This window comes from Bdellovibrionota bacterium (assembly GCA_040386775.1).
GTDB lineage: Bacteria > Bdellovibrionota > Bdellovibrionia > Bdellovibrionales > JAEYZS01 > JAEYZS01.
Map to the genome: position 1 here is coordinate 16584 of JAZKEU010000006.1, position 57671 is coordinate 74254.

A 57671-nucleotide genomic window follows, 5' to 3' on the forward strand; every position below is an offset into this window, starting at 1 on the left:
TTATATTTTCTATAATTCGAACCCATTTTGTATTGCTAGGCCTTAACCAAGTGTTGAGACGCGATAAAACGCTCCTCAATATTTTAGTACATGATATGGCGACTCCCCTCACCCTCATTTCGGAAAACATCGCAAGACTCAAAGAAAAACTAGATGGACAAAATTTTTCCGAAGTTGACCGTATTCTCAGATCCAGCAACAAACAAAAAGACCTACTCATGAGAGTACGCTCGTTCCACGCTGCCAATATGGGCAAGATCCGTATAGATCTCCTTCCCGTGAGTGCCTCTGAGCTGATTACTGAGTCCATTGCCCTGTTCGATGAGAAACCAATGGAAAAAGATGTTTCATTTAAATTGGAATTACCCAAAGAGGAGTTGTACTGTCTTACCGATCGTATAACGGCAATCAACAATGTTTTAGGAAATGTCATTGGCAATGCAATCAAGTTCTCAGAAGACAAATGCGTAATCTCGATTCGAGCCTTTAAAGAAAAACAATATATAGTAATAGAGATTGAAGATTCTGGTACAGGAATTTCAGATGAAACTCTTAAAAATCTCTTCGAAGAAAGCGAAATCACTTCCACCAAAGGAACCAAGGGCGAAGCCGGAACTGGTCTGGGCATGCTACAAATTAAAACTTTTATGGAGTTGTACAAAGGCTCAGTTAAAATTCATACTTCCGAAAAAGGAACAAGAGTTCAACTCTATTTCAGAAGTACAGAAATTTAATTATTTAGAATATTGATCAACTTGATTGCTAGAACACACTTAGAACGATTCATTTAAATACACCTCTGGATCAAAGGTTTAGTTTTTGAGTTCATCTATATATTAAATCGATCTTAATAAATATTTTATAATTCCTTAACATTTAGGTCCTGAGGCCGATAAGTCTATAGAACTTCTAATAATTTGTGAGAATAAAATTGAGTAGTGATGCAATTACCCTAAAAGAAAAAGACGAGCCAGCGTTAGAACTTAACGTATTGATCATCGCTCACAAGCAAAGTCAGCTTGCCTCTGCTGCTGCATTTTTGAGTCGCAGAGGTGTCCACTGCATAGTGAAATCAAATATTAAAGATGGCATTCAATATATCACTGCCCAGAAAGCCACTCTTGTATTTTTAAGTTGGAATCTGCCAAATTCAAATATCATCAAAACCCATCAACTTCTCATACAAAACTTCAAAGTGGAATGCGTTGTCTTTGCCGAAAAATCTGACGGAAAAACAGCTGCAGAATTAGCGGGATCTCGCATTCCCGAAGTGATGCAAGCTCCGGTGAGTGGACCTGGGCTCTACATGCGCATTCAGAAACTTATCAGAGCCAAAGATGAACAAGGTAAAATCGATAAACTCCCTGGCCCAAAAACAAACAACTCTCAAGATTCAAATCAAAATGATAAAATCGTTCTAAGAAGCTCTAGGAATGAAAACTCTAATGACGATACATTTGTGAATTTAGGATCCAATCACAACAAATCAGGACTTATTAATTTTCAATCACAAAATACAAAACATTCCGAAGAAGACCATGAATCTGGAAGTGACGACCCCAACGCAAATGATATCAGTGCATACATGGGTCAATTGACTGATGAATTGCCTGTGAATAATTCGACTCTACAAACTGAAAAAAAATCTTCGAGCCCGGCCATCTATACTCAAAAAGGCTTCAAAACAAACTCGATGAAATCTCAACAAGATGGTCTCAACGGAGAATCCCACTCGACCACTGAAAAAGGCCTTCAGCGTGGAGAAATGTACGAATCAGAAATCGAAGAAACTCAATCCGAAGAAAAAAAAGCACGCTCTCACAAGAAAGAAGCGGATTACGGCTCCGTAATGAACGTCGCTAAAAAACAAACTCCACCTAAAAGTTTTTGGAAAAATCAATACACTGAAACAAAGCCAACAGAATCTGCAATTCCGGATTACGAAAAAACAAAAGCAAAAGAAGCCTTGATCATTGACTTTAAACCGCGCTCTGGAAGTAAAAATTCAGAATCTCTCTTGGCCCAAAAAACTTTTGAAGCCATTGAAAAATCTGTACGCCCTGCTTACGAGGATTACGTTCCCGTTGAAGTTATTTCTAAAGCAAAAATATTTAATATCCACACTCCAAAATTCAAAGGGTACTTGATCTTTGTCGTTCCAATGTTCAATGAATTAGAAAGAAATGTGGTTGGCTCTATCAGAGCCAATTTAGAAAAGCTTTTAAAGGAACAAAATGAGCCTCTATTGTATTTTGAAGAGCTCAATGTTGACCTAGAGCAGACAGACTTCTTAGGTTGGGCGCAAGAGAATGCCGAATTCTTTGTACAAACAGTAGATCACAAAACAGAAATCATATGCGCATATTATCCTTACAATCCTGCCATGCCGAAAGTTGCAGAGATGAGCAACAAAATGGCAACAATCAATATTAAAGATTTAAAACAAGATACAAAAACAAGCTTTAATCTTTACATTCACCTTCCTAAAAACAATAAGTTTGTTTGTTATATGAAACCCGGCGATATTGTTACAGAAAAACATAAAATTAAATTCGAAAAACATAAGATGGACAACCTTCACATTAAGAAGGAAGAAGTCACATTGTTCAAAGAGTATTTTGTGACTAATAAACTTCAAGAAATCATTAAGAAAAGTCAGGAGAAAAGCCAAGAAAAAAGAACAGATAAAAAAGCTTCCTAACCCCTACTTTTGTCTCAAGTTTATACAGGCCATAAGCCGATATGTAAATGTTGGATAATTTCCAGCATGCCTTGGGAGGAACAATGTTAGTTTTTGCGAAGAAGCCAATTGTTAAAGCCGTGTCTTTTGTGCTTTTCACACTCTTACTTCTTTCTTATCAAAACTGCGCAAAACCTCTAGATGAAATCGGAATAAATTCTTCAATGTCTGGAATTGGAAGTTGCCAGATTTCCCCATCAAAAGCTCAAGTTGTTTTGAATGAAAATCAAGCTATTGCTTTTACATATTCTCCTGCTTCTCTTAAAATCAGAATAGTTGTGATGAATAATTCTTCAGGAGTTTTCACAGAACGTGTCTATTCTGTGAGCGGCGTTTTAGATGTGACTTACACAGATGCATCTCAAGCTGGCAATTACACAGTTCACGGTATTGTAGAAACTGAAGATGGTGCGACAGCGGGAACTTGCACGACCACTTTCCAAGTCAAGGGACCGCCTATAATAAGCGGACCGAATCCTCCGCAAACCACAACTTATGCTTGGTCAGCTGGAGTATGGGGAGCTTGTAGCGCAACTGCCTGTGGAACGAGCGGAACACAAATCAGAGCGGTGTCTTGTAAACTCAATGACACCAACGTAATGGCAGATTCGTATTGTGCTGGTGCCGGCACAAAACCTGCGACATCTCAATCTTGCTCTACACCATCTTGTGGCGGTGGTGGGCCTATTGGTGGTGATTGTAAAGCCGGTGGATTATGCCAGTAACAGTAAAATCCAACTGGCAATTATCTACAATAATTAGGTGCTCCCTTGTTGACTCTAAATAGGGGTTCGAATATTTATATTGGGACTGATGGAGCATCTAAAAATTATCTCGGGAAATTCGAACCCAGAACTTGCTCAGAAGATTGCTTCTGATATCTCAGTCAATTTATCACCCGCTATGCTAAAAAGATTCGCTGATGGAGAAATCCAAGTAGAGATTCATGACAATGTTCGTGGCGCAGATGTTTATATCATTCAAAGTACTTGCCCACCTTCCAACGAAAATTACATGGAACTTTTTATTATGATCGATGCTTTGAAAAGAGCATCAGCTGCAAGGATCACAGCGGTAATGCCATATTATGGTTATGCAAGACAAGATCGTAAGGTCGCTCCCCGCGCTCCTATTTCTGCAAAATTAATGGCCGATCTCCTCACAACTGCCGGTGCAAATCGTGTTGTGAGTGTGGATCTTCATGCTGGCCAGATCCAAGGTTTCTTTAATGTTCCTGTGGATCACTTGTTCTCTATTCCTTCGCTTGCAAGAGCATGGAGGGAACAATGGGGTTATGGCGAAGAGTTCGTGGTTGTCTCACCAGACGCTGGGGGGGTTGAGAGAGCGAGAGCTTTTGCAAAGCGTCTTGAGGCTCCAATTGCCATCATCGACAAGAGAAGAACGGGTCCCAACGAAGCTAAAGCTTACAATTTGATCGGTGATGTGAAAGGCAAGTTTGCTGTCATTATCGATGATATGATCGATACCGCTGGAACCCTAGTCCAAGCTGCTGAAACCATTATGAAAAATGGTGCTATAAGAGTGGCTGCTGTCGCCACTCACCCCGTTTTATCAGGTCCAGCCATTCAAAGAATCACGGACAGTGCTCTAGATTTCGTAGTTGTAACGGATTCTATTCCACTTAAAGAAGCCGCTAAACAGACTGGTAAATTCAAAGTTATCAGCGTTGCCCCAGTTATTGCTGAAGCAATAAAAAGAATTCACGGCAACGAATCTGTTAGTTCGCTTTTTATCTAACCCTAATCACTATTTATTTGAATTTTCCCCCGCTTCACGTTAATTCTTTTCCCTTATTAATTTTACATCGTATTTTTATTAACAATTACTCGATGATATCCTTCACCATTCGGTGAAGCGAAGAAAGTAGAGAGGAAAAACATATGTCACAACAAGAATTAGTGCTAGAAGTTGGTACAAGAAAAGCAGGCAAATCAGCTTGCAGAAAATTAAGAAAAAAAGAAAGCATCCCGGGGATCATTTACGGTGCTGGGAAAAAAAACGTTCCGTTGTTTGCTGAAGAGAAATGGGTAAGAAAGTATGCCTCTGGAGCATTTGAAAACTCGATCATCACTTTAAAATCAGCTGATAGCGCTTTAAACGGAACAAAAGTTCTTTTTAAAGAAGTTATCGTACAACCAGTAACTAGAAGACCTTTACATTTTGACTTCCTCGCTATCGATATGAACAAAGAAGTACGCGTACTTGTAGAATTAAGATTCGAAGGTAAAGCTGAAGGAACAAGAGCGGGTGGAACACTTCAACCGATCGTTCGTCAAATTGAAGTTGAATGCTTACCATCTAAAATTCCTGAGTACATCGCAATTGATGTCACTCCACTTCATATTGGCCAAGCACTTCACATTAAAGAAATCACATTACCAGACGGTGTAAGAGCAACTGCGGTTGAAGACATCGCACTTGTAACTGTGAATGTAATTAAAGAAGAAGAAATCGCTGCTCCAACGGCTGCTGCCGCTGCTCCGGCTGCTGGTGCTCCAGCTGCAGGTGCTGCTCCGGCTGCAGCTCCAGCGAAGAAAGACGATAAGAAGTAATCTTAAATGCATCTCATTGTTGGATTAGGGAATCCCGGTAGCAAGTACGAGTTCACTCGTCACAATATCGGGTTCCTTGTTATAGATAAATATCTTAGCAAAATCTCAACAACAGAGAAGTCAGAGCAGAAGTCCCTCACCTATAAAACTGAAGTTGGCGGACTTCCCGTTCTTCTCGTGAAACCACAAACATTTATGAATTTATCTGGAGAAGCCGTACGAGGCCTAATGGCTTTTTACAAAATTCCTCTAGAAAATTTATTAGTGCTTCATGATGACATTGATCAAAATTATATGAGCATCAAGTTCCAGCAGAATTCGAGTTCTGGAGGACAAAATGGCATCAATAGCATTCACCAACTCTTGGGAACTCAAAACTATACTCGTATGAAATTAGGAGTTGGACGTCCGATTCTACCAAAACAAAGTGTCGTAGATTGGGTTTTACAAAAGTTTGCACCGACGGAAGCGGAAATTTTAGATTCATGGCTTGATGAATGTTGTAATGCAATCAATACTTTTGTGACTCAAGGTTATGAAAAGGCCGCATCTCTACACAATATTAAAACTCCGCCCTTTGTTGAATTGTTAGAAAAAGGTGCGGATGTGAGTCATTTTCAAAAATTAAAAGAATTTTTAAAACCCGTTCGTAAAAAACCCGATCCCGCAAAGATGGAAGCGGCAATGAAAGAAAAAAAGAAGGAATAGTTTATGGCATTACAATGTGGAATCGTAGGTCTACCTAACGTCGGAAAAAGCACGCTCTTTAATGCGATCACTCAAGCCGGGGCCGAAAGTGCAAACTACCCGTTCTGCACCATCGATCCGAATGTAGGTGTTGTTGCCGTTCCAGATGATAGACTTCAAAAAATCGCAGACCTTGTGGGTCCTGAGACCATCATTCCCACTTCTACGGAATTTGTGGATATTGCAGGTTTAGTTGCGGGTGCCTCCAAAGGTGAAGGCCTCGGAAACCAATTCCTTGGTAACATCAGAATGACCGATGCCATTCTCCATGTGGTAAGATGTTTTGATGATTCCAACATCATTCACGTCTCGGGATCCATCGATCCAATTCGTGACATCGAAGTGATCAACACTGAACTTATGCTTGCTGATCTCGACGCCATTGAAAAGAAATTTACCAAACAAGAAAAGCTTGCCAAAACATCTCAAGACAAAAACGTAAAAGCGGAATTTGAAGTGATCAAAAAAGCCAAAGAAGTTTTATCTGCCGGAAAACCCGCGAGAGTTCTTCAATTGACCGACGACGAAAAACCATTCTTAAAAGGCTTACAACTTTTAACTTCAAAACCTGTTCTCTACGTTTGCAATGTGAATGAAGAAGATTTTGCTAAAGGCGGAAACCAGTGGGTGGAAGAAGTAAAGAAATACGCTGCCAGCGAAGGCAACAAAGCCACATTGATTTCAGCTGCCATTGAAGCAGAGATTTCCACTCTATCAAAAGAAGAACAAACAGAGTTCTTGGCTTCCTTAGGGGTAACTGAAAAAGGTATGGATAGATTAATTCATGAATCTTACAAACTTTTAGAACTCGCAACTTACTTTACTGCTGGAAAAAAAGAAGTGAGAGCTTGGACCATCAAAAAAGGGATGAAGGCTCCACAAGCGGCAGGCGTGATTCATACGGATTTTGAAAAAGGATTTATTAGGGCAGAGACCTATCACTGCGAGGATCTATTCAAATTAAAAACTGAAGCCGCAATCAAAGAAGCGGGCCTATACCGCTCTGAAGGTAAAGAATACCTCGTAAAAGATGGCGACGTAATGCTCTTTAGATTCAACGTTTAATTATTTATTGGAATAAACTTCCGCACGTGGCGGGCCTCGTGAACTGCGAAGGTTTGTATCTGAAGCCCTTCTGCACTTGAGCTAATTTTTGATTGGCTATTTTGGTGATTTTATTTATGTAAGCTTCTTCCGCCAATCTTTGCAGGGTGTGGGATTTGTATTTTAGGGCGATGTATATGGCGGTGAACACGGAAACTGCACTCGCATGCAACGTACTCAATTGTACAAAGCCACCTTCATAAATCATGGGCCCGGTAATACCCATGGCTCCCAAAAGACTGACGGCATTCCCTAAAATAAAAGTTGTATAGAACAGAATATCTTGAGCTTTTTGACTTCTCAATTTCATATCTTTTTCTACATTCGTCGCGCTTTCAACTAAAGCTGAACTTGCTGTATTCACCATATCAGAAGCACTTACTCCAGAAAAAGATGTTGCCGTACTCGAACCAATAGCAAAAAAAGCTTCCGAAAAGACTCTTCTTATGGGTGACATGATATTAAACTCATTGAATATATCTGTTTTGAGAATGTTGCCTAAAGTTTTATTGTAAGCAGCGGCTGTACCCACGAAGAGAGCCTTACCAATGGCTACTAAGGCTAATGATAAATTACTAACCCCTAATCCAATCATGACGGTATCTGGATCAGCATAAACTCCACCACTGTAAGAAATAGCGGCGGTCAACGCAGCAGATATCACGGCAATTTTAATATCTTTACTTGTTGGCTTTTCATATTGATTTTTAGTAATTTCCACGACTTCATTGGCTGTTTGCTGAGGTTGTGATATTTTTTTTAACATATATTTTGCTTTCCACGCCATACCTTGAATTTTACCTTGAGCTTGAGATACAGCTTGTTGCACGAGGATATCTTCTATCCATTGCGGGAATTGAAAAATAGCTACCTTTGTTTTTATATTTTTTTTAGCGTATTCTTCTTCTACTATTTTTTTTACTTCTTCAGCGTCTTCCAATCTAGCCTTAGTAGTCACGATGAACTCTACGTCGCCACCGTATTCCTGGAAAATTTCATACATTGTCCTTCTGATTTCCTTGCCTAACGTAGCACCTACTCTTCTTTCGATAAGCCCTTTCACCGTAATGAGCTTACCTTCTGCATCTCTATACTTCTGCTCAAAAACTAATTCTTTAATTTTTGGTTTAAAGTATGTCGGCACATCCACCGGAGCTTTTACAACTACCGCCTCAGTAGTTTGCTGTTGTAGCGGTGGGCCTTTGAATTTCTGACTGAGCTCAATTAAGGTTTGTACACCTGGCTGTGAATCTGAACGTGTACCATCTGCAGAATATGCAGGAGTGACTTGCATTGGTGAAGTTTGCACCAATGCAAAAATTAAAATTTGTAATAATAAAAATTGCTTCTTCATAACTCTCTTCGAACTCATGTTCTCTTTCTACGGGTATAATCCCATAGCTAGATAGAGCAATCGAAGGGCCGTGCTTATAGCAAAACTGTTAGGTCCCCTCACCTTCTCACATAAAATTATTACAAGAGCTCAGCCGCAATTTGTCCGAACAAAAATTAAAAAACTATTTTTCGACAAAGAAAATTAGAAGAGACGTATTTTGTCCATAATTCGGATTTATAGCCAGTATCCGGACGTCATCTCCTCCAGAATCGTTTAAAGGCCTAAAGAATCAGGCATCCTATGTGCTTATATAGGCTATGGGTACAAAGTTTATCTTACTAAGAGCTATGGCTCTTAGTGCTACCAGAGGAGTTTAAAATGTTAGCAAATTCAATCAAGTTTTTAGCAGTGGGCGCTTCACTTGCAGGTCTAGTGGCTTGCGGTAAAGGTGTGGGCGAAAAGAATAATCTCAAAATCGATGGAACTTATACGCAAGAAGATGTTTCCGTTCAGGGAAAAGACGTTAAGAGTTCGGAAGAGACCTCTAACTTAACGTTGATTTCTATTGATGATAATATCATGACCACTTATAAATTCAGCCAAGATAAAAAAGGCGTTGAAGTCAGCAAGAAAAGATTGATCGTAAAGGGCACAAAAGTTATCGGTACAGAAGATATCGAAAATTTATGTGTTGATCAAAGTGAATTGGGAGTCAAAGCAACAGATATTAAACTTAAAGTTTCAAGTGGCAATCTAACTCTAACTGAATCAGGAACTCAAGCTCAAGAAAAAGGTGCTAATGTTCTTCTAAATACAGATTTGAAAGCCATCAAAAAAGACGAATTCAATTCACTTCTAGAACTAGCTAAAACTACAGATAGAGTATGCTTAGATTCAAGCGGTAATATTGATGTAGAAAAATCTGCGGCTTTAAAAGGTAAAAAAGGTATTGATTCTGCAGAAGCCGAAAAATTAGCCGAAGCTGACGCTGAGAAAGAAGCAAAGGCTGCTCTAGAAGCAGAGGCCGCAGCTGCTGAAGCCGCTCTAAAAGCTGAGGAAGAGAAAAAAACAGAAGAGGGGGATGAAATCTCTGATGAAACCAAAGCTAACATTGCAACTGTATCAAGTGCTGTTACCACAGTAGGAAAAGCAGTAGGAAAAGCATTAAAAGATACAACAAATCTATCGACATCAGCTACTGCTGCAATTCCAGCAACTACTAGCGTAGAAATTTCTCAATAATAATTAAAAGTTTAAAGATAGCGCCGAGAATTCTTGGCGCTATTTAGTCTTAGGATCGAAAGCGTCTCTTAGACCGTCTCCGAATAAATTAAAAGCTAACATCGTTAAAAAGATCGCAATCCCCGGTGAAATAATCAAATGCGGGAATGTTCTCAAAGATCTCCAACCTTCATTCGCAAGTACGCCCCAGCTGCTGTAAGGTGGTTGAAGTCCTAATCCAATAAAGCTTAAGAACGATTCAAACATCACGTTTGCAGGAATCTGGAATGTTAAAGTCACAATGATTGGACCTAAAATATTTGGAAGTATATGTCTCATCACGATGGAAGGACTGCTAATTCCTAGAGATCTTGCCGCCTCGATGTATTGCATTTGTTTGGCCTGAAGAACCTGCCCTCTTACAATCCTTGCCATGCCCATCCAACCGTAGATGGATAGAGCTCCAAAGATGGAGAACAACGCTCTTAATTCTGGATCCTTAAATGTCTCTAAAGATTCGATTGTCACCTTCGCTAAAACTAAAAGTACTAATGCCGGGATAGAATAAAGAATATCCACCAATCTCATCATTAGTGAATCAATCTTGCCGCCGAACCATCCAGAAAATGCTCCATAAACAGTTCCCATAAGAAGCGATACCACCGCCGTGAAAATACCAACTGCTATCGAAATTCTAGATCCAAAAATAAGTCTCGAAAAAATATCTCTCCCGAGGGAATCCGTACCTAGCCAGTTTTGAGCGTTTGGAGATAAAAGAATTCTTTCTACATTTTGCACATCGAAAGCATAGGGAGCAAGAAACTGCGCAAACATCGCAACACCAATAACAAAAAGAATAAAGTAAGCAGATATGACTGCCGCCTTATTTTTCTTGAGTCTTTTGTAGCTCTCATCCCAAAGACTGTTGTGTCTTGGAGACGCAGCTGTTGTTGCGCTCGGTACTGATGTTATCATTGTTTGTGTCTTAATCTCTATCCTTGTTCCCATTTTTCCCTCTCAGTGGCTTTTTATCAAGCCTTTACGCGAAACTTCACCTGTTTTATCAGATCAAGCTGCAAGCTTGATCCTTGGATCCACAATCGCGTAGAAAATATCTACAAGTAAGTTCGAAACTACGAGAAGTACGCTGAATAAAAGTGCAACACCCAAAACCAGCGGGTAATCTCTATTCGTCACGCTCAAAATCAAATGTCTTCCCATTCCTGGAACTGCAAAAATGATTTCAATAATGAATGCTCCAGAAATAATGTCCGCAATCAATGGACCAGAGTAAGTTAATACCGGAATCAGTGAGTTTCTTAAAACGTGTTTAAATAATACAACTCTTTCCGCTAAGCCCTTGGCTCTTGCCGTTCTAACAAAGTCTGATCTAATCACATCCAGAACGCTTGAACGAGTTAGACGCGCAATAATTGCGGCCGGTCTTATTCCCAAAGTCACTACCGGAAGAATATAATAAAGCGGTCCTTCCCACAATGCTGGCGGAAGAATTTGAAATTGGAATGAAAATATCAAGATAAAGAGTGAGGCCACCAAGAAACTTGGTAACGTCACCCCACCCATCGCAAGAAACATCGAACCTGTATCCACCCAAGTATTGTGTTTCGAGGCGGCAATCACTCCCAACGGAATTCCGATCAAGTAACTCAAGATCAAAGCATATACGCCCAACTGCAATGACACCGGAAACGTATCCGAGATGATCGAGGAAACGGGTCTACCTAGATATTTATATGACTCACCCAAGTCCCCTTTTAAAAGGTTTCCTAAGTAATGAGTATATTGTTCCAGAAGAGGTGCATCGAGTTTGTATTTTGCTGCGATATTGGCCATCACTTCAGCCGGCAATGCTCTCTCTGAGTCAAAGGGCCCACCCGGCATTAATCTCAATAATAAAAACACCAAGGTCACGATCACGAGTAATGTCACTCCCGCTTCCATAAATCTTTTGATCAAATACGGAAGAAGATGTTGCTTGATCACCAAGAAAATCATACCCGCAAACAATAAAGCGCCAATGGTAGACCATAGGATCGTCGTTAACATTCCGTCAACGCCGATCACACTCACCACAAAACCCGTTGCGAGTAAAATTCCCATGACAATCTTATAGATGTCTAGAATATGGTTTTTAGAAAAAGCTGAAAATTTATCGCCCATTATTTTACCATTACACTTTTATAATCTTTTTCGTCGAGTGGGTTTAATTTAAATCCGCTAACACGACTGTTAATCAAATATTGTCTAATGCTGTAGTAAAGAGGAACTGCGGCAACATCTTCTTCTAAGACAAGTTTTTGCGCCTCTTTGTAATATTCTTTTCTCTTATCGGAGTTCAATTCAGAAACACCTTTGGCGATTAGGCTGTCATACTTTTCATTCTTCCAACCTGTGTGGTTGTTTGCTGAAGTACTTGTTAAAAGATTTAAGAAATTATCTGGATCTGGGTAATCTGCAACCCAACCCATTCTGAAAATGCTGTAACCTTTTTTGCTCTTAAGCTTTGAAAGATACACTTTCCATTCTTCGTTTAGGATTTCGATATTGATCCCAAGATTACGCTTGAGTTGCGCTTGAACGTTCTCTGCCACCTTCTTGTGGTTTTCATTGGTGTTAAAAGTAATCGTAATTTTAGGAACTTTAGTTGCGTCAGCATAGCCGGCTTTAGCCATATGTTCTTTTGCTTTTGCTGGATCAAATTTGATTCCCATTTCTTCTTCGTGGCCCATCATTCCTTTTGGCACCCATGAAGTTGCGGTCACGTCATCTTGACCCAATACTTTTGTGATTTCTTTTTTATCAATGGCCATTGCAACTGCTTTTCTAAAATCTAAATTATCGAAAGGTTTTTGCTTGGTATTGAAACCATAGTAATAAACGATAAGACCGTTTTGTTTTTGGTATTCTGGACGTTGCTTAAGAACGCTCACATCATTTGATGGAAGCTCCGGAATCACATCGATCTCACCTGCATCAAAGGCATTGATTGCAGAAGACTGCTCTGTGATCATTCTTCCCAATACATATTTCGTTTTTGCCTTTTCTCCAAAGTAAGCATCGTTTCTCTCTAAAAGAATGGCTTCGTCATGTTCCCACTTCATGAGCTTGTAGGCTCCCAATGTCACCATGTTTCCAGCTTCTGTCCACTTGTCTCCGTGTTTTTCGATCAAATCTTTTCTTACTGGATAAGTTGAGTGATGCACGAGAAGAGAAGGGAAAAAACTCATCGGAGATTCCAATTGAACTTCTATTTTGTGTTTCCCCACCGTTTTGATTCCAACTTGGGAGAAGTCTTTGATTTTTCCTTCGTTGTAGGCTTTTGCGTTTTTTACGTTATAAAGGAAGTAAGAATATTCTGCGGCAGTTTTAGGATTTAAAAGTCTTTCCCAACCATCTACAACTTGTTGAGCATCGAATTCTACACCGTCAGTCCACTTTACATCTGTTCTTAATTCGAAGGTCCATTTTTGTACGGCTTTATCCGATTCCCATTTTGTTGCTAGTGCAGGCAATGCTTTTAACTCAGGATCAGCCAAGTCGAATTGAACCAAACCTTCCATGATGTTGCCTTGAACCTCTGAAGAAGTCGTGTCTGTAGATTTATTCCAATCCAATGAAGGCGGCTCTGTTTGTAAATTTACTATGAGAGTTTCAGATTTTTTTACACCAAATTTTAGTGTTTTATCTGATGATGTTTTTGTACAGCTCGTTGTGAAAATTAAAGCCGTTAAGCTCAATGTGTAGAAACTTGATTTCAGTAGTAAATTCATTCTGATTCCCCCTTGAATAATTTCTTAAAAAGTCTTCTCTGACGTCGCCAAAGTGTCAAAACTTTAAGTCGTATTTATTTAGCCTATAACCTAATGAGTCAAGAGCCTTAGAGTCAAGAATGACATCACTCTAAAGGTGCAGTGTCATAGTGACCCTTAAAACCAATGCCCGATATGGCTAAATAGAATATAGGCAAAGTCTATGCCTGATAGATTTTGGACAAAGTGACGCTGTTTATCTGAGATAGATTTTATATCCTAGAATCAGATACTTATTCTTAGAAAAGCCCGAAGTAGTATTTAAAGTGCAAAAAAGCTGCAAGGTTCTGGAATTTTTGATCCTGATTCATCCCTGTTTCGCTCTTTTCAATGGTTCCATATTCACCCAAAAGAGTGAATCCCAACTCCGCCGTATCAAAACTTGAAGAGTATTCAACGTAAGCACTGATTGTCTTAAAACTTTGTTTAGATTCCGTCGTAAAAGTACCTTGAGATTTGTGATTCACTTTCATGAAGTTATAATCCACTCCGAAAGTCAGCGGTGCAGCTCTATACATAAATCCAACACCAGGTCCATAAAATGTTGCTTCTTGGGTCTGAGTTGAATCATTTGAAGTATTGTCCATCACACTGAACTTGTAATTTGCCGTGATCAGGAGATTACTCGCTTCTCCATTGTAGATAGAGTATCCATAGAGACCGCGCAAAGCAATTCCTGAATATTCTGCGTCGGTTGGATTTTTAATGATTGCAAATCCGTAACCCATTTGTGCCTCAAACATACTGCTGATATCACTAGATTGCGCTCTCGATTCTAAACTCAAAAAAAGAATAACGAAAAGACTTAGTAATTTCATTCGCCACCAACAACAACTATATCCGTAACACTGCCAGTGTATGCATTTCTAATGAATGAGCTTGTCGTTACAACTTGTCCTGAAGTACTGATTCTCTCGATAGTGTCCGTTCCATCACTGGCAACTAAGATAGTTCCATCTGGCATCTCCGCCATTGCAGTAGGTGTTGAGATGATTGATAGGTTAGTATTCCAAACAACTGCCGCAGCTCCAGTTACAGCACCAGTGAATCTCAATACTCTACTGTTTGCTGTAAGATTGGTTGCAACGTATGTGTTGCCATCCGAGTGGGTCAACATCGCTACAGGATCAAAAGCTCCCGAACCATTATTTATCGAAACACAAGTCGCTGTTGTACCAGAGATATTGTACACGTTCACTATGTCATTTCCGGTATTTGTTACCGCAAGATTTCCATTAGATAAAATTGCTAATTTTCTTGGAGTATTGAGCGTACACGTGGCCAATCCTGTCGTTGTTGTATTTATGTAAGGAGTTGCACTAGAATTATATCGAACTCCGTTTTTATCAAAACGCTCAATAGTATTTCCTTCGATAACAAAAAAACTTCCATCTGGAGCTTTTTCCACATCAAAGATCACTCCATTAAAGTTTGTATCCGATGCAAATAATGATCTTTCTCCGAACACATTCACTTTATCAAGGCGATCTACGCTTTCTAAAGAAACTACAAAGTTAAAAATATCTAATATAGCTATACCGCGAATTGGAGCACCGATGTTTGTGTAATCTACAACAACACCCAGAAAGCTTCCATTCTCATCATACATTGTGACTGTGTAAGAAACTGGCGCTGTCGTATTGGAATTTACTACCAATATCTTATAACCATTCAAACCTAAGGCCGCGTGATTGAATCCTGGATTTTTAGCACAAGAAATCACAATTACCGTTATACAAAACACCAAACCCAAAGTTGTAAATTTATTTAATCCCATATTAAGATTTTCGGATATGTTTAGGATTTGTTAAGACCTGGTTAAGCCAAGATTAAGAAATAGTTAATTCCTAGACTAGTCTTTAATCTTCAGTTTTATTACCTAAAGAGGTTCCCAAGTTTCCTTCGTAGGAATTGGGCCATTGAGAGTGACATTGGCTGGTTGAGCCAGCCATTGAATAGATTTCTTTTTGATTTCTTCGGGATAATATACCGACCCATAAACATAATAACTTCTTAAAACTTTTTTCGCATAACCACGAGTTTGGCTGTAAGGAATATGCTCGATAAATTCATCTAGAGGAAGATTTCCAAAGTTTTTTACCCACGCGTGAACTCTGTGTGGGCCAGCATTGTATCCTGCGGCGACCAGCGGTAAATGGCCATCAAACATTTTTGATAACCGCTGAAGGTATTTTGCCCCTACCCTCACATTGACGTCTGGATCAAACAACTGTGAAGTTTTAAAAGCATCCATCTCCATCATCTCTGCCATTTTAGAAGCGGTAAGAGGCATCACTTGCATAAGTCCCATTGCTCCCACACTGGATTTCACCTGGGGCCTAAAGAAGCTTTCTGTTCTCATGATTCCCCAAATAAGAGATTCAGAGATTCCAAACTGTTCTGCGGACTTTGTCACAAATTTTTCGTAAGCTTGCGGAAAGGCTTTTTTCCAACCAGGATTTGATGCATTTAAGCCTTTTCTTCTTTCATTTTCATAATAAACTTCTGCAATATAGGCAGATCTTGAGAATGTATTTCCGATTTCATACTTCTCAATTAGAGTTTGGAGGTAAGTTTTATTTCTCGTTCTGGCCTCTAGGAATTGCAATTCCTTGTTCGACCATTCATCAAAACCCAAAGCTCGTAGAGTTTCTGCCCTCTGGAAAATCGCAAGAAGCCTTGGATCTTTTAGAGTTGAAAAAATATTATCGCCCTCTTCGGTAGCTTCGACGGGAGCTTCCGGCGGAGCTTCTACAACTGTATCGCTTTCTTCTTCTTTTTCTTCCGTAGTTTCGGAGGTCTCTTCTCCATCTTCTGCTGATTCAGAGATGCCTTCTTCTTTCACGTCAGCTAAAATCTCTTCATCCGTCTCAAGCGAAGGAGTTTGTGATCCTATAGCCGGAGAACCCGCAAGCAAAGTCGGTGATATCAGAGAGAGTGGAGATAAATTCACTGGCTGAATCTTTTTGTCCGAACTGGCCATCTTTCTACTTAGATCAAGTGGTTGAAGATTTGCCAACCTCGCCTTTGCCGCCAAAGCGTAATAGCTCACGGATGGATCTTCTGCAATTTTCTCTAGAGCTTTTCTTGCCACTGCAACTTGGCCCATTTTTAATAAGCATATATTTTTCCAGTAAGTGATTCTAGCTGTATCAAAAGCTAAATTTCTCATTTTGCGTGAGAATCTTTGTTTTGAAAATTGATCCAGCATTACGTAGGCACCTTTGTAATCACCTTTTAAGTATTTAACCCAAGCGATGTACCAAGAAGCAGCCGCACCGTTTTTCCCACCGTATTTTTTTCTGTACGTATCAAATCGGGCAAGCGCACCATCATAGTCTTGACTCAGGTAACTGACGAAAGCTGCTTGAAAGAGAGCTTCTCTTCCCACGGAGGATTTAGGTTTCATTTGATGAGCCTTGAGATACGCAGAGATCGCAAGGGCGCTGTCATTCTTGCGGGCCGCAGCCTTTGCTAAAAGCATCAGGTACGCGATATCGCCTTTTCTCTCCTCATGGTATGGAAGAAGGATTTTGAGCGCCTCGTCCACATCTCCATCGTCGGTCAAAAATCTTGCGTAGATCACATCTACATAATATTTTGTGAGGTCATTTGTTTTTTCGTAAAGAGATCTGATTTCTTTTTTTGCTCTCTCCGAATCACCAGCATACTGAAGATTTCTGATTCTTTGCTTTTGTTCATTGAGCGATGCCAAGCAGCCTGGCTTCAAACCATCTACGGTTGCATTTTTAAGATCAAGCCCCCACTCTATAGTCAGCTCGTGAGCTGGGTACTTTGCATAGAGCTTTCTGACGTGCTTACACGCTTGAAAGATATTTTTTTGTTGGATATTTACTTTTGCTAAATTCCAAAGAACGAAGGGATATTTTTCGGTATTTCTAACTTTCCTCTCTAGCAGTCTGAAGTGTTGGTCTGCTGCACGATAATTTTTTTGCTCAACGGCGATTTCACCCATTCTAAAGAGCGCGCTGTATTGCCTAGGGGAAGTTTGCTTTGAAGACGAAACAAGATTGAACTCTTTATAAGCCTCAGAGAATTTTTGCTGCTTAGAATACGAAAGCCCAATGAAATAATGTGCGTAATCTTCGAGTAAGAAATTATTTGCCTTAACACTATTGAGAAGATTTGCGATGGCGTCGTCATACTTACCTTGGTGGTAACTGAGAACACCTTGAGTGAAAAGAAGGATCTGTGCTTTATCATCACCTGCAGGTTGTTTTTTATTATTCTGGATGTTTTTGAGTGCGAACGTGAGAGATTCTTTAGATCCGAGTTCCGTATCATCCCAATCACGACTTGCAAGCGTGTTACTGCTCACTAAAAAAATAATAGCGCCGATTATTGCTAATGGCGTTAACTTTATTCCCCTCATTACCCCTAAATCCCTCTTTAAATTAAACCATGATGTAGATCAGTAGCGTATTATTTTTCGGTCGATTGTCAATTATGCTTCAATATATTGTGAGACACATAAAAATGTTTATGGACTCTGACCTATCTCTAAGGATAACTCAAGGTTATGGCAAAAACGACGTCAAAAAGTAAATCCAGAGTATTTTCGTATGTCAAAGCTGTGGGGCGCAAAGTCCAAAGTGGCAAGGTCGTTGTAATGACTGCGGAGAATGGAATTCGCTTCAAGAAGAGACTGTTGTAAAGCAGGACGATCGTAGAGGTTGGACTATTACTGATAACGATGGACCTACATCCATAGAAGCAAAACGGTTAATCGAAAAAAATATTTCTACCGAAGATTCTGCCAATAGAATGAGCACGAAAATATCAGAATTAGAATCTTAATGAACAGGTTTCTTTTTTTTGAATAGATAAACTACACTGACGAGAACCACAAGTCCTGCTACTGCCAGGAGTAAAAGCTGTGAATGCATTTCGTTTCTTGTATATTCGATGGCTTTCACTTCGGCTTGAGGAAGAGTTTTTAATTTTTGAATGATCTCTTCTGCATACTCTGTTCCTTTTTCAGGAACACTCAAAAGTACAACCCGCTTACCATTTTCATCCATGAAGATGATATTGTGTTTATTGCCAATTTTTCTTTTGATGAGTTCGATAGAATTGAGATCTTTAACTTCGTGAGTTTTCTTGTTGATAAAGAAAATTCTATCCTGCGTTCTCACGCAAGTGATACTGGTTACATCCTTCGCTTCACAGTTGAGATGCTCTTTCATACGAGCAATGAACATGAATATTAGAAAAAGACCTACAAAAAAGAAACTTCCAAATCTTTGCATTTTAGAATTTCTCTCCCTGTCCCAAATATGGGCGTTTAAGTGTCTTCGCTCTTGGCTGGTGTTGCCACTCGTATTTCTTCGTTCACTTCATCGTCAGCAGAAACCATGACTGCTTGACCTTTTTTTAGAGTTGCATAGCCCGGACATTGAGTTGCATCAGCATAAGCTAGATCTTTAATGATTTTCTTAACAATCAAAAGGCATTTGTGTTTAACAGATGTTTGCGCTGTGAATTTACTGCCCACTTTAATTTTAGCTTTGCTATCAAAGTCGAGTTGAATTTCATTTTTAAACAAAGAAATATTTCTGATATTTACAGACAATTGAGCAGAGGTTTGAGATTGAGCAGAGGTTTGAGATTGAGCATGGGCTAGCTCATTGAAAAATAAATTCAAAAGTATAATCAGGGTCAGAGCCTGATAAATTTTAATCATAAAAACCTCTCTAGACTCTGATAGTAGCATTTAAATAGCCGTTATCAATCTAAAAACCAGCAAAAGTATAGAAACCTCTAACAGCAAAGCCCCAAAGATTCGAATCTGCTGTGCCGATTTCAAAATTCACTGTTCTAAAAGCTAGCTCTGCTCCGCAAACTGGCGTGAAGTTAAATCCGGTACCAAATTGCACACCAAATACTGGATCCATATCACCCATATTTTTGTCTTCATAAACAATCATTGGATAATTTAAACCTGCAAAAATATAAAGTGCTTTGATCTGATCAATGTGCAAAGTGGCGTTACCTTCGAGCAAGAAGAATCCAAACTCAGCATTACTACTCTTGATATCTCTGATCGTATCAAGGCCAAACCCCACATTCCAACCAAAACCTCTCTGCAATTGATCTTTGTATCTTACGCCGAGTAAAAATGCCGCTTCCGTTTCTGAATCACCACCGTCTTGATCCAATTCATCTGCAAAGCTATAACCAATAAACGCATCTAGATCGCCCGCTTTTGCATTCATTCCTACTGCTGTGAAAAGCAATAGCATAACTAAAAATATTTTCATAATCGCTCCTTACACTAAGTTCTTTCAATGGTCCTGCTAATAGCCCGGTGCCACTTTTTAAATCTTTCTTTTCTGTCTTTGTCTTTTATTTTTGGTGTAAATTTTTTGTCTTCTTTCCAGATCTGTTGGATTTCTTCCATATCTTTCCATAGACCCACACCAAGCCCTGCGAGATAAGCCGCACCCAAGGATGTGGTTTCGACATTGGAAGGTCTGATAGTTTCTACATTCAAATAATCTGATTGAATTTGCATCAAAAGATTATTTTCCGCAGCTCCACCATCTACTTTTAATTTTTTTAATTTTTTCTTAAGATCTTTTTGCATGGCAATCAACACATCCGAATTCTGCAGCGCCATGGCCTCTAGCGTGGCCCTGGCAATGTGTGCTCTTGTCGTCCCTCGCGTAAGGCCGCAAATTAACCCCCGAGCTTCTGGATCCCAGTAAGGAGCACCAAGACCCGTCAGTGCGGGAACAAATTCTACGCCTCCCGTATCGTCCACTTGTTTTGCAAGCTCTTCCACTTCCGAACTTTTCTCTATGAACTTCAAGTTATCTCTCAGCCATTGAACACTTGCTCCGCAAACAAATACGGAACCTTCAAGCGCATAGGTTAAATTTTTTCCGAGCTTCCAAGCCACCGTGGTCAATAGGCCTGATTTTGAAAGCACCATTTTATTTCCCGTGTTCATAAGCATAAAGCTCCCTGTACCAAAAGTACATTTCGCTTCACCGATACCAAAACAAACTTGCCCAAAAAGTGCAGCCTGTTGGTCTCCGGCCACGCCCGAAACGGGAATTCCATCGGGCAAGAATCCTAGGCCCTTGGTATGAGCCAAAATTCCACTGGATTCTCTGATATCTGGAAGAAGACTTGCATCCACGCCAAATATTTTCAAAAGATCTTTATCCCATTTTCCTTGCCTGATATTCATAAGCTGAGTTCGAGATGCATTACTTGCATCTGTTACATGGGCTTTACCGCCGGACAAATTCCAAATTAAAAATGTATCGATAGTTCCTGCTGCCAATTCTTTCTTTTTGATTTTTGGTTTTAGTGAATTGTTATTGTCGATGATCCATCTGATCTTAGATGCAGAAAAATAAGGATCTATTACTAAACCTGTCTTGGATTTAATTTTAGTTTTATACTTTATTAGCTTTTTGCAAAACTCTGTAGTCCTGCGACACTGCCAAACAATGGCGTTGTATACAGGTTGAGAAGTTTTTCTATCCCATACGATCACAGTTTCGCGCTGGTTTGTGATCCCAATGCCCTTGATTTCACTGGTCGGAATCCTAGACTTTACTAGAACTTCTTTGGTGCAAGATTCCACGGTGCCCCAAATGTCAGAAGGTTTATGCTCTACCCAGCCAGGTTGTGGGTAAATCTGTTCAAAATCTTGATTGGCAGAGAACGCGATTTCACCCAATGAGTTCACTAGACTCACCGTTGTTCCGGTTGTGCCTTGATCGATGGATAGAATGTATGCCATGATTACTCCTAGGACATTAATATAAAGAAGCAGTAAAATTGTATGAGTAACTTGTTTAAAAAATCAAAAGAAAAGCTTCTGGAACTAAAAGATCTTCCGAAGGAGACTCTTCTATACCGAGTCATGCCAAAATTTTTGATGGAGTTGATTAGAAAATATCTCCGCTTAGAGATTGAAGGTTTAGAGCACATCCCTAAAAAAGGAAGAGCACTACTTATCCCCAACCATTCCGGATACTCAGGTTTTGATGCACTACTTTTGGGACATGAGATCTCTCACCGTGCTAAGCGTATTCCCAGAGTTCTCACCCATCGCCTGTGGTTCATCACCGAAAAAACCTCGATTCCTGCACACAAACTAGGTTTTTTTGAAGCAACTACAAAAAATGGTTTAGACCTCTTGGGCCGGAACAACCTGGTAGTTCTATTTCCAGAAGGTGAAAAAGGAAATTTTAAGGCGACAAAACATCGTTATCGTCTTCAAGAGTTTAGAAGAGGATTTGTGAGAATGGCTTTACAAACTCAGAGTCCCATTATTCCAGTGCTGATCATTGGCGCCGAAGAAACCCATATCAATCTCAAGCAATTGAAGTTCACAAAATATTTGATCGGCAGCGCCCTGCCATTGCCTTTAAATATTATTCCGCTTCCCGCCAAGTGGAAAATTAAATTCTTAGAGCCTATTCATCTCCCGTTTAAACCAGAAGCTGCCAATGACACAGACCTAGTTCACGAGATTGCGAGCGATATTCAAGATCGTATGCAAGAAGAACTCAATAAAGAGTTAGCCAAAAGAGATTACGTTTTTGTCGATAAGATTTATTAATTCAAAAATGTTATTTTAGACTTTTTGAATTCAGATTCTATTCTCTGCAAAGCATCTTGTGTTTTATATTTAGGATTTAAATCGCCAAACATTTTTTTATAATTATTGATGCGACCTTTTTTCTGAAGGTATTCGCTAAAAGATTTATAGTAATTAAAATCAAACACAAGCCAACGAACAAAAAGATCCAATGCTACTTTTGAGAAAAATAGAAATCTTTTGCATGAATCCAGGTGGAGATCATGAAAAGTGAATTTATTTCTGCGAGAAATATTCCTGATGGTATTTTTCTTATGAGAAGATTGAATGGTCGATGAAGCTTCATGATAGCAAATGGACTTGGGCTCATAAATACAAGTCCAGCCCATTCTCCAAGCTCGCATTCCTAAATCCACATCTTCTCCATAAAAAGGAGAAAAGAGCTCATTGAAGTAATCAATTTTTTCTAATTTTTTTCTATCAATCAGCGCATTCGCTCCAGAGAGAAAAAAGCTTGGAAGATTTTTATCGCCACTTTGAGCATTCAAAGTGGACTTAATTACTCCAAAAAATGATTGCTTAGCATACTTTGCTGAATCGACGACCTGTTGTGAGCGCGGATCCACGATGGTGGTCATCACTCCAAAAACTTCTGCATCATTAAAATATTTCATCTGATGAATGAAATAATCTTCCGTCAACTTAACATCACTATTGAGAGCCAAGACTAAATCTTTGGTTGCCACTTTAAGACCGGAGTTGATGTTTCCAGAAAAGCCCAAGTTCTTTGCATTTTTCACTATAACAATTTCAGGATAATTCTTTTCGAGAAAATCTACGGAATCATCCTTAGATGCATCATCGGCCACGATGACTTCGTAATCTGTTGAACCTAGCTTCTTCAAAGCTTGATAAACGCTTGGTAAATTATCTTTTAACAAAGCCGTTCCGTTATAATTGGGTATGACCACAGAGATAGATTTTTGCATGGATCTGAGTATATGCTAAAAATGCTGCATTTTAGAATAAGAAAATTTAAATTGTTTATTTGGTTTTTTCGACTAATATCAGGCCATGATTTATGACTGTTTTTCATTCTTTAATGAGCTTGATCTCTTAGAATTAAGACTGAATATCCTTAATCCTGTGGTCGACCGCTTTGTGATTTCTGAAGCGACAAGAACTCACCAGAAAAAAGAAAAACCTTTATTTTTTGAACAAAATAAAGAGCGCTTTAAGCCTTTTTTGCATAAAATCGACCACATCATCGTTGATACATACCCTACGTTTTGGAATTCAGGACGTCCCAAGATCAGATCTTGGCACTATGAAAAAAACCAAAGAGAACAAATTATGAAGGGTTTAAAGCAATGTAAGCCCGACGACATGATCATTGTTTCTGATCTAGATGAAATTCCTAATCCCGAATTAGTAAAAAAGCACGCTCACCACGATGGGGACATCGTCTTCGATCAATACATGTTTATGTTTTACGTAAATATGATTTCTACAAGCAAAAAAACCAAAGAATTTGATCTTTGGAACGGCACTGTGATGACAAAGTTTAAAAATGTAGAAACTCTCAACAAGGTGAGAATGAAGAGAGATAGTAAGAATATGGATGCCCTTAGACTTCCATATTCTGGTTGGCATTTTACTTATATGGGTGGAGTGGATAAAATCATTACAAAGTTAGAATCGTTTGCTCACACTGAGTTCAATTACGATGAATTCAAATCTAAAGACAGAATCCAAGAAATCATCAATAAAGGCGGAGATCTTTTCAATCCTGAGGTGACAAATTCAATATTAAAAGATGAATCGATTCTGCCTGAGTATCTTTTAAAAAATAAAAAAAATTATCCACAACTTTTCGCTTAAGACACAAATCTTAAAACATTCTTTTCGCATACTGCTTTAAGTAAAGGCCATACTTAGATGATGGATAGCCCTCAGCAATCTTCACAAATTGTTCTTTATTGATAAAACCTCTGAGCAATGCGATTTCTTCAAGACATGCGATTTTTAGACCCTGCCTTTCTTCAATCGTTTGAACAAACTGCGAAGAACTCAAAAGAGATTCACAAGTTCCTGTGTCCAACCAAGCAATCCCACGACCAAAAAGTTCTACTTTTAGTTTTTGATCATCTAAGTAACCACGGTTTAAATCTGTGATTTCAAGCTCTCCTCTTTTTGAAGGTTTTAAATTTCTCGCTCTTTGGCAAACTGTCTTATCATAGAAATACAATCCCGTGACCGCCCAGTTGGATTTTGGATTTTGAGGTTTTTCTTCGATGCTCAAAACTTTTCCTGATTTATCAAAATCCACAACGCCGTATCTTTCTGGATCACTCACTTGATAACCAAAAACAATAGCCCCATCGGTCACCTGATAAGCCTTCTCAACTTGAATCGGCATATCGTGTCCGTAGAAGATATTATCCCCAAGAATTAAGCATGATGGTGAATTGTTAATGAATTTTTCCGCAATAATAAAAGCCTGCGCGATACCTTCGGGCTTTGCTTGAACTTCATAGCTGATCGAAATTCCAAATTGGCTACCATCTTGTAATAAACTTTGAATGAGAGGAATATCTCTTGGAGTGCTAATGATCAAAATATCTTTAATGCCGGCGAGCATGAGAGTTGAAAGTGGATAATAAATTGTAGGCTTATCGTACACGGGCAAAAGTTGCTTTGAAATAGCAAGCGTGGCTGGATACAAACGCGTCCCACTACCACCTGCCAAAATAATGCCTTTCATAAGTGCTCCTTAAATAAAGCTTCATATAAACCAAAAACTTTCAGAAATTTCATGCTTTAAAGTAGATAATGCGTTGGATTATTAAAAATTCAGACTATTTATCCTAATTACTGACCGTCACAATTATCGACACAATCATTACCAATGGTTTGAACCAAATCGCTCCAAGCCTGAATAAGAAATCCTGCTTCAGATTTATCTCGATGAATCACGCCTTTAAGGATAGCAGCAGCAATGCCCACGACGATCACCATAAGCAAAATATATTCGATAATAACTTGTCCGCCCTGACGCTTGAATCTCAATGGAATGTCTTCTCTCTTATTTTTTGAATGATTGTTTTACGTAATCAATAATGTCGTCGCGAGTTTTATCAGAAATTGGTCCTTGTACCCCAATCACGCAATCTTGCTCCATCTTGGCCACAGCAAAGTCACGATCCTGATCAAAGGATTGTTGGAATGATTCTTTATTTGGATAAATCATAACAAAGAGCGTGGAGTTCTTAGGTAGACTGTCACGAATGTGTGAGACGCTCTCATCTAATTGCTCTAGAGGTTTTTCAGCTTGCTGTTCTTGATCGGATTTTTCTTGGCCTGACTTTTCTTGAAAGACCTTAGACTGAAGTGAGAAGTAAACCTTTAGTGCTTCCGGCTCCTGAGCTTGAGAAAAGTAAACTCTCAATGGCCCATCAAAAATTGCAGTATTAAATGTTGGACTAAAAAACTTAGACTGTAGAATTCTGGTCGTAGCATTTTCTAGCGAATAATTTTCCGCCAAAAAATGTCCTTCTGAAAATCCTTCTAATGATGTGTTCCCCAAAGTTGCCCCCTCATTGATGTAATTCCCCTAATTGCTCACACAGGTGTATTAAATTAGAGGTTTGAGGAAAAAGGCAAAGAATTTTTTAATTTTTTTTAGTCTTTAGAAAAGGTCCAGTGGTCTAGCTCCACGAACCACACAATCCACCGAATTGAAACCCACCTGATAGAACAAATCCTTCCATGAAGAATTCAGCACAACAAAATCGGCAATTTTTCCAACTTCTAGCGAACCCAGTTCATTCTGTAATCCAAGTGCATAACTAGGATTCACTGTCCAAGCAGCAATAACCTCACTCAAAGTCATCTTCATTTCTTTTCGTGCGAGCAAACCTACAAATTGTATATCTTGTGTGGGACTTGTCCCCGGATTGTAATCTGTCGAAAGCGCTACTCTTGCTCCTTGATCAATCAATTGGCGCGCAGGGGGATAAGGTACGCTTATGTAGTAATCTGCGGTTGGGATAAATACACAGGTAGTGTCCGACTCAGCAAGCACTGTCATATCTTGAGTATTCAAATAATTTAAATGATCACACGATAATGCCCCCATCTTTACAGAAAAGCGTGCGCCCTCCGATGGATTCAACTGATTGGTGTGAGAAACTATATCAAATCCTAATTTTTTAGCAGCATCGAAATACTTTTGTGCCTGGTCAATTGTGAAGTAGTTTTTTTCAATAAAGATATCTGCGCGATTTGCATACTTTTTGATTTTCTTAAGATCAGAAACAATTTGATCCATGTACTCATCTAAAGAATTCATTTCCCTCGGCTTTGCATGAGGTCCTAAATAAGTAGGGATAGCTCTCACTGATTTAATTTTATTTACGACCTTGAGAATTTTTTCTTCGGTTTTTAAATTTAAACCGTAACCACTTTTCATTTCTACCGTAGTCACACCTTGATTCAAAAAATTTTGAGCACGCTCTTCAGAGATTTTTAAAAGTCCTTTTTCTGAAAGCTTTCTCGTATTTTCCACAGTGTTGACAATTCCACCACCGGCTGCCGCAATATCCTGATAGGTTTTTCCTTGAAACTTCATTTCAAAGTCGTTTCCGCGATTTCCACCATAAACTAAATGCGTGTGACACTCTATAAAACCCGGGAGAACAGTTTTGCCCTTTAGATCTATGACTTTTATTTTTTTATATTCTTTGGGAATCTTTGCGGTTGACCCAATCCAAACAATTTTATCTTTTTTGGTCACAATCGACGCATTCTTGATGATGGAGAGATCGTTTTCAGAAATACGACGGCCTTGCTTTTTAGCAGCACCTTCTAAGGTTAAACATTCATTTATATTTTTAAAAACCTTAAGCATAATCGTCTATTCACCATGGTTATAATCATTATTGTATTTAAAATTTTTGAAGGTCAAATACTATCCACTCTTTATCCTCTCAAAGCACAAGTGATTACATATAGTTACCTATTTTTAGTATGCACTCAGGATGATTGACACTTTGGACTGATATGTTAATAATGCGCTCTTAAAAACAGGATATGCATGGAAAAACTTTCGATTTATGGTGGAACTGGATTTGTAGGCTCTGAGTTCTGCAAACAGACAAAAAGATCTATTGAATTGATCCCAAGAAATTCACGAACTCCTGTATCAAAAGAGATTCTTTATTTTATCAGCACAACTCACAACTATCATATCTTTGATGATATTCAAAAAGACGTAGATACAAATCTTAAAGTTATGCTAGACGTTTTAGATAAAATCAGAGAAGAGGGCTACACATTCAATTTTATTTCCTCTTGGTTTGTCTATGGCGATACAACTCTGCCAGCGAAAGAATCAAACGATTGTAAGCCCAAAGGATTCTATTCCATCACCAAAAGAGCTGCAGAACAGATGCTGATTAGCTTTTGTGAAACCTATAAACTCAATTACAGAATTCTTCGTCTTTGCAATGTTTACGGGCCAGGAGATGCCGGAGTATCTAAAAAGAAAAACGCACTTCAGTACATGATCAATCAGATGAAAGCTCATCAACCGGTGGACCTGTACGATAATGGTCAGTTCTACAGAGATTATATGCACGTGTCTGATGTTGCTCGTGCTATTGATCTTGTCGTAGAGAAAGGCCCTCTCAATTCTGTTATAAATATTGGTTCTGGAGAGCGAATTTTATTTAAAGACATCTTTGATAAGGCGCGCAAAATTACTAATTCTAAGTCTGAAGTGACAAATATTTCTCCACCGCATTTCCATACTGTAGTTCAGGTAAAAAACTTTTATATGGATTGCTCAAAACTTAAAAATATGGGATTTAAACCTCTTATATCCATTGAACAAGGAATAGAAAAACTATGTCTATAAAAGAAAAAATATCAGCATTTATGACTTCTTTGAAAAAAGATCATCAATTGATGCCGTACACATACAATATTCGCAACCGTGAGTTCGAAGCAGGTAAAGACACAGTTTATTATTCTGGCCCAGTTTGGGATGATGCCGAAGTTGTAGCAGCCATCGAAACACTTCTTACTGGCAAATGGTTAGCTTCTGGCGAGAACGTGGCAAAATTTGAAATCGCTTTTTCTAGAAAGTACGGTTTTGGTGCTTCTCTCATGGTCAATTCTGGAAGTTCTGCAAACCTTGTCATGATCTCCGCATTAAAAGCATATTTTAATTGGAAAGACACCGATGAGATTATCGTTTCCACCGTTGGATTTCCAACCACCGTTGCGCCGCTAATTCAAAATCAACTTGTCGCAAAATTTGTCGACATCACTATGGATGATCTCAATTTTGATCTCAAGGAAGTTGAAAAAGCTATCACTCCAAATACTAAAGCCATTTTCATTTCTCCTGTTCTTGGAAATGCGCCAGATATGGATAAGCTCGTTGAAATTTCAAAAAAGCACGACGTCATGCTGGTGCTTGACGGTTGTGATAGTTTAGGAAGCAAGTGGGATGGTAAAGAACTTTCAGATTATGCTTTCACAACTTCTTGTTCCTTTTATCCCGCACATCACATCACAACGGGTGAAGGCGGCATGGTTTCTTCTTTCAATAAAGAATTCATTAAGCTTGCGAGAAAATTTGCCTGGTGGGGCCGTGATTGCTACTGCATCGGTTCGGCAAATTTATTAAAGAATGGATCTTGCAATAAAAGATTTGATACTTGGCTCGAAGGAAATTCTGCGGTTATAGATCACAAATATTTATTTAGCCAAATTGGCTACAACTTAAAACCTTTAGATCTCCAAGGTTCCATTGGACTCGTGCAGATGGAAAAGATGGATATGATTCACGAGAAGCGTCGTGAAATGAAAAATAAAATTGCCGGAATGTTTGAAAAGCATATTCCTGGAATTAAAATTCCTCAAGAACTTTCAAAAGCAGAGACCAGCTGGTTTGGAGTTCCAGTGATTTGCGAAACCGCAGAATTAAAAACAAAACTAGTAAAGCATTTAGAAGATAAAAAAATTCAAACTAGAAATTATTTTGCCGGAAATATTTTGCAACATCCAGGATACAAACACCTTGATGATGCAAGTAAATATCCAAATGCCAATAAAGTTTTAGAACAAGTTTTCTTTGTAGGCTGTCACCCTACATATGATCAATCCACTTTGAATTACATCGAACAATCATTAAAAGAATTTAAGGCTTAATTACCATATCAGATTGAGGCCGCGCTCTTCCGCATTTTTTTGCGCGTCTTCATACCCAGCATCAAGATGTCGGTAAAGCCCCATACCTGGATCGATTGTTAAAACTCGCTTCAAGCGCTTGTCTGCCTCGGGAGTTCCATCGGCCACGATCACTTGACCGGAGTGCAGAGAGTAACCCATGCCAACGCCCCCGCCATGATGAAAGCTTACCCATGTTGCGCCGCCCGCAATGTTAGAAAAGGCATTGAGCAGCGGCCAGTCGGCCACGGCATCTGATCCATCCTTCATCGCTTCAGTTTCTCTATTAGGCGATGCCACAGAACCACAGTCCAAGTGATCTCTACCGATAACAATTGGTGCCGAAACTTTTCCGGTTCTCACGAGCTCATTGAATTTCAATCCAGCTAAAGCTCTCTCACCATATTCCAACCAGCAGATTCTTGCGGGCAAGCCTTGAAATTTAATTCTCTCTTTAGCCATGTCCAGCCAATTGATAAGTGCTTTTTTGTGCGGAAATAATTCTCTGATGGCATTATCAGTCACTTCAATATCCTTGGGATCACCAGAGAGCGCCACCCAACGGAACGGACCCGAACCTTTGCAAAAAAGTGGACGAATATATTCTGGAACAAATCCTGGTATATCAAAGGCGTTTTTAACGCCGCCCTTTTCGGCCATTGCACGGATATTGTTTCCGTAATCAAAAGTGATTGCGCCACGCTTTTTCATTTCGAGCATGCCTTCTACGTGACGAGCAATACTTGAAATGGATTTTTCTAAATAAGTTTTAGGATCAGAGGCTCTCAATTCCGCAGCTTTTTCTAAGCTGAGACCCGCCGGAATATAACCAATGAGTGGATCATGCGCTGAAGTTTGGTCAGTCAAAAGATCTGGAATAAAATTTCTTTTGATCAGTTCATGAATCACTTCACTCATATTGCCCTTGAGCGCAATACTGACTGCTTTCTTCTCTTTCTTGTATTTCTCTACTCTCCGAATGGCGTCATCGATATCGGTAGCAAGTTCATCGACGTATTTTGTGTCTAATCTTTTTTGAATTCTCGTTTCATCTACTTCCACACCAAGCACCACAGCTCCTGCAAAAACTCCGGCCAGAGGTTGTGCGCCGCCCATACCACCGAGACCTGCCGTCAAAAGCACACGACCTTTAAGATCTCCACCAAAATGTTTTCTACCCGCCTCCACAAATGTCTCATAAGTTCCTTGTACGATCCCTTGACTGCCGATATAGATCCAAGAACCCGCCGTCATTTGACCGTACATCATCAAACCTTTTTTATCGAGCTCGTTGAAATGTTCCCAAGTGGCCCAATTCGGCACGAGGTTTGAGTTTGCGAGAAGAACTCTCGGGGCGTCTTCATGAGTTTCGAAAACTCCCACCGGTTTTCCCGACTGAATTAAAAGTGTTTGGTTATTTTCTAATTTTTTTAAAGACTCTAATATTTTATCAAAGCATTCCCAATTTCTCGCGGCTTTGCCGATTCCCCCGTAAACGATAAGATCTTCCGGGCGTTCTGCTACACTGGGATCAAGATTATTTTGAATCATGCGGTAGGCAGCTTCCTGAAGCCAACCTTTGCAGGATAATTTGGTGCCCGTAGGCGCTCTGACAACACGTGATTTTGAAGACATAGATACCTCTTAAAGTACCTACAGAACTAACACCAACAGCGCCCCAACGCCACCAAAAGGTGTGAGGCATTTTTTAATTATGCAGTTGGTACATGCATAGCAACACCGCCAGGCGGTGTTGCTTCGTGGCATGAATATTATTTTAATTCACAGCCAATATCAAAATTTTGTTTTGCGATTTCCGCAGCAATTCTTTGATTTACCTGGTCTGAGTTCTGAATACTTGATTTGTATGTGTATTCTACCGAAGCCAATACTCCAAGTTTGCCATCGTTACGCTTGACCACTCCAATTGTCTTTGTAACTTCAGTATCTGAGTTGAGTGAGCTTTCCGATGAAACCAATCCAGACATATCTGACTGATCAACGGAGCTTGTCTCGACAGTATCAACAGAAATTGCGCTAGCTCCTTTTGACGAAGTTAAAGACAATACTAGGCGATTTCCCACAATTTCCAATTTACAGCTAGAGTTTGAAATTTGCTTGCCCGTGTTTATATCTACTGCAACGATTCCTTTGAACGTACGCAAATTACTGTGTTGCACCGTAGTCTCAATAGCTTGATTTTCTTGCAGTAGAGACAAGTATTTGTCTACGTTTGATTCCACAGCAAAACTCGCAGAAGCTACAAGAGAAATTGCAGCAAAAAATATTACTTTCATAAAAAACTCCTATTTCGTTATTATTGATAAAAACTATCAGGCAAAATATAAGCAATTCTCAGCCCAAAGGTCTAAGTATTTAATAACATAGAAATATTTTATAAAATGAATATGCAAAAAGGATTAAACCCAATAGAAGTATTCTAATAGTGTTGGTGTTATAAACAAAGTAACAAATATTGTCTCATAGAAATATTTATTCTAAGCGATCTTTCTAATCTGATTGAGCTTGCCTTCAGCCTGGTTCAATCTGTCTCTTAAGGCATCGTTTTCGCTCTTGAGCTCAAAGACTTTCTTCTTCAGGGTTTCCATGTCTTTCGCTTCATGAACCGATAAAACATCCACTTGAGTTGTTTTTACCGCTCCACTGCCAAAGTTCCCTGACAGAAGTTGATCTTCAAACTCTGAGTTTACGACCAACGCTGGATCGATTTTTTCTAAGTACAGAAACCCATCCAAAATCATTTTGCGCACTTGATTTAAAACTTGCACAAATGCTGTTGAGATCTCTGCAGGAGTTGGCTTTCTTTCAGCCATATCTTCTTCGATTTTTCTTTTTTTAGAATGGTTTAAGGTTCTAGTGATTTTTTCTTTCATCTCTGGCTCTACACCCAGAATCGTAAGAGAAATTGTCATATCATTGAGCGTCCCTATGATTTCGGCTACCGTATTGTCATCCCAAGAAAAAATTCTTTTCATAGATAACATCTTAGCTTTCACAGCTTCGGCCCAGCTCATGTCTTCGTCTTCAATCATCTTTAGGAATTTTTCTTGTTTCTGTGTCCCACACGTTTCCATGAGAATTAACAACTGGATAAAACCGCCTTTTTTCTTATAACGATCAATCATACTCATATTCTTCCCTTTCGAAAAATAAACCCTTCAGAAAATATCCGTTCACTAAACTTTTCGGTCTTTGCTAAGAAGAATTTTAAGAAAACTGACTTATGTTTCAATATGATAATTTGAGGTCCTTTTATGGCATCGACTAGGTGATTCTTACATGATTTTAAGGGGCAATTTACAATAGATTGCAGATGGCTTGGTATCCTCTTTGCTAAATACAACTTCGCTATGAAGGTGTGGTTTTTATTAGTAATAACAATTCTATCTGTTTCTATAGAAACTTGGGCTCAAAACTCGCCTAAAGCTACCTATTTAGGTCATAGAATTGACCTCATTTCGGAAGCCTACTTGGGACTTCCTTATCTGATTGACCCCCTCGGAGAAAACAAAGGCTACGACAAAGATCCGCTCTATCGCTTTGATGGGTTTGATTGCACAACTTATGTAGAAACCGTGATCGCCGAAGCTCTCGCCACTAGCGAAGAAAATTTTAAAGAAAATATGAATGAAATTCGCTATAGAAATGCAAAGGTCGATTTCGTCACCAGAAATCATTTCACCAATATCGACTGGATCCAAAACAATCGAAGAAATGGAATTCTTTTCGATGCCACCAAAATACTTTTCAAAAATCATTATAAAGTTTCAGAGACGATCATTAATAAATCTGCGTGGTTCAAGATGGTCCACAAAATGGATTATAAATCTCGACTTAAAATTTCAAAACTAGCCTACCTTCCTCTCGCGGAAGTAACACCAGAACTACTTTCCAAAATCAAATCCGGATCTATCATAAATATTGTAAGACCAAACTGGCTTCCTAAAGATAAAGATGGAATAAATAAAACTGGAACTGAACTTGATATTTCTCATCAAGGATTTGCCATTTGGAAAAACGACGGAATTCTGTATTACAGAAATGCGAGCTCAAGCGCAAAGAAAGTCACGGAAGAACCACTTCTGGGCTATCTCGAAAGAATGAAATCCATCAAATCTATCGGCGGCATTAACGTGCTTGAAGTTAGACGTTAGAATTCTAACGTCGGCATGACACCCATCAAAGAATTGTCCGCAATCAAATTTCTAATCGCTTTAATGTCTAAAGCAAAAATACGATCTTTTTCTGCATACGGAACTTTGGTTCTAATCAAATCATAGGCTGCTTTCACGGTACCTGCGGGTTGTAATGGCTTTAACAAATCCAAAGCTTGAGTTGCGCTCAATAATTCCATAGCCAAAACGTTTTCCGCATTGTCCACAATCTTACTAAATTTTCTAGCAGCAATGGTTCCCATGGAAACATGATCTTCTTTGTCTGCGGACGTGGGAATGCTGTCCACCGATGCGGGATGAGACAAAATTTTATTTTCACTTACTAGTGAAGCTGCAGCCACTTGTACTATCATGTGACCAGAATTCAATCCTGAATCCTTTGTTAAGAAAGCCGGAAGCCCACTCATAGAAGGGTTGATCAGCTTTTCAATTCTACATTCTGAGATACTCGCCATTGCAGACATTGCAATCGCCATGAAATCCAATTGGAAAGCTACAGGCTCACCATGGAAATTTCCACAGGATAAAATTTTGTCATGCTCATCAAACACTAAAGGATTATCCGTAGAAGAGTTTGCTTCGATCTCTAAAGTTTTTAGACCCACTCTCAGCGCATCCTTAGTCGCTCCATGAACTTGTGGCATGCATCTTAGAGAATAGGCATCCTGAACTCTTGAGCAGTTCTCATGGCTCTCGGCGATTGGAGAAGTTTTTCCTAAAATTTTAAGCAAATTTCTAGCTGTTATCGCTTCTCCTGGGTGTGCTCTTGTTGCCGAAATCAATGGATCAAAAGCTGATCTTGTTCCAAGCATTGCCTCCAAAGTCATAGCGCCTGCCAGATCCATCGTCCAAGCGATTCTTCTCGCACGATAGAGGTTTAGTAAACCCACCGCCGTCATCACTTGGCAGCCGTTGATGAGTGATAAACCCTCTTTAGCTTGAAGCTCTAGATGAGAGATCTTTTTCTCTTTTAATATATTTGCAACGGGAACTGCTTTGCCGTCACTCCAAACTTCACCTTCACCAATTAAGGCCAAAGCCAAATGAGATAACGGAGCCAAGTCACCGCTTGCTCCCACACTACCCTGCTGAGGAATCACGGGAATAATATCTGCATTTAAAAATTCTAATATTTTTTCTACAATCTCAACTCTGATTCCTGAGTGTCCACGCGAAAGAGCATTTGCTCTCAAAAGCATGATGGCTCTTGATTCTTCTTTGGTGAATGGATCACCTACTCCACAACAATGAGATCTGATTAAGTTTTTTTGAAGCTCTGCAAGATTCTCATCAGAAATTTTTACGGAACTCAAAGCCCCAAAGCCTGTATTTACTCCGTATATCACCTCGTGATTTTTAAGTTTATTGATAATATAATCACGAGATTTTTGAATTAATTTTTTTGAACTTTCACTCAAAACAACTTTCGCGTTTTTATGAGCTACATCCCAAACTTGATCTATATTTAAACTTTCACCTGTCAGCTGAACCATTTTTTCTACCTATCTTAAACTATCTTAGAGATTGAATTGCTTTTTTGTATGCGTCGTTAAAATCAGATGCAGTTTCTTTTCCACTGTCGAAAATATAGCTTCCCGAAACAAAAGCATTTGCCCCGGCATCTCTACAAATTTTTGCAGTTTCTTTGTTAATTCCGCCATCCACCTCGATATGAATATCTAAATTTCTTTTTTCGATTTCTTTTTTTAGTATTTTAATTTTTTCTACCTGCTCAGGCATAAAACTCTGACCACCAAAACCTGGCTCGACCGTCATAATCAAAACCATCGCCACTTCATCCAAGAACGGTAAGATCTCTGAAAGATTTGTGCTGGGTCTTAGTGTTATCCCTGGGTTGACGTTTTGAGATTTAATTTTTCTTAAAACATCTAACGGCTCTTTAGTGGCCTCGACATGAATTGTTAAATAATCACTGCCTGCTTTAATAAATGCATCTACATATTTTTCTGGATTTTCAATCATGAGGTGTACATCCAGCGGTAGCTTGGAAACTTTTTTGATAGCCCTCACCACCGGCGGGCCAATCGTGATGTTATTCACGAAATGTCCATCCATCACATCAACATGAAGCCAATCTGCTCCAGCTTCGGTGACGGCCTTCACTTCGCGTTCTATATTAGCAAAATCACAAGAAAGGAGACTAGGAGATACAATAATAGATTTACTGTGCAGTTGACTCAAAAATATCTCCTTCTTTTAGGGAATAACCTCTTAAGAAATTATCTACACTCGTTTTTGCTTTTCCTTCAAGCTGAACTTCAGTAATTTTCAGAGAAAAGTCTCCTGTTCCCACGTAAAATGCGTCTTTTTCGACACGAATGACTTTGCCCGGTGCGCCCTTTGTTTCAGCGGGCTCGGCACTCAAGATTTTAAGCTGCTTCTTGTTCCAATAAGTCCACGTGCCAGGCCATATATCAAAGGCTCTAATCTTGTTGAATATCTCTTCTGCTTTGCTCTGCCAATTGATAATGCCTTCTTCTTTTTTTAACTTCTTAGCAATTGTTACTTTAGATTCATCTTGTTTTTCTCCCATCAGATTTCCACGAATGTAATCCATGAGTTCAATTTCTAAAAGTTCTGAAGATAAATTTTTTAATTTTTCGTAAACGGATGCTGAGGTGTCCCTTGGACTCAATGGAATTTTTCGTACACCAAGAATTGCTCCCGCATCCAACGCTTTCACTACGATTTGCAGAGCAACCCCTGTCTCTTTGTCACCAGCCTCTACCGATCTTTGAATCGGAGCTGCGCCTCTCCACTTAGGAAGAAGGCTTCCATGCACGTTCACAGCACCAAACGGAAATAGTTTTAAAAATTCCTCAGAAACAATCTGTCCAAAGGCAATCACAACAGCAACATCTGCTTTAAGGGATTTTAAGTGCGCGATAAATTCTGGAGTGTTAACGCTTTCGGTGTTTCTAACAGGTAATTCAAGCTTTAGTGCTGCTTCTTTTACAGGAGTGGACTGCACCTGCATGTTTCGGCCCTTGGGACGATCGGGTTGCGTGATCACTTCAACAATTTGAAAGTGATCATCTTTGGCCATGCTCATTAAAGGCGTGACTGCAAAATCAGGTGTTCCTAAGAACACAACGCGTACTTTACTCATGAGGGGATCTAATCACAGATTTTTTTGATTGTCTTTGGAATTTTCATCGCTATCTTCGCCGTCTTCTTCATTCGATTTTGTCTCATAGCCGAATTTTTTAATGCGATCTTTGATTCTATTGGATTTTAAGAAACTCAAACGATCAATAAATAGCTTACCATCTAAGTGATCAATTTCATGCTGAATACAGATTGCCAGAAGGCCATCGGACTTGATTCTTATCTTTTCACCTTTTGTATTGAGGTAATCCACTTCCACATAATTTGCTCTTTCTACATTCTCAACATAACCCGGTACACTCAAACAGCCTTCGCCATAAACAGTTTTACCTTCTTTGACTTTGATTTCAGGATTGATAAGCACCAAGGGATATTGAACACCTTTTTCAAGCTCGGTCATACCCTCTTCTGTAGGCTTCCCTTCGTCATCATGAGGCCTTGTATCAATCACGATCATGCGATCAAGTCTTCCAACCTGAGGCGCCGCCAAACCCACTCCGCGCGAATCGTACATCGTTTCCAACATGCTTTGCGAATAAAGAACAAGCTCTTCCGTAACCTCTTTTACAGGTTTAGAAAGTTCTCTTAATTTTGGATTTGGGAACGTTAAAATCTCTAAAATCATACAACCATTTTAACGCATTATTTCTTGAGGCGCAAGAGCAAGAAAGTAGAGAGAGCTAGAGTGAATATATTAGGCAACCAGGCACTCAATATGGGTGATAAATACCCATGCCGACCCATAGTTAGGCCTACGCTCAAAAGAGCCCAATATCCAAATGCTAGACCCAAACAGAGTCCTACGCTCATCATTCTACCACCTGTTCTGGTATTAAAAACACTAAAAGGAATACCAATAAAGGCCATGACAAATGCGGCCAATGCGAAGCCATATTTCGAATGTAGATCCACCTCATAGCGAAGTGTATTTAAGCCCGCCTCTTTGTTTTTCTTGATGTATTCTCTCAGTTCCTTAATGGAAACCACTTCCGAAAACTTTGAGGACTCTTGGATATCGCCAATTTCATCATCGATGATGATGGATTTTTCTTGAAAAGATTGATTCATCGGAAAACTAGAATCACCCGTGAATAATGTTACTGTGCCGTCTAGAAGTTTCCATTCTTTTGGTTCTAGTTTTGCTGTTTTTGCAACAATCAATTGGACCAAATTCCATTTGTCATCAAAGTAGTAAAACGACAATCCTTCGGCGATTTGAGTTTCCGCATCGAAGGCTTTGATATTGAAAAGCATGTTGTCTTGGCGGTACCAAATTTTTGAGTTCTTCACAGCAGAATACATCGCCGGACGATCTCTGATCTCTACATACCAAGTGTAGTTTTTCTTTTTGTTTGTGATAGGCAAAATACGATCGCTCATCCAGAAAGACATTACTGTTACACCAGCAACGATGATTAAAATCGGAGCACTCACTCTCGCCAAACTATTTCCAATGCTAAAAAGAGCCACAAGTTCGCTATTCTTATTGAGTCCGCCAAGTGTAAATAGCGTTCCGATGAGACTGGCTGCCGGCAAAAGCTGATAAATAATTGCAGGAGTCGAGTAGAGATAAAACTTCACCATGTTCAGAAGAGAAGTTTGCACACCTACAAAATTTGAGAGAGCATCAATCGTTAAAAAAAGAGTTACAAGGACCAAGATGCTTCCGAAGAAGTAGCTCAAGAAAAGCTTTGCAATGTACTTGTCGATTATATCTAACATGAACCCCTAGCGTATTCCCCAATCAATTTCCAAGTCAAACGTACTTTATGTTGACTCTCTTTTTTAAAAATCGTTTACTTTGTGTATGGCTTTACGCGTCTTACTCGCAGACAATAGTGAAACAATTAAGAAAGTCATTCAGCTGACTCTTCAAGATTTCGCAATGGATCTTCGCATTGTCACGCTTGGGGTAGACGTTCTCGATGTGGCTTTGCAGTTTAAGCCAGACATTGTATTTGTAGACATTCTACTTCAGAAAAAAAATGGCTACGAAGTTTCTAAAGAATTAAAAAATAATGTTCATCTCAAAAATACTCCTGTTGTTCTGATGTGGAGTGGATTCATGGAATTCGATGAGCCGAAGGCAAAAGAATCCTTGGCCGATGCTCGCCTTGAAAAACCTTTCGACGCTGACACTTTAAAGAACTTAGTTACTTCATTAGTTAAAAAACAAGCACCGGAGGATATTTCTAATTTCTTAGATTTTCCGAGCCGCGGTACTGCAACAAAACCCGTGCCCCCAACCTCTGCTCCTAAAACTGAAAAACATGAAGATCCTCTAAAGTCTTTGGATAAAATCAAATCTGAAGCTGAAAAGTTTCAGCCAGGCAATCTCAAAAAACCAGTTGTAATCGAAAAGTTCAAGCCTATCGAACTTCCCGACTTAGCAGATGTGATTGATAATTTTGAAACGAAAGCTCCTCAAGAAGACGAATTTGAAATGCAGTCTTTAGACAAAACCACAGGCTTTGGCTATCGTAAACCAGCAGAGCCTGATGGAGACACCTCCTTTCAACAAACCAAATCCTTTATCATAAATCTTCCTGATGATGCCGGGACCGAGGAAGTGCCTTTAGAAATTGAACCCATTGATAGCGTCGAGGATATGAGTTTTCTACTTAATCCCGAAAGCGTTGAAAAAGAAACTCAAGCTGCTACAAAAATCACCACTAGAGCTCCTGAACTCAAGAAAGTAGAACCACCAAAAATGCCTGCATCCGCACCTGCTCATCCAGCCACTGCAGCACCAAAGACCCCGATGGCCTCCCAAGCTCCTCTTCCTACACTTGAAGACATTGAAAGAATCGTAAGAGAAGAAGTCCGCGAAGCCATCGAAAAAATGGTTTGGCAAGTCGTTCCTGAAATGGCTACTCAACTTATTAAAAAAGAATTAGACCGTCTGCTGAAAGACAATGAATCAAAGCCGTGAATATATTTACAATCATTGAGCAGGCATTCAAAGAAGATTTGCCTTCAGGAGATATAACTACTGATTCACTCGCTGTCAAAAACTACCCAGGCTCTGCAAAGCTTCTTGCAAAAAGTGATTTGGTTTTATCGGGCTCTGCTCTTTTTGAAAAATGCATAAAACATCTAGAGCCTCAAGCCCAAGTGAAATGGCTTTTTAAAGATGGCGAAGCCATTTTAGAAAAACAAACTATCTGCACGATCAAAGGAAATTTAGTCGATATCATTAAGGCAGAAAGAGTCGCGCTTAACTTTCTGGGGCGATTTTCAGGAATCGCAACGCTCACCCGAAGATTTGCCAACGAAGTTCGCCACACGAATACCAAAATTCTTGATACCAGAAAAACTACACCACTCTATAGAGTCTTTGAAAAAAAAGCAGTTTTAGATGGCGGAGGAAAGAATCACCGAAATGATCTGAGTGACGAGGTGATGATAAAAGAAAATCACGTACGAATTGCCGAGTCCCTTGAGAAAGCTATAGATCAGGTCAGATCGCAAACAAAGAAGTTTATGACCGTTGAGGCACACTCGATGGAAGACGTTCAAATCTGCGTCGATAAGAGCGTAAATAGGATTTTATTGGACAACATGGATCTAGAGACTCTAAAGAAAGCCGTCGAAAAAATTCCAAATCACATCGAAACTGAAGCCTCTGGAAACATGACCCTGAATCGCGTAGGAAAAGTTGCTGAAACTGGAGTAGACTTCATTAGCGTTGGAGCACTTACGCACTCCGCACCCGTCGCAGATATCAGCATGATCTTTGATTGGAAATAATTAGTAACTGAGAATCCCGACTGGATCGCCTTTAAAGATCTTAGCAACCTTTTCACGCCCGCGAATCTCTTTAAAACTCTCTGCCGATTTTTGAATTGCTTTTGAAACTTCTTTTTTATTTATCTCGAGACTTGTGAACTCCATTCTACAAGCTGTTTGCTCCGAAATAACTTTGCACTCGGCCCTAGCATTTTTTCCTATGAGGTCAAAAGATTCAGAACCATATTCACCAGACAAAACAACATTTGGAAACTCGGCACCGACCAGTTCTGCAGGCATTTTATAAGTTAGAATAACGCTTGTGCCTTCGATGACAATTTTAGGATTTTCGATTTCAAAGATTGCATACTCTTCCAATTCCGGATGTACCGGTACGCTGTAATATGCTCTTTTCTCAGAAGCAAATGCACTCGCTGAAATTAAACTCAATAGTAAAATTAAAATTTTCATGAGTTACCTCCAAATAGCCTATTATCTACCAGAACATAGCGAATAGCGCGTCCTTTCCCAACTCTTATCAATGAGTTTGATCTTGTCAATGACGAAAGGTCTCTGCTAGCAGTGATATCGGAGACATTGAATAATTTTTTGCATTTTTGCACATCTATACTTTCATTATTTTTCAAAAACTGAAGGATCTTCATTTGCCTGAAGTTCAATGTATTGAAATTCACATCTAATTTTTTAGGTATTATTGCTTCAATATTCTGAGCTTCATTTGTTAAATGGGATTTGATCTCAACTCCCGCTAACCACTTATAACCACTCTCAGTTGTGACTAGCCAAGAGGACTTTTCACCCAATAATTTACGCAATAAAGTCATGGCAGAATAAACGATATTATCGTGTCTCAGTGGATCGTACTTATATCCCCATACACGAGTGATCAATTCTTCCTTATCCATTTCTTTTCCTTCTGAGAGGCATAAAATAATTTTACGCAACTGGGGCGTCAAGCCATCAGTATGATTTACATTTCCCCTCTGAAACAAAGTCAAAGTTCCCGGCTCAAGATCCAAATAAATCACCGAAGCCTCCCTAGATAGAGGAAGAAGGTCATATAAAAAAGCGTGGTAATCTGTTTTCAAAATACTATTTATTGCATTCTCTGGCTCTGCGCGAATTTGATCGTAGAGATCTCCAAGCAAATCTTCACCTGCTCTTACCGCAGAACTGGCTATTTTATTTTCATCACGATTTAAAAATCTAATTTGATATGTATTTCCAAATTTCTTGGATAATTTTTGAAGCTTCGGAAAAAGAACTTCACATTCTTTCTTCATGTAAAGATTAGAGAAAAGCTTAAACTCCAAACCCATTGTTTCGACTTCTAAAAGATGATCGACCCCGGGTCTTAATGCTCTCTTTGCTGAGCTCAAAGCATTCAACGCTCTCGAGTAATCTCCAGATAGAAACATAAGATAAGCATATCGCAAATTCAGCGTAACTTCCTGTCGGTGGTTTTTATTGGAATAAATAAGCCTGCTCGCTTCATCTAAAAATCTATAAGCTTTATCGCTTTTTCCGCGAATAGAAGTTGCCTAGAGTATTCTAATAAAAGATTGGCGTGTGAATAATTATCCCCAGGATTCACATTTTGAATGGCATGAAGAAGTTCTTTTAGGTTGGGCTCCAAACCAAAGCGCGCTTTATAGATGGTTTCTGAAATATAAATCGCTTTTGGTAGAGAGCTATTTCCTAATTGTTCAGAGAGTTGTCTCACACTTGTTAAAAGCTTTAGTCCTCGTGATATCTCTCCCAAATTAATTAGAATGTGCGCTCGGATATCGCTGGAAAGTACTTTTCCGTAAAGATATTTAGCATTGTCTGCGTGCTCAAAAGAAAGTTTTGAACTTTTCTCAGCTGCGTCTAATTGGCCAGAGAAGAATTCAAAAAAGCTCATACCTTGATAGATAAAAAATAACTCTAGATCTGATTTCTTGTTTTTTGCATTAAAATTTTCTTCAAATACTTTTTGAGCTTTGGAATATTCCGAAAGTCTTGTTAATCCGATACCCAAAAAAAATCTTGCAATAATTAAAGGTTTTAGTTTTTTCTGCTTTTGAAGCTTTTTGATAAGAAGTTCCGCTTCCTCAAGTCTGCCTGTAAAAGACAGTGCACCCACTACAAAAGGAATGTCATCCAATGTCGAGCTCCATTGAGCAGCATCCACACTCAGACGCAAAACTTCTGAGTATGTTCCCTTATAAAACAGACTTTCGAGCTTGTTCCCCGGCTTACCCATCTGGATTAGCTATCACAGAATCCCGTCAAATCCCATCAAAAACTTACAGGCTCCCTTTGATGCTATTTCTCTAAAACTCCCCTAAAACTGATTAAGAGATAAACGCCGTCTAGAATTTACGGTTGAACAGGAGGAAATAATGAACAGAAGAAATTTTATAACACACGCAGGAGTGGCCCTTGGAAGTCTTTCGGTTCTGGGAATAGCGAAAAGAGCATTTGCTCAAAATATTGAGGATTGTCCTTCGCAAGAGTGTCCACCATTAAAGCCACCATCGATCCTCAGTGAGATTTCCAATAATCATGGGCATGAGATTCTAGTTCCTTTTGAAGACGTGATCAAAGGAACTGAAAAATCTTACAGCATCAAAGGAAAAAGCTCTCATCCACACACAGTTCAAATCACAGAAGAAATATTTTCAGTTCTAAGAACTCAAAATGTGGTAGAGATAGTTTCAACGGTGGATGCGGGACACTCCCATGTAGTGAAGCTCATTCGAGAAGAGGTTATCTAATGAAAATGACAGCTTTTATCTTAGGTATTTTGGTTCTTGCGGGATGTAACGAGCAGCTTATTAAGCAGCAGCATAAATCCCCAGAAAATTTAGAAGCTGTCAGTTTCCGCGATATCAATCAAATGATTATCCAACCTTTTAGATGTACTGAATGTCATGGCGACTCTGGCGCTCCAAAAGGAATAAGTCTCACAAGTTTCGCGGCCGTTATGGCTAGCGCTACTGTGGATCTAGATAATCCTACAGCTAGCAAACTCTTTACTGCACTGGATTCGGGAATGATGCCTGGAAACGGTAGAATCAGCCAAGAACAAATTGATTTAGTTCGACTATGGATCGAACAAGGAGCAAACCCATGAAAATTTTTATTCTAGCAATATTCTTTAGTGTCAATGCATTTGCAGACACCTACAAATTGGATTCCCGAAACGGAGAAATGTCAGGCCTGGCAATTGGTAAACCCAGCTTGATGAAAATAAAAATTGAAGGACCAGGCCCTTCAGGAGTACTCACTGAAAACCAGAATGCAGTTTCCGGATTTTTAACTCTGAATCTGAAAGATCTTAAAACTGGAATCGATTTAAGAGATCGTCATATGAAAGAAAAATATTTAGAGATTGGAAAATTTCCAGAAGCTCAACTTCATCTAATGAATTTAAAAATTATCGATTCAAATGTTGAACAAATATTCACTGGAAACTTAGTTCTCAAAGGCGAATCAAAACCTGTGAGTGGAACCTACAAACTAAATGATGGAAAGCTTCTAGCCAAATTTACTTTCTCCATCAAAGACTATCCTATCGCTACGCCAAAATATTTGGGAATAGAAGTCACAGACAAAGTAGAAATTGAAATTAACTCTAAGATCACAAGGGAATAAAAGTGAAAACCCTACTGCTTGTTTTATTATTATCATTAAAAGCTCAAGCTTACCCTGAGATGATAAAGCATGGATACCAATCTTGCACGGCTTGCCACTTCTCCCCTTCAGGCGGAGGAATTTTAAATCAATACGGAAAGATGATTTCCAAAGAACTCTTACCAACAATGAATATCTACAGAGAAGATACCGATGAAGAGGAAAAATGGTTTCATATCGCGGGAAAAACTAGGCATCTGCAACTGAATCAAGATAACGACATTATAAAAAATAAAATGTTTATTCCCATGCAACTCGATCTTGAAGCTGCCGTTGTTATAAAAAATTGGGTTGTGACTACCACTGCAGGACTTTACAAGCCACGCGGAAAAAGTGAGTCAGAAAGCGAACCTATTTCTCGAAGACATTATGTAATGTACAAAGGAGAGAACAATTGGAACGTCCGCGCTGGAAGATTTTATCCCATGTTTGGAATTTTAACTCCAGATCACTCCAAAATTATAAAAAAATCCATAGGATTTGATCAAGGCCAAGAGACTTACAATTTAGAAGCTTCTTACTTTATGGATTCTTACGAATTTTTCTTAACAGCAATCACCGGAAGAGCGATGCAACAAGATATTTACAGTGCTGAAGGATACACGGCTTCAATTTCCAAAAATTTTGGCGACAGATATAAAGTTGGACTTCACAACATGGGCATTAAAGATCGCACAATTGAAAGAAGGACGACTTCACTATCCGGGTCACTTGGAATCACCGAAAAATTACATATCTTAAGTGAAAATACGAGAATCATCAGTGAAGCCGGCATCAGCAAGACTAGCACTTGGGCAACCAATCAAGTTGCATCCTTTGAGGTGTATAAAGGTATTATTCCTTATGTGGGATATGAGTTTGAAAGATCCGTGAGTAAAAAGACACTCAACCGTTATGCTGGTATAACATTATTTCCTATAAATCATTTTGAATTTAAGTTTGAATTTCAAAAGAGAGAATACATTCGACCCTCAAAAATGGATGAAACCATGTCACTCTTTCAGGTCTATGCATATTTTTAGAATAATTAGGCAGATTACTGAAGCTCTACGTTCAGGGTGATTGTCGTATTTAATAATTTAGAGATTGGACAACCTTTTTTTGCAGTTTCTGCCAACTCACGGAATCTTTCGTGAGTAATACCGTCAACTTTTCCCTTTAAGGTAAGAGCAGATTCAGTCACTTTAAAACCGTCACCGTCTTTATCCAAAGACACCACTGCCGTAGTTCTTAATTCTTGAGCTTTGAATCCTGCTTCATCCAATTTAAAAGAAAGAGCCATTGCAAAACACGAAGCGTGAGCTGCTCCGATTAATTCCTCAGGATTTGTTCCTGGTTTATCTTCAAATCGAGTGGCAAATCCATAGGGAGCGTTTTGCAAAACTCCACTCTGAGTTGTTATTTCGCCTTTTCCAGTTTTACCTGCGCCTGTCCACACTACACTTCCGCTTTTTTTAATCATAAATAATCCTCCTTCGGATACATTAAGAGCTTAAGCTCTTTGTGTTGGATAAGATATCAGTAATGCAAGCTGTGAGCTTTTTTGCATATTCGATATGAATAAACTCATTAGGACCATGAGCGTTTGAGTTAGGACCAAGTACTCCTGTGATCACAAACTGCGCCTTTGGAAATTTTTGGCCGAGCATTCCCATGAACGGAATAGATCCACCTTCTCCAATAGAAAGCGCTTCTTTTCCGTAAAACTTCTTTGAAGCTTCATCGATTAAAGTCACAAGCTTTTCATCCATATGAGGTGCATTCCATCCTGTCGCCGCGTCTTCAATATGGAATTCGACTTTGGCGTTGTAGGGCGGCTCTTTTTCTAAAAGCAATTTTAATTCTTGCGCGGCTTTTTTTGCATCCAAAGTCGGGGGCAGTCTCAAAGATAATTTTAGAGTGGTATAAGGCCTTAGTACATTCCCTGCTTTTTGCACTTCCGGTAACCCTTCAGCTCCCGTAACCGACAATGCTGCTCTCCACGTCCTATTGAGTAAAAGTTCTTTAGGAGATGGAACTACCGGAGAAGTTTTATCGGTGAAAGGAAATTTTTTAAATATCATATCATTGAGCACACTCGAAGTTTTTTCGACTTGCTCCATTCTTTGCTTTGGAATCTCAGCCTTAAAATTTTGAGGAAAAATTTCGCCGGTCTCTACATTTTCCAATCTCGTGAGAATTTGTCTCGCAACTCTAAATGAAGACGGCACGACCCCACTGGCATCGCCCGAATGAACACCCTCGTTCAAGACTTGGACTTTTAAAGTTCCATTCACCAAGCCTCTCAATGAAGTTGTAGTCCAGAATTGATCATAGTTTCCTGTTCCCGAATCCAAGCAAATGATTAAATTGGGAGTGCCAAATTTCTGAGAGTAATTTTCAAAGTAAAATGGAAGATCATTAGATCCACTCTCTTCCGACAACTCGATGGCGATTTTAATATTGGGACGCTTTACTTTTTGATCCAACAAATGTTGTAACGCACAGATGGAAGCAAATACGGCATAGCCATCGTCGGCTCCACCGCGACCGTAGAGTTTGTCGCCTTTACGAACGGCTTTCCAAGGCGCAAGATCTGGAGCCCAACCCGTCATTTCCGGCTGTTTATCCAAATGCCCATACATTAAAACTTGATAATCAAAATCTCCCGGCAATTCTAAAAGTAAAAGTGGAGTTCGGCCTTCCGCTTCGATCACTTCTTTTTTTAAGTTAGGAATTTCTTGCTGATTGATCCAACCATCTACCAATTTGATCACCTGATCGATGTAACCATTCTCTTTCCACTTAGGATCAAAGGACGGAGATTTTGCAGGGATCTCGATATATTGCGAAAGTGTTGGTATGATCTTCTCTTCCCAATAGTTGCTTACGGATTCTAAAATTTTCATTTTATTATCTACTTTCTAAATTATAGATTATTTTGAGTAATAACATTTTTCCCCAACCGGAAACCCTGCTAAATCATATTTGGAAGCATTATTCGGAGTTGCAACTTCTAAAGTGCCTTCTTCCAAAATAGCAAGAGTACTATTTAAAGTCCAGTCACCACATTTTTTAAAAATTACACCTTGGCAAGGTCGAGAATAATCTGAAAGAACATTATTTTTAAATACACTTTTTGTCTGAGTAGAAACACCAAAATCGTCATTATGAGATTCTGTACCATTATTAATTTCGCTATAATATCTTTCACATCCCACGCAAACGCCGGTATCAACCGTAAGATCATTTTGAATTTGAGAAATTTTAACATTATTTGGGCAGCCTTCTTTAGCAATATTCAAAGTGTATTCACCACTCAGATTTGGAATTGTGGCATTGGCTGCAATAGTCAAAGTCAAAAGTGTGAGTATAAAAAATATTTTCATATGGTTCTCCCGTGTGTGTTGAAATTCTAACCAAAATCTCTATCGCGATGCGATGAGTCAGTCAATTTATTTAAATGAAATGATATAATCTAATAACTCAACTTGGTGTTGGCATATAATAAGATCAGAAAAGCAAAGGAAAAAATATGTATGGAAAAATTTAAAGACATCGGTAAATGGACAAAAGAGTGGGCATCAATTCAAAATGATCTGGTAGCGCATTATTTTGAAACCATTGAAAGCACTAACACTTTCGCCAAAAAATTACCTGAGTCTAAGAAAAACCAACTGGTAATTTCTGAACTCCAAACCGCAGGACGTGGGCGCGGATCCAACACTTGGGCCTCACCCGAGAGCGGCACAGCATTGCTTTCATCTTGGGTTTTTGATATCGATTTTACTCCGCAACCTATCTTGAGCCCTCTCATTGGACTAAGTATCTATGAAGCTTTGTATGAAATTTCTGGCTTTGCTGAAGCAGATATAAGCCTTAAAGCACCGAACGATATTTACATCAAAAGTAAAAAAGTAGGCGGTATTCTGATAGAACTACAAACCCAAGGTGATCAAACAAGATTGATTATCGGAATCGGCATGAATGTTTTCGAGGGGCCAAAATTAGATACAAGCTCCTTCATCGCAAAACATCGCAAGGGCGATATTGATGATTGCGCTTGGAATGGATTCTTGATTGAGTTTTACAAAAGATTAAAAGAATCCGTCGAACTTTCTTCGCAAAAAGAGTTATCAAAACAAGACTGCGAAGATTTATTAAAAGCTTTGAACAAAAATCCATTGCTCCAAGAAAAATACACACAAGTTCTTCCCGACGGCTCACTAAAAACCGCAGGAAAAACTGTGAAATGGTCATCACTTTAAAAATATTAAAATAAGGAGAATCAAAGTCTGAATGAACAGCCTACAGCATCACTAGGTACAGAAATAGTCTCAACTTCGTCACACCCCATGACTGCTACTCCAACCCAAATAACCATTTCTCGGCCCAGCGAAGAACCGTTTCGGTCAAAAATTGTAACGTAGCCAGTTCCACTACCACTATCAGAGCTCTGAGAACAAAAAAGTACGGATCTACCAAATTATGAGGAGGAATTAAAGGTAAACACCTTTTTTGATTTTCTCTAAGATTATCTTCTCTGGCATGATTGGATCCTTCGGTGAAACCATGAATAAGGACTGCTGCTCGCAACGTCTTTTGTTCTTGATCAACCAGTGGAGGATGTCGGTTAATTTTTTATTCTTCTTATCATGGAAGAACGGATCGTTTTGAAGGGCATCTTTGGCTTTTTTCAAAGCTCTTGCCTCTCCCGGATCATTTTCTTTAACCGCGTAATCATGTAGATCATATTTGATAATGTCTTCCGGTAAAACTCCGAGGAATTTTACATCCGGCGCCGAGAAGTCTGAGTTTCTAATTAAAGATGCCGCAGATCCCGCTTTTAATGTTCTAAAGATATTTTGCATAGTGTACGCATCCAGATCTCCAAAGAAATACATCGGCACGCCCAACTGATCTTGAATCAATTTACACCAGCCACGAACAGCGTTACTCGGGACCCCTTGGGCGCCTAATAAAATACAATTGTTTCTTTTTGTAAAACCATTAGATACCAGCGTGTTCGCCGTACCCTCTGATTCTACGATCAAACAGAAATCAATTTTCTTTTTTGCTTTTAGTTGTAAACTTTGCGGTTTATTTTTGGGTTGGAATGGGGAAGTTCCCAGAGAACTTAAATCTACAACGGCTTTTGTTCCGTCCGATAGAGTTTCCGTAACCACCAGCTGTTGGGAGTAAGTTTGTCCACCACGATCATTGGCAAAACAATTCATCTCTTCCCTGTAGGCTTCAAACATTTCGCAAATGAAGTCTACGATAGAGTCACTTTCTTCCTGCTCTTGGAAATCAAGGGCTTTTAAATGCGGGTTGAATTTCACTTCACCCTTAGAGATGTAATACAACTCTCTCTTCGTGTTCACCGCGCCGGATTCAATGTTTCTAAGAAGAATTTCTAACATAAAGACCGCCCGTGCCATCTTTTGCACAGAGGCCACGTTCAATTCTGTTCTAACTTTTTTATCGCCAGGAGTAAAATATCCAACCTTGGGATTATAGATTACGTTATCCAAAGAACATTTTGTTGCTTCCAGTACTGGTCTTTGCGCTCTCTCGAGATCTCGCAACATCATTTCGCAAATTTCTTTAGAGAGCTTAGGAATATCTTTCCCAGATCCAATTTTACCTAGTCCGCCTTTAGCCATATTTTCCTACTTCCTATTTCTTTTTCTTCGTAACTTTTTTAGTTCCGCTTTTAGCAGCTTTTTCAGTCTTTGGCGCTTTCTCACCCTTAGTCGGCTTACTCGCCTGGGCTTTTTCTTTTGCTGCTTTAGCACCTTTTGTGGTGGACTTCCCTTCAGCTACTTCTTCTGACAACTCATGAACGTCAATAACATCCACATTCGGATCTTCGTCGTATTCGCCAGATTTTGCTTTCATTTTTTTAAGCTTGGTATCCGCTTCTTCCAATTGCGCTTCTGCATCTTGCGCATCTCTACCTAATAATGTTCTGAGGCCTTCCTCAGCTTTTTTCTTTCTCGCGGCATTGGCAGACGTAATTCTCACCAATCCATCCACAAGCATGGGACCGAACTGTTCGATGTGACGGATCTTTCTTTCTAAGTCTTCTGCTTTCACTTCACGACGAATATGGCGAGAAAGTTTTTGACCGGCTTGCATAAGCGCACGTCTTAACTCTTCCACTAGATCATCTGAGGCATCAATTGTTTCCTTAGAAGCATTTTTAAATTTAATGAAAGGAGAAACCACACTGATCGCAAATACGTATGGACCCATTGGTACCGAGTTCTTCGGTTGATTCAATCCGTAAGCTCTCCAGTTTACTGATTCGATAGATTTTGTAATTGCACAAGCTGCTTTATCAAACTGCAAAGGCACTCTGTTTGCGAATCTTAAAACCTGCACAGGTTCGTCTTCGTTTCCACGATTTAAAAATCTTGCTAGAGCTACTTCTACAACCACAGGTTTGAAATCGCAAATTCTAGGTTTTCTCGTCACAACAGAAAAGAAATCCACTTGTCCAATACGGCCAATGCTTTTTGCAAGTGGCTCTTCGCCAACAGATAGAACTGATTTTGTAGAAGGTGAGATCAAATCTGTCTTTTGAATTGCCGTATAAACTGCCTTTAAATCATTTTCCGACATTTGACTAACAGATGAATCCAATAATTTTTTTGGAAGGCCATTTGTAACAAAATCTTTTAAGGTCGCATCAGAAACTCTGGTGAATCCTGTTTTTAACCATTTCGAACAAGACATCTTTCCGTACAAATGTGCATGCGTGATGAACTCACCAAGCTTCATTGTATGAGGATGCGGGTTTGTTGCTGGTGGAATTGGTGGAACATCATCAGACACTCTTTCAATTGTTACCCATTCTTCATCTAATAGCTTATATTTTAAAGTCACATGCGGATTCACTAAAGTAGTGCCATCAAGATAAGTTAAGATTCCACCCTCGCCGTTCAATTGAATACGGCCGTCGAGTTTGAATTCAACCTTTACTCCGTGATCTTTTTTCCATTCGATCATTTCTTTATTACGGATAACACCTTTATTTTTTTTGATATCTACATCAACTACTGCAGAAATAGCTTTTTTCATCTTTTCGGTTTTGCTCACCACACTCACGCCTGTCGCGTTAGTTAATTGAGCCCAAGTTGTAGCAGCAGAGATACCAATACCTTGTTGCCCGCGAGAACATTGTCCCTTACCAAATTTTGAAGAAGCCAGGTATTCACCGTAAACCATCGCAAGATGTTCCCCATCAATGCCGGGGCCGTTATCTTCAACCATAATATAAATTAGGTCCGTGTTCTTTTGAGCACCGGTACCTATTTTTTTAATCTCCACGATGATCTCAGGTTTTATACCCGCCATTTCGCAAGCATCCAAACTGTTATCTACAGCTTCTTTAAGTGTTGTAAGAACGGCCTTCGTTGGAGAAGAAAATCCCACCTGCTGTAAGTTCTTTGCAAAGTATTCTGCCGTACTACTTGTCGTAATTTGAGCTTGAGCCAATTTTTTGTCCTATCTTTTTTAATTAATACTAACCCTAGAGAAAAATTTGATCTTACTATTTTTTTGACCTAACTATTTTTTTCTCATATCATTTTGCTTTAAGTTACACTGATTACACATAAAACATTATAAAAGTTCAACAAAAGGTCGCACAAATGAAAAAACTAGTTTTATTTTTAAGCATAATTTCGCTGAGCGTTGGCTGTACTAAGAGTTGCACTCAGGAAAAAAAAGATACTCAACAAAAACAAATTCCTGAAGTGAAAGATCTTCTGATGCAAGAAATGGCAGTTGGTGCTGGCGATGAAGCAAAAGATGGCGACACAGTAAAAGTTCACTACAGAGGAACTTTTATGGATGGAAAAGAGTTCGATAGCTCACATTCTAGAAGCCAACCTTTTGAATTTAAATTGGGCACCAAACAAGTTATTGAAGGATGGGATATCGGCGTTCGCGGCATGAAGGTTGGCGGAAAAAGAATTCTCGTTGTTCCTCCGCATATGGCTTACGGAGATAAAGGTGCTGGCGGGGTCATTCCACCAAATACTCCTCTGAAATTCGAAGTTGAACTTCTCGAAGTAGTAGCTGAAACCAAAGCCAAAGATACAAAAAAATAACCAGAAATTTTAGATTTTTGTCGGTTTTATGAAGAAATAAAATCGACAGAAGTAAGAGACTTCTTTTTCGTATTGCAGGCCTTACAACAGCAAACAATATTGTTCATTGATGAAGTTCCACCACGTGCGATCGGAACCTTATGATCCATGGTCAAATTATCCTTAGAAAACTTCTTTTCGCAGTAATAACAAATCCCTGCCTGGATCTTTTGGTTCCACCAAGATGTCTTTTTGAGGTCGCGAGCCTTGTCGCGCTCCTTTTTTAACTGTTTTGGATCCTGTGGAGCATAGAAATTCATTGCCAACTATTAACACAGTATGGCATTAATATTCAACAATTATGACTATCGATCAAATAAAACAAAGAATTTTGGATACTTTCACGGATGGATACGTGGAGGTTACTGATTTAACAGGAACTTCTGACCATATTCAGGTTTTAGTGGTATCTAATAAGTTTAGTGGGCAAGGTCGCCTTCAAAGGCAGCGCATGGTGATGGATGTATTCCAGCCAGAGCTAAAAACTGGTGAAGTTCACGCATTAACAATTCGAGCAATCACTCCGCTTGAAAAAAACTAGAGGTCTACATGAACGACGTACAAATGAATCCAGAAATTAAACAAAAAATCGAAGGTTACTTAAATAGTTCTGACATTGTTCTTTTTATGAAAGGCACAACAGAATTTCCAATGTGTGGATTCTCGGCAAGAGCAATCGCTATCCTTAAAGAGCTCAATGTCCCCTTTGAAACTGTGAATGTTTTAGAAGATGTCGAGATCAGAGAAGGAATCAAAGCTTACGGCAACTGGCCAACCATTCCTCAACTCTACATAAAAAAAGAATTGGTCGGCGGAAGCGATATCATGATGGAGATGTACCAAGCCGGTGAACTCCAAGAAATGTTCGCTAAGAATTAATTTGCCTAAATTTTTTATTTTGAATTCAAAGGATCAATAGTTTGAATGGCAATTGGTCCTGTAAACAAGTTCACCAGTATTACCCCATTTTCTATCATTATATTTAGTCTAGCGCGAGGGACTCTCTAATATCTAAATTGTTGTCTTATTTTTAGACGGCAACTCATAATTTGCCTATTGGTTCCGATAAGTTACAGAATATGGCAAGAATACTTTTAATAGATGACGATAACGACATCTTAAAAATGGGTCAAAAACTTTTGGCTAAAAATAATCATGAAGTCATTCCGTGCACAAATGGAATGCAGGCCCTCGATTATTTAGAAAAATTTTCTTTCGATATGGTGATCTCTGATGCAAACATGCCGCAGATGTCGGGCTTCGAAGTTTTACTTAAAATCAGAAATCATCCTCAATGGAAAAATATGACAGTTGCTCTTCTCACCGGCCGCAAAACAAAAGGCGACGTGCAAAGAGCATTAAGACTTGGTGTTGATGACTACATTGTAAAACCTATCGATCCAATTATCTTTCTCGAAAAAATTGAATCACTTTTGCAAAAGAAAGAACCAAACAAGTGGCCGCAAGTTGATCTGGGTATGATCAATGATTATGGAAATGCAAAAATCGATATGACAATCAAAATTATTTCTGTATCTGAGTTGGGCCTGACTCTTCAAAGTCCTGTTTGCCCACAAGAAGGAGATGTCTTCCAGGTGACCGGAAGTTTATTTAAAGATCTTAACATTGAAGCTCCTTTCGTAAAAGTTATCTCTGTGCAGGGAGCTCAAGGTAAATTGAACGAATGGATTATTAAAACTCACTTCTTTGGAGCGAAGGACAACTTTCTCCAACAGATCAGGTCGTGGATGTATCAAACTTTACTGAGAAAGGCTGCTTAAAACATAATGAGAATCTTACTTGCTGAAGATGATTCAAACATTTCAATGATCGCCAAAATCACTTTGGAAAGAATTGGTAAGCACCAAGTTGTTATTGTTGCCAACGGCAAAGATGCGCTCGATTGCGCCTCGAAAGAAAAATTTGATCTTATTCTTCTTGATGGAATGATGCCCGTAATGGATGGAGTGACTGTCCTTAAAAATTTAAAAATAACAAATTTATCTCACATCCCCGTTATTTTCTTGAGTGCCAAGTCTCAGGAAGCAGATATCAAAGAAGTTTTAGAGCTTGGAGCTATTGGCTATATTCAAAAACCTTTTGAACCAAAAACACTGTGCGAACAAATCAATCAGATGCTGGCGAAGAAGGTGGCTTAGGCATGAAACCGATCAGGCTAAAATTAAATCTAATAATTTTGGCCTTAGGAGTGGTGTCACTCGGATTGGCATACGTCGGTTTTCATATTTATAGTCAAATTGAGCTCACCCACAAGGCCATGCATATGACTATCGAAGCACGACAGCTTTTGGAAAATCTTCCAAATAAAAAAATCAGTGATGAATATACAAAAATTCTTCAAGAATTCAGAGCAAGCCTGTATCCAGAGCAAAGAAAAGTTTTATTCAGCGATATTATTCAGGCCTATACAAGCAACAAGAAGAATTTACTGTCTAATCGTATAGACAATTATTATGAACAAGAAAAAGTTCACTACAAGAACATGAAAGCACAGTTGGCATATTATGAAAAAAAGTTGATTTTTTACTCTATAGTTCTTTTCTGCTCAGTCCTGGGACTTTTAGTGACATTAAAGTTATTTACGCAAAGCCAGATTTTTGTACCTTTACAAAGCACTACCAATCGCATGGCAGATTTTCTCAATGGCAAATACTCTTACAACTTTGACAGTCCCGATGAAAACGAAATGGGTGAGCTCCAAGCCACTTTCAACTCTATGGCACAGGAAGTTTTGAAAAACATGGAAGAGTTAAAAGCTTTGGATTCTGCAAAGTCAGACTTCTTAAATATTGCTTCCCATGAACTCAGAACTCCAATGACGTCGATCAAAGGATCTCTTAGCCTTATTTCTAGTGGCGTGATGGGCGATGTCTCCGATGAAATTTTAAATTTAATTAGAATTGCAGAATTAGAGACTGATCGCCTTGTCCGACTCATCAACGACATCTTAGACATGGCAAAAATCGATGCTAGAAAGTTACCGCTAAAATTAACTTGGACTCCCCTTCACGAATTACTAGATAAAACAGTCATGAGCTTGCAAGGTCTGGCTCAAACTTTTGATGTTAAAATTGTAAAACAAGATTTTGAAAATATCGCTATCAATGTAGACGCTGATAGGATTCAGCAAGTGATTACGAACTTAGTTTCGAATGCTGTTAAATTTTCGCCAAAGAACAACATGGTTGAACTCCTTGTAGATGTAAAGGCTAACGCACCTGTAAAGATCATGGTGAAAGACCACGGAAAAGGGATGACTCCTCAAGAGAAATCTATACTTTTCCAAAAATTCCGCCAAGTTTCTAGTCCCGACAATCCTCTCGTCAAAGGCACAGGCTTGGGCCTAGCTATCGCTAAAGCGCTAGTCGAAGAACACAATGGGCAGATCGATGTAACTACAAAACCTAACGAAGGAAGCACTTTTTACTTCACAATACCCGAGTGGAAACATCTAGAGAGTATAAGTCAGGAGAAATTGGCAGCATGAGCATAGACGATCTTCTTAAGGAATTGCAGCAAGAGTATATCCAAGGCATACCCGAAAAAATCCAAGAGCTAAAAGAATTTAGTCAAAAAAATGATTTAGAGAACCTCATCAATTCATTTCACAAGCTTAAAGGTTCTGGAAAAACTTATGGCTTAGAAGAAGTTTCTATATTTGGACAATTTTTTGAAATTTGGATGAGAGATAAAAAAGAAAAAGTTCTTCCATTTATGCCCAAAGCAATTGAAATCTTAGAGAGAATCAATGCCTCTAGAATTCAAGGAAAACCCTATTCTCTGGATACAGATCAAGAGTATCAAAAATTATTATCTTTAAAGTAATTAAATATCAAATATTTTTCCTGGATTCAAAATAAGATCTGGATCAAAAACTTTTTTGATTTGCTTCATGATTTCAATCTCCGCTTCAGATTTTGTAAAATGCAAAAAAGGTTTTTTACTCAAACCCACTCCATGCTCTGCGGAGACAGACCCACCAAATTTCTTAAGGTTTTTAAATAAAAGCTGATCTACCTTTTGGCAGCCTTTTACAAATTCATCCATAGACAATTCTGATGGTTTCAAAATATTCACATGTAAGTTTCCGTCGCCGATATGACCAAACCAAACAACCTTGAACTGCGGATATTCTTTTTTAAGCAAATCATCCGTTTCTTTTACGAATGTCGTCACATCAGAAATTTTAACCGAAATATCATTCTTATATGGAGTGTGCGGAGACAAACTCTCAGAAATATAATCTCTGTACTTCCAAAAATTTTCTGCTTGTTGCTCACTTTGGCTGATAACACCGTCTTGGATAAAGCCCGCTTCAACGCCCTCTTCAAAACACGTTAATAATTTTTGCATTTTTTCTTCTGAGTCCGTTTCTGCTTCAATCAAAAGATAGATCGGAAACTTTTGCCCGAGTGGCGGACTCAGTTCCGGATGAGATTTTAAAACGTACTGTACAGCGTCTTGTGTGAACATTTCAAAGGCCGTTAAACTCATCGCATTTCTAAATTTCTGATAAACTTTAGATACAAATTGATGATCTTCAAGACCCACAATCACCACTGATGTTTCTTTTGGCGGTGTAGTCACTCTTAAAACCACTTCCGTAATAATCCCCAAAGTTCCTTCACTGCCAATAAAGAGATGTCTTAAATCATAACCTGTATTATTTTTTACCAGACCATTGTTTAATTTTAAAATCTCTCCCGCTCCTGTGACAACAGTGAGGCCAGAAACCCATTCTCTCATAAGGCCGTAACGAACCACGTTGAGCCCACCGACATTCGTAGCAACGTTGCCACCAATTTGACTGGATCCACGAGCCGCAAAATCCACCGGAAAATGGGCGCCCTTGGAAGTGGCATAATCTTGCGCTTCCTCAGTCAAGCAACCCGCCTCGCAAGTCAGCGTTTGATCGATCTCATTGAAATCTAAAATTTTATTCATTCTTTGAAGAGATAAAACCACTTCACCATTTTTAGCAACAGCCGCACCGCTCAGGCCAGTTCTTCCACCCGATGGAACAATTGCAATTTTATTTTTTCTAGCCCACTGAACAATTTTTTGCACTTCTTCAGTAGTACTCGGAAATAGAATCGCCTTGGGATTTGGAGTGTAATACCTCGTCCAATCCCTTCCATATTCAAGAAGATTTTCAGCATCTGTGGCTACCTGATTTGCTTTTAAAAACGGAAGTTCCTTTAAAATATCCATTCTATCCCCATTTGCGATTACGAACTACAATCGACCGCTATATTTGAGAACCCTTCCTATCTCTTCTAAAGATTCTAAACGATATTTCAATCTCATGAGATCTGGTTCGCAGTAAGGATAAGCTGCGTCTGTATCAATGGCAACATGAACTTTATCCGCCAATAGTTCAATTTCTGAATA

The 57671-nt window shown here is 39.1% G+C and carries 62 protein-coding genes (1 of these 62 only partly in view); 27 read left to right on the forward strand and 35 right to left on the reverse strand.

Features of this window, described 5'->3' with window-relative positions:
* From V4596_01980 to ychF, 7 genes are all read left to right on the forward strand, one after another.
* Positions 1–734 (forward strand): HAMP domain-containing sensor histidine kinase (locus tag V4596_01980; GenBank protein ID MES2767888.1); only part of this gene is annotated, 734 nt, incomplete at its 5' end.
* Between the two features lie 185 nt (positions 735–919).
* Positions 920–2701, forward strand: a complete 1782-nt coding sequence (locus V4596_01985; GenBank protein MES2767889.1) for a hypothetical protein — start codon at positions 920–922, stop codon at positions 2699–2701.
* Positions 2702–2784: 83 nt separating this feature from the next.
* Positions 2785–3465, forward strand: a complete 681-nt coding sequence (locus tag V4596_01990; protein MES2767890.1) for a thrombospondin type-1 domain-containing protein — start codon at positions 2785–2787, stop codon at positions 3463–3465.
* 88 nt (positions 3466–3553) lie between these two features.
* The gene (locus V4596_01995; protein ID MES2767891.1) at positions 3554–4498 is read left to right on the forward strand and encodes a ribose-phosphate pyrophosphokinase; all 945 of its coding nucleotides are present in this window, start codon (positions 3554–3556) and stop codon (positions 4496–4498) included.
* Between the two features lie 143 nt (positions 4499–4641).
* Complete coding sequence (locus V4596_02000) at positions 4642–5313, forward strand: 50S ribosomal protein L25 (GenBank protein ID MES2767892.1); 672 nt, start codon at positions 4642–4644, stop codon at positions 5311–5313.
* A gap of 6 nt (positions 5314–5319) precedes the next feature.
* The gene (gene pth, locus V4596_02005; protein ID MES2767893.1) at positions 5320–6021 is read left to right on the forward strand and encodes an aminoacyl-tRNA hydrolase; all 702 of its coding nucleotides are present in this window, start codon (positions 5320–5322) and stop codon (positions 6019–6021) included.
* 3 nt (positions 6022–6024) lie between these two features.
* Positions 6025–7125, forward strand: coding sequence for a redox-regulated ATPase YchF (gene ychF / locus V4596_02010; GenBank protein ID MES2767894.1), 1101 nt, complete (start codon positions 6025–6027; stop codon positions 7123–7125).
* A gap of 4 nt (positions 7126–7129) precedes the next feature.
* Here the strand turns inward: ychF and V4596_02015 are convergent, their stop codons facing one another.
* On the reverse strand, positions 7130–8518 hold the full coding sequence (locus V4596_02015; GenBank protein ID MES2767895.1) for a hypothetical protein: 1389 nt from the start codon (positions 8516–8518) through the stop codon (positions 7130–7132).
* A gap of 360 nt (positions 8519–8878) precedes the next feature.
* Here V4596_02015 and V4596_02020 point away from each other — a divergent pair, with 360 nt between their 5' ends.
* Positions 8879–9742 (forward strand): hypothetical protein, encoded by an 864-nt coding sequence (locus V4596_02020; protein MES2767896.1) that lies wholly within the window; start codon positions 8879–8881, stop codon positions 9740–9742.
* Between the two features lie 39 nt (positions 9743–9781).
* On the opposite strand, the gene V4596_02025 is transcribed toward V4596_02020, so the two are convergent.
* The 10 genes from V4596_02025 to glpK form a co-directional block, all read right to left on the reverse strand.
* Entirely contained in the window at positions 9782–10696 is a 915-nt protein-coding gene (locus tag V4596_02025) for an ABC transporter permease (GenBank protein ID MES2767897.1), read from the reverse strand.
* A 93-nt stretch (positions 10697–10789) separates the two neighbouring features.
* Entirely contained in the window at positions 10790–11902 is a 1113-nt protein-coding gene (locus V4596_02030) for an ABC transporter permease (GenBank protein ID MES2767898.1), read from the reverse strand.
* Positions 11902–13512 carry a peptide ABC transporter substrate-binding protein gene (locus V4596_02035; protein ID MES2767899.1) on the reverse strand — a complete coding sequence of 537 codons (1611 nt, stop codon included), beginning with the start codon at positions 13510–13512 and terminating at the stop codon, positions 11902–11904. Before V4596_02035 ends, V4596_02030 begins: the two co-directional genes overlap by 1 nt.
* Before the next feature lie 278 nt (positions 13513–13790).
* Positions 13791–14369 carry a hypothetical protein gene (locus V4596_02040; GenBank protein MES2767900.1) on the reverse strand — a complete coding sequence of 193 codons (579 nt, stop codon included), beginning with the start codon at positions 14367–14369 and terminating at the stop codon, positions 13791–13793.
* The gene (locus V4596_02045; protein ID MES2767901.1) at positions 14366–15328 is read right to left on the reverse strand and encodes a hypothetical protein; all 963 of its coding nucleotides are present in this window, start codon (positions 15326–15328) and stop codon (positions 14366–14368) included. Before V4596_02045 ends, V4596_02040 begins: the two co-directional genes overlap by 4 nt.
* 102 nt (positions 15329–15430) lie before the next feature.
* The gene (locus V4596_02050) at positions 15431–17944 is read right to left on the reverse strand and encodes a transglycosylase SLT domain-containing protein (protein ID MES2767902.1); all 2514 of its coding nucleotides are present in this window, start codon (positions 17942–17944) and stop codon (positions 15431–15433) included.
* A 421-nt stretch (positions 17945–18365) separates the two neighbouring features.
* Positions 18366–18821 (reverse strand): hypothetical protein, encoded by a 456-nt coding sequence (locus V4596_02055; GenBank protein MES2767903.1) that lies wholly within the window; start codon positions 18819–18821, stop codon positions 18366–18368.
* 35 nt (positions 18822–18856) lie between these two features.
* On the reverse strand, positions 18857–19255 hold the full coding sequence (locus tag V4596_02060) for a hypothetical protein (GenBank protein MES2767904.1): 399 nt from the start codon (positions 19253–19255) through the stop codon (positions 18857–18859).
* 49 nt (positions 19256–19304) lie between these two features.
* On the reverse strand, positions 19305–19832 hold the full coding sequence (locus V4596_02065) for a hypothetical protein (protein ID MES2767905.1): 528 nt from the start codon (positions 19830–19832) through the stop codon (positions 19305–19307).
* Between the two features lie 14 nt (positions 19833–19846).
* Entirely contained in the window at positions 19847–21328 is a 1482-nt protein-coding gene (gene glpK, locus V4596_02070; GenBank protein MES2767906.1) for a glycerol kinase GlpK, read from the reverse strand.
* 42 nt (positions 21329–21370) lie between these two features.
* On the opposite strand from glpK, the gene V4596_02075 reads away from it, so the two are divergent.
* Complete coding sequence (locus V4596_02075) at positions 21371–22153, forward strand: lysophospholipid acyltransferase family protein (protein ID MES2767907.1); 783 nt, start codon at positions 21371–21373, stop codon at positions 22151–22153.
* Here V4596_02075 and V4596_02080 read toward each other — a convergent pair.
* A complete protein-coding gene (locus V4596_02080; protein MES2767908.1) occupies positions 22150–23121 on the reverse strand; it encodes a glycosyltransferase family 2 protein in 972 nt (323 codons plus the stop codon). The two genes, V4596_02075 and V4596_02080, sit on opposite strands and share 4 nt — an antisense overlap.
* 85 nt (positions 23122–23206) lie before the next feature.
* Here V4596_02080 and V4596_02085 point away from each other — a divergent pair, with 85 nt between their 5' ends.
* Complete coding sequence (locus V4596_02085) at positions 23207–24013, forward strand: hypothetical protein (GenBank protein MES2767909.1); 807 nt, start codon at positions 23207–23209, stop codon at positions 24011–24013.
* 10 nt (positions 24014–24023) lie between these two features.
* Here the strand turns inward: V4596_02085 and rfbA are convergent, their stop codons facing one another.
* From rfbA to hutI, 4 genes are all read right to left on the reverse strand, one after another.
* Positions 24024–24896, reverse strand: coding sequence for a glucose-1-phosphate thymidylyltransferase RfbA (gene rfbA, locus V4596_02090; protein ID MES2767910.1), 873 nt, complete (start codon positions 24894–24896; stop codon positions 24024–24026).
* Between the two features lie 107 nt (positions 24897–25003).
* Positions 25004–25201 carry a hypothetical protein gene (locus tag V4596_02095; protein MES2767911.1) on the reverse strand — a complete coding sequence of 66 codons (198 nt, stop codon included), beginning with the start codon at positions 25199–25201 and terminating at the stop codon, positions 25004–25006.
* Positions 25202–25217: 16 nt separating this feature from the next.
* Entirely contained in the window at positions 25218–25718 is a 501-nt protein-coding gene (locus V4596_02100) for a hypothetical protein (protein ID MES2767912.1), read from the reverse strand.
* Between the two features lie 102 nt (positions 25719–25820).
* Positions 25821–27041 carry an imidazolonepropionase gene (hutI, locus tag V4596_02105; GenBank protein MES2767913.1) on the reverse strand — a complete coding sequence of 407 codons (1221 nt, stop codon included), beginning with the start codon at positions 27039–27041 and terminating at the stop codon, positions 25821–25823.
* 186 nt (positions 27042–27227) lie between these two features.
* Here hutI and V4596_02110 point away from each other — a divergent pair, with 186 nt between their 5' ends.
* Together V4596_02110 and V4596_02115 are read left to right on the forward strand one after the other, a co-directional pair.
* Complete coding sequence (locus V4596_02110; GenBank protein MES2767914.1) at positions 27228–28049, forward strand: NAD-dependent epimerase/dehydratase family protein; 822 nt, start codon at positions 27228–27230, stop codon at positions 28047–28049.
* Positions 28040–29350 carry an aminotransferase class V-fold PLP-dependent enzyme gene (locus V4596_02115; protein MES2767915.1) on the forward strand — a complete coding sequence of 437 codons (1311 nt, stop codon included), beginning with the start codon at positions 28040–28042 and terminating at the stop codon, positions 29348–29350. Before V4596_02110 ends, V4596_02115 begins: the two co-directional genes overlap by 10 nt.
* Here the strand turns inward: V4596_02115 and hutU are convergent, their stop codons facing one another.
* From hutU to V4596_02130, 3 genes are all read right to left on the reverse strand, one after another.
* On the reverse strand, positions 29351–31003 hold the full coding sequence (gene hutU, locus V4596_02120) for a urocanate hydratase (GenBank protein MES2767916.1): 1653 nt from the start codon (positions 31001–31003) through the stop codon (positions 29351–29353).
* A gap of 137 nt (positions 31004–31140) precedes the next feature.
* Positions 31141–31665, reverse strand: a complete 525-nt coding sequence (locus V4596_02125) for a hypothetical protein (GenBank protein ID MES2767917.1) — start codon at positions 31663–31665, stop codon at positions 31141–31143.
* Positions 31666–31866: 201 nt separating this feature from the next.
* Complete coding sequence (locus tag V4596_02130; GenBank protein ID MES2767918.1) at positions 31867–32520, reverse strand: FliG C-terminal domain-containing protein; 654 nt, start codon at positions 32518–32520, stop codon at positions 31867–31869.
* A gap of 219 nt (positions 32521–32739) precedes the next feature.
* On the opposite strand from V4596_02130, the gene V4596_02135 reads away from it, so the two are divergent.
* Positions 32740–33543 carry an N-acetylmuramoyl-L-alanine amidase-like domain-containing protein gene (locus V4596_02135; GenBank protein MES2767919.1) on the forward strand — a complete coding sequence of 268 codons (804 nt, stop codon included), beginning with the start codon at positions 32740–32742 and terminating at the stop codon, positions 33541–33543.
* Here V4596_02135 and hutH read toward each other — a convergent pair.
* From hutH to lptG, 5 genes are read right to left on the reverse strand one after another with little or no spacing between them, the layout of a single operon-like run.
* Positions 33540–35057 carry a histidine ammonia-lyase gene (hutH, locus tag V4596_02140; GenBank protein MES2767920.1) on the reverse strand — a complete coding sequence of 506 codons (1518 nt, stop codon included), beginning with the start codon at positions 35055–35057 and terminating at the stop codon, positions 33540–33542. The two genes, V4596_02135 and hutH, sit on opposite strands and share 4 nt — an antisense overlap.
* A 19-nt stretch (positions 35058–35076) precedes the next feature.
* Positions 35077–35766, reverse strand: coding sequence for a ribulose-phosphate 3-epimerase (gene rpe, locus V4596_02145; GenBank protein MES2767921.1), 690 nt, complete (start codon positions 35764–35766; stop codon positions 35077–35079).
* Positions 35747–36694: a methionyl-tRNA formyltransferase gene (fmt, locus tag V4596_02150; protein MES2767922.1), complete on the reverse strand. Its 948-nt coding sequence runs from the start codon at positions 36692–36694 to the stop codon at positions 35747–35749. Before fmt ends, rpe begins: the two co-directional genes overlap by 20 nt.
* Before the next feature lie 12 nt (positions 36695–36706).
* Positions 36707–37318 carry a peptide deformylase gene (gene def / locus V4596_02155; GenBank protein ID MES2767923.1) on the reverse strand — a complete coding sequence of 204 codons (612 nt, stop codon included), beginning with the start codon at positions 37316–37318 and terminating at the stop codon, positions 36707–36709.
* 17 nt (positions 37319–37335) lie between these two features.
* Positions 37336–38415 carry an LPS export ABC transporter permease LptG gene (lptG, locus tag V4596_02160; protein ID MES2767924.1) on the reverse strand — a complete coding sequence of 360 codons (1080 nt, stop codon included), beginning with the start codon at positions 38413–38415 and terminating at the stop codon, positions 37336–37338.
* An 85-nt stretch (positions 38416–38500) separates the two neighbouring features.
* On the opposite strand from lptG, the gene V4596_02165 reads away from it, so the two are divergent.
* Together V4596_02165 and nadC are read left to right on the forward strand one after the other, a co-directional pair.
* A complete protein-coding gene (locus tag V4596_02165) occupies positions 38501–39625 on the forward strand; it encodes a response regulator (GenBank protein MES2767925.1) in 1125 nt (374 codons plus the stop codon).
* The gene (nadC, locus tag V4596_02170) at positions 39622–40443 is read left to right on the forward strand and encodes a carboxylating nicotinate-nucleotide diphosphorylase (GenBank protein MES2767926.1); all 822 of its coding nucleotides are present in this window, start codon (positions 39622–39624) and stop codon (positions 40441–40443) included. Before V4596_02165 ends, nadC begins: the two co-directional genes overlap by 4 nt.
* On the opposite strand, the gene V4596_02175 is transcribed toward nadC, so the two are convergent.
* The 3 genes from V4596_02175 to V4596_02185 all read right to left on the reverse strand — a co-directional run bounded on the left by V4596_02175 (position 40444) and on the right by V4596_02185 (position 42688).
* On the reverse strand, positions 40444–40893 hold the full coding sequence (locus V4596_02175; GenBank protein MES2767927.1) for a hypothetical protein: 450 nt from the start codon (positions 40891–40893) through the stop codon (positions 40444–40446).
* A complete protein-coding gene (locus V4596_02180) occupies positions 40890–41861 on the reverse strand; it encodes a DeoR family transcriptional regulator (GenBank protein ID MES2767928.1) in 972 nt (323 codons plus the stop codon). The genes V4596_02175 and V4596_02180 overlap by 4 nt, the downstream gene beginning before the upstream one ends.
* Positions 41862–41938: 77 nt before the next feature.
* Complete coding sequence (locus tag V4596_02185) at positions 41939–42688, reverse strand: hypothetical protein (GenBank protein MES2767929.1); 750 nt, start codon at positions 42686–42688, stop codon at positions 41939–41941.
* 139 nt (positions 42689–42827) lie between these two features.
* Between V4596_02185 and V4596_02190 the strand changes: the two genes are divergently transcribed.
* The 4 genes from V4596_02190 to V4596_02205 are packed head-to-tail and all read left to right on the forward strand — an operon-like array spanning position 42828 to position 45143.
* Positions 42828–43202 (forward strand): hypothetical protein, encoded by a 375-nt coding sequence (locus V4596_02190; GenBank protein ID MES2767930.1) that lies wholly within the window; start codon positions 42828–42830, stop codon positions 43200–43202.
* The gene (locus V4596_02195; GenBank protein MES2767931.1) at positions 43202–43561 is read left to right on the forward strand and encodes a hypothetical protein; all 360 of its coding nucleotides are present in this window, start codon (positions 43202–43204) and stop codon (positions 43559–43561) included. The genes V4596_02190 and V4596_02195 overlap by 1 nt, the downstream gene beginning before the upstream one ends.
* Complete coding sequence (locus tag V4596_02200; GenBank protein ID MES2767932.1) at positions 43558–44082, forward strand: YceI family protein; 525 nt, start codon at positions 43558–43560, stop codon at positions 44080–44082. Before V4596_02195 ends, V4596_02200 begins: the two co-directional genes overlap by 4 nt.
* 2 nt (positions 44083–44084) lie before the next feature.
* Positions 44085–45143 carry a hypothetical protein gene (locus V4596_02205; protein ID MES2767933.1) on the forward strand — a complete coding sequence of 353 codons (1059 nt, stop codon included), beginning with the start codon at positions 44085–44087 and terminating at the stop codon, positions 45141–45143.
* A gap of 14 nt (positions 45144–45157) precedes the next feature.
* Here the strand turns inward: V4596_02205 and V4596_02210 are convergent, their stop codons facing one another.
* The 3 genes from V4596_02210 to V4596_02220 are packed head-to-tail and all read right to left on the reverse strand — an operon-like array spanning position 45158 to position 47489.
* Complete coding sequence (locus V4596_02210) at positions 45158–45583, reverse strand: OsmC family protein (GenBank protein MES2767934.1); 426 nt, start codon at positions 45581–45583, stop codon at positions 45158–45160.
* A gap of 22 nt (positions 45584–45605) precedes the next feature.
* Positions 45606–47009 (reverse strand): M20/M25/M40 family metallo-hydrolase, encoded by a 1404-nt coding sequence (locus V4596_02215; protein ID MES2767935.1) that lies wholly within the window; start codon positions 47007–47009, stop codon positions 45606–45608.
* A 27-nt stretch (positions 47010–47036) separates the two neighbouring features.
* Positions 47037–47489 carry a hypothetical protein gene (locus tag V4596_02220; GenBank protein ID MES2767936.1) on the reverse strand — a complete coding sequence of 151 codons (453 nt, stop codon included), beginning with the start codon at positions 47487–47489 and terminating at the stop codon, positions 47037–47039.
* Between the two features lie 150 nt (positions 47490–47639).
* Between V4596_02220 and V4596_02225 the strand changes: the two genes are divergently transcribed.
* Positions 47640–48368, forward strand: coding sequence for a biotin--[acetyl-CoA-carboxylase] ligase (locus V4596_02225; GenBank protein MES2767937.1), 729 nt, complete (start codon positions 47640–47642; stop codon positions 48366–48368).
* Positions 48369–48599: 231 nt separating this feature from the next.
* Here V4596_02225 and V4596_02230 read toward each other — a convergent pair whose 3' ends face one another.
* Both V4596_02230 and V4596_02235 read right to left on the reverse strand, forming a co-directional pair.
* Positions 48600–49766 carry a DNA topoisomerase VI gene (locus tag V4596_02230; protein ID MES2767938.1) on the reverse strand — a complete coding sequence of 389 codons (1167 nt, stop codon included), beginning with the start codon at positions 49764–49766 and terminating at the stop codon, positions 48600–48602.
* 13 nt (positions 49767–49779) lie between these two features.
* Positions 49780–51603 (reverse strand): DNA topoisomerase VI subunit B, encoded by a 1824-nt coding sequence (locus V4596_02235; GenBank protein MES2767939.1) that lies wholly within the window; start codon positions 51601–51603, stop codon positions 49780–49782.
* Positions 51604–51758: 155 nt separating this feature from the next.
* Between V4596_02235 and V4596_02240 the strand changes: the two genes are divergently transcribed.
* Positions 51759–52220, forward strand: coding sequence for an FKBP-type peptidyl-prolyl cis-trans isomerase (locus tag V4596_02240; GenBank protein MES2767940.1), 462 nt, complete (start codon positions 51759–51761; stop codon positions 52218–52220).
* Positions 52221–52246: 26 nt separating this feature from the next.
* On the opposite strand, the gene V4596_02245 is transcribed toward V4596_02240, so the two are convergent.
* The gene (locus V4596_02245) at positions 52247–52519 is read right to left on the reverse strand and encodes an HNH endonuclease (protein ID MES2767941.1); all 273 of its coding nucleotides are present in this window, start codon (positions 52517–52519) and stop codon (positions 52247–52249) included.
* A 41-nt stretch (positions 52520–52560) separates the two neighbouring features.
* On the opposite strand from V4596_02245, the gene V4596_02250 reads away from it, so the two are divergent.
* The 6 genes from V4596_02250 to V4596_02275 all read left to right on the forward strand — a co-directional run bounded on the left by V4596_02250 (position 52561) and on the right by V4596_02275 (position 56105).
* On the forward strand, positions 52561–52800 hold the full coding sequence (locus V4596_02250) for a BolA family protein (protein ID MES2767942.1): 240 nt from the start codon (positions 52561–52563) through the stop codon (positions 52798–52800).
* 23 nt (positions 52801–52823) lie between these two features.
* Complete coding sequence (gene grxD, locus V4596_02255) at positions 52824–53138, forward strand: Grx4 family monothiol glutaredoxin (protein ID MES2767943.1); 315 nt, start codon at positions 52824–52826, stop codon at positions 53136–53138.
* A 200-nt stretch (positions 53139–53338) separates the two neighbouring features.
* Positions 53339–54040: a response regulator transcription factor gene (locus V4596_02260; protein ID MES2767944.1), complete on the forward strand. Its 702-nt coding sequence runs from the start codon at positions 53339–53341 to the stop codon at positions 54038–54040.
* 6 nt (positions 54041–54046) lie between these two features.
* The gene (locus V4596_02265; protein ID MES2767945.1) at positions 54047–54418 is read left to right on the forward strand and encodes a response regulator; all 372 of its coding nucleotides are present in this window, start codon (positions 54047–54049) and stop codon (positions 54416–54418) included.
* Entirely contained in the window at positions 54376–55767 is a 1392-nt protein-coding gene (locus V4596_02270; GenBank protein MES2767946.1) for a HAMP domain-containing sensor histidine kinase, read from the forward strand. The genes V4596_02265 and V4596_02270 overlap by 43 nt, the downstream gene beginning before the upstream one ends.
* Positions 55764–56105, forward strand: a complete 342-nt coding sequence (locus V4596_02275) for an Hpt domain-containing protein (GenBank protein ID MES2767947.1) — start codon at positions 55764–55766, stop codon at positions 56103–56105. The genes V4596_02270 and V4596_02275 overlap by 4 nt, the downstream gene beginning before the upstream one ends.
* Here V4596_02275 and V4596_02280 read toward each other — a convergent pair whose 3' ends face one another.
* Both V4596_02280 and V4596_02285 read right to left on the reverse strand, forming a co-directional pair.
* Complete coding sequence (locus V4596_02280; GenBank protein MES2767948.1) at positions 56106–57491, reverse strand: FAD-binding oxidoreductase; 1386 nt, start codon at positions 57489–57491, stop codon at positions 56106–56108.
* A gap of 24 nt (positions 57492–57515) precedes the next feature.
* Positions 57516–57671: the 3' portion of a hypothetical protein gene (locus V4596_02285; protein ID MES2767949.1), read on the reverse strand. The gene runs 786 nt beyond the window's last position; the window shows 156 of its 942 coding nt (coding positions 787–942); its start codon lies off the right edge, out of view — the gene reads right to left on this strand; the stop codon is at positions 57516–57518.

Coding starts and splice junctions, on each gene's coding strand:
- V4596_01990 (MES2767890.1), top strand. CDS start 2,785: ATGTTAGTTTTTGCGAAGAAGCCAATTGTTAAAGCCGTGTCTTTTGTG.
- V4596_01995 (MES2767891.1), top strand. CDS start 3,554: ATGGAGCATCTAAAAATTATCTCGGGAAATTCGAACCCAGAACTTGCT.
- V4596_02000 (MES2767892.1), top strand. CDS start 4,642: ATGTCACAACAAGAATTAGTGCTAGAAGTTGGTACAAGAAAAGCAGGC.
- pth (MES2767893.1), top strand. CDS start 5,320: ATGCATCTCATTGTTGGATTAGGGAATCCCGGTAGCAAGTACGAGTTC.
- ychF (MES2767894.1), top strand. CDS start 6,025: ATGGCATTACAATGTGGAATCGTAGGTCTACCTAACGTCGGAAAAAGC.
- V4596_02015 (MES2767895.1), bottom strand. CDS start 8,518: ATGAAGAAGCAATTTTTATTATTACAAATTTTAATTTTTGCATTGGTG.
- V4596_02020 (MES2767896.1), top strand. CDS start 8,879: ATGTTAGCAAATTCAATCAAGTTTTTAGCAGTGGGCGCTTCACTTGCA.
- V4596_02025 (MES2767897.1), bottom strand. CDS start 10,696: ATGATAACATCAGTACCGAGCGCAACAACAGCTGCGTCTCCAAGACAC.
- V4596_02030 (MES2767898.1), bottom strand. CDS start 11,902: ATGGGCGATAAATTTTCAGCTTTTTCTAAAAACCATATTCTAGACATC.
- V4596_02035 (MES2767899.1), bottom strand. CDS start 13,512: ATGAATTTACTACTGAAATCAAGTTTCTACACATTGAGCTTAACGGCT.
- V4596_02040 (MES2767900.1), bottom strand. CDS start 14,369: ATGAAATTACTAAGTCTTTTCGTTATTCTTTTTTTGAGTTTAGAATCG.
- V4596_02045 (MES2767901.1), bottom strand. CDS start 15,328: ATGGGATTAAATAAATTTACAACTTTGGGTTTGGTGTTTTGTATAACG.
- V4596_02050 (MES2767902.1), bottom strand. CDS start 17,944: ATGAGGGGAATAAAGTTAACGCCATTAGCAATAATCGGCGCTATTATT.
- V4596_02055 (MES2767903.1), bottom strand. CDS start 18,821: ATGCAAAGATTTGGAAGTTTCTTTTTTGTAGGTCTTTTTCTAATATTC.
- V4596_02060 (MES2767904.1), bottom strand. CDS start 19,255: ATGATTAAAATTTATCAGGCTCTGACCCTGATTATACTTTTGAATTTA.
- V4596_02065 (MES2767905.1), bottom strand. CDS start 19,832: ATGAAAATATTTTTAGTTATGCTATTGCTTTTCACAGCAGTAGGAATG.
- glpK (MES2767906.1), bottom strand. CDS start 21,328: ATGGCATACATTCTATCCATCGATCAAGGCACAACCGGAACAACGGTG.
- V4596_02075 (MES2767907.1), top strand. CDS start 21,371: ATGAGTAACTTGTTTAAAAAATCAAAAGAAAAGCTTCTGGAACTAAAA.
- V4596_02080 (MES2767908.1), bottom strand. CDS start 23,121: ATGCAAAAATCTATCTCTGTGGTCATACCCAATTATAACGGAACGGCT.
- V4596_02085 (MES2767909.1), top strand. CDS start 23,207: ATGATTTATGACTGTTTTTCATTCTTTAATGAGCTTGATCTCTTAGAA.
- rfbA (MES2767910.1), bottom strand. CDS start 24,896: ATGAAAGGCATTATTTTGGCAGGTGGTAGTGGGACGCGTTTGTATCCA.
- hutI (MES2767913.1), bottom strand. CDS start 27,041: ATGCTTAAGGTTTTTAAAAATATAAATGAATGTTTAACCTTAGAAGGT.
- V4596_02110 (MES2767914.1), top strand. CDS start 27,228: ATGGAAAAACTTTCGATTTATGGTGGAACTGGATTTGTAGGCTCTGAG.
- V4596_02115 (MES2767915.1), top strand. CDS start 28,040: ATGTCTATAAAAGAAAAAATATCAGCATTTATGACTTCTTTGAAAAAA.
- hutU (MES2767916.1), bottom strand. CDS start 31,003: ATGTCTTCAAAATCACGTGTTGTCAGAGCGCCTACGGGCACCAAATTA.
- V4596_02125 (MES2767917.1), bottom strand. CDS start 31,665: ATGAAAGTAATATTTTTTGCTGCAATTTCTCTTGTAGCTTCTGCGAGT.
- V4596_02130 (MES2767918.1), bottom strand. CDS start 32,520: ATGAGTATGATTGATCGTTATAAGAAAAAAGGCGGTTTTATCCAGTTG.
- V4596_02135 (MES2767919.1), top strand. CDS start 32,740: ATGAAGGTGTGGTTTTTATTAGTAATAACAATTCTATCTGTTTCTATA.
- hutH (MES2767920.1), bottom strand. CDS start 35,057: ATGGTTCAGCTGACAGGTGAAAGTTTAAATATAGATCAAGTTTGGGAT.
- fmt (MES2767922.1), bottom strand. CDS start 36,694: ATGAGTAAAGTACGCGTTGTGTTCTTAGGAACACCTGATTTTGCAGTC.
- def (MES2767923.1), bottom strand. CDS start 37,318: ATGATTTTAGAGATTTTAACGTTCCCAAATCCAAAATTAAGAGAACTT.
- lptG (MES2767924.1), bottom strand. CDS start 38,415: ATGTTAGATATAATCGACAAGTACATTGCAAAGCTTTTCTTGAGCTAC.
- V4596_02165 (MES2767925.1), top strand. CDS start 38,501: ATGGCTTTACGCGTCTTACTCGCAGACAATAGTGAAACAATTAAGAAA.
- V4596_02175 (MES2767927.1), bottom strand. CDS start 40,893: ATGAAAATTTTAATTTTACTATTGAGTTTAATTTCAGCGAGTGCATTT.
- V4596_02180 (MES2767928.1), bottom strand. CDS start 41,861: ATGTTTCTATCTGGAGATTACTCGAGAGCGTTGAATGCTTTGAGCTCA.
- V4596_02185 (MES2767929.1), bottom strand. CDS start 42,688: ATGGGTAAGCCGGGGAACAAGCTCGAAAGTCTGTTTTATAAGGGAACA.
- V4596_02190 (MES2767930.1), top strand. CDS start 42,828: ATGAACAGAAGAAATTTTATAACACACGCAGGAGTGGCCCTTGGAAGT.
- V4596_02195 (MES2767931.1), top strand. CDS start 43,202: ATGAAAATGACAGCTTTTATCTTAGGTATTTTGGTTCTTGCGGGATGT.
- V4596_02200 (MES2767932.1), top strand. CDS start 43,558: ATGAAAATTTTTATTCTAGCAATATTCTTTAGTGTCAATGCATTTGCA.
- V4596_02210 (MES2767934.1), bottom strand. CDS start 45,583: ATGATTAAAAAAAGCGGAAGTGTAGTGTGGACAGGCGCAGGTAAAACT.
- V4596_02215 (MES2767935.1), bottom strand. CDS start 47,009: ATGAAAATTTTAGAATCCGTAAGCAACTATTGGGAAGAGAAGATCATA.
- V4596_02220 (MES2767936.1), bottom strand. CDS start 47,489: ATGAAAATATTTTTTATACTCACACTTTTGACTTTGACTATTGCAGCC.
- V4596_02225 (MES2767937.1), top strand. CDS start 47,640: ATGGAAAAATTTAAAGACATCGGTAAATGGACAAAAGAGTGGGCATCA.
- V4596_02230 (MES2767938.1), bottom strand. CDS start 49,766: ATGGCTAAAGGCGGACTAGGTAAAATTGGATCTGGGAAAGATATTCCT.
- V4596_02240 (MES2767940.1), top strand. CDS start 51,759: ATGAAAAAACTAGTTTTATTTTTAAGCATAATTTCGCTGAGCGTTGGC.
- V4596_02245 (MES2767941.1), bottom strand. CDS start 52,519: ATGAATTTCTATGCTCCACAGGATCCAAAACAGTTAAAAAAGGAGCGC.
- V4596_02250 (MES2767942.1), top strand. CDS start 52,561: ATGACTATCGATCAAATAAAACAAAGAATTTTGGATACTTTCACGGAT.
- grxD (MES2767943.1), top strand. CDS start 52,824: ATGAATCCAGAAATTAAACAAAAAATCGAAGGTTACTTAAATAGTTCT.
- V4596_02260 (MES2767944.1), top strand. CDS start 53,339: ATGGCAAGAATACTTTTAATAGATGACGATAACGACATCTTAAAAATG.
- V4596_02265 (MES2767945.1), top strand. CDS start 54,047: ATGAGAATCTTACTTGCTGAAGATGATTCAAACATTTCAATGATCGCC.
- V4596_02275 (MES2767947.1), top strand. CDS start 55,764: ATGAGCATAGACGATCTTCTTAAGGAATTGCAGCAAGAGTATATCCAA.
- V4596_02280 (MES2767948.1), bottom strand. CDS start 57,491: ATGGATATTTTAAAGGAACTTCCGTTTTTAAAAGCAAATCAGGTAGCC.